Below are 57,671 nucleotides of genomic sequence, written 5' to 3'. Positions count from 1 at the left end.
TCATGGTCGGGAAGAACGACGCCACCGGCGATACCACCGGCGTTGCTTTCGGCGCCCAATGGATTAGCGCCCGCGTCGTCGATATCCCCGGCGCCAACTACCTCCAGGCATTTCAGTGGGCCGCCGATCCCGATGGCAATCCCAACACCATCGAGGATGTCCCCGATGCGCTCAATAACTCCTGGGGCTTCAAACAAAGCGTTCTTGATTGTTCCGATGTCTTCTGGCAAGTGATCGACAACCTCGAAGCGCTCGGCACGGTTGTAGTCTTTGCCTGCGGCAATGAGGGTCCCAACTCCGCCACCATTCGCAATCCCGCCAACCGTGCGACCTCGCCGATCAATACCTTCTCGGTCGGCGCTACCGATACCTTGGGCGAAGTTGTCTGGATCAGTTCCAGCCGTGGTCCGTCCGATTGTAACGGCACCTCGATCAAGCCGGAAGTTGTCGCCCCCGGTCAGGCGGTCCGCACGACTACTCCGTGGAGCGGTACGTCGTACTACACTCTGGTCTCCGGCACGTCCTTCGCAGCACCCCATGTCGCCGGCGCCGTCGCGCTTCTGCGGCAATACAATCCCAATGCCACCGCGGATGAAATCAAACTGGCGCTCCTGAATACGGCTACCGATATCGGCACCCTCGGCGAGGACAATTCCGCCGGCATGGGACTCATCAATATCCCCGCCGCGCTGGCCGCGCTCCCGCCGAACGATGAAACCAACATTTACGTCAAGGCGGTCGAGCACAGCCCGATTCAACCTGGCATGACCTTGGAAGTGCGCGTCACTCTCCGCAATTCCGGCCTCGGCGTGCTCGGGGTTTCCGGAACCCTCGCGAACCCCGAATCCGGCTTGACCATTGACGAGGGCTCCTCCGTTTTCGGCAACCTGCCGCTGAACGCCACGGCCGACAACTCTGCCGATCCCTTCGTCGTGCAATTCGCCAACAACCTCGTCGACGGCACCCAGGTGGCGGTTGACCTGCTCATCAGCGGCGGCGGCGGTGCGTACCAGAAGACTCTGCGCCTCTACTTCACCGTCGGAGCCGGATTGGTCAAGTCGCGCTATACGCATAGCTCCGACAGCATTCAATTTACGATCTCCAACTACGGCAGCTACGGCCTGGCGCCCGGCTCCGCCAGCAATCAGGGCGGTGTCGGCTTTCTGTTCCCCAAGACCGGCATCAACAATCTCTATCAATGCGGTCTGCTGATCGGCAACAGCGCTCTCGGCGTCTCGGACGGAATCACCAACGAAATCAACTCGATCGACGAAGACTTCTCCGTGGCTCCCGGCGGCAACCTGACCACAACTGTCAACGGCATCCTCGGCGATCGCGAAACCTACTCCCGCTTCCACGATGATCTGGCCCGCCGTCCCTTGGGCATCACGGTCGAACAGCGCACCGCCAGCTTCCTCGGCGCACTCGACGCCAACTACGTAATCATGGAATATGCCATCGTCAACGACAACGATACGGCACTCAATGACCTCTACGTCGCTCTCTACTTCGACTGGGATTTCCCGCCCAATTCCGGACAGGATCGTGCCGGTTATGTCGCCGATCTCGATCTCGGCTATATGTGGCGGAACAACTACCTCGACTATCGCGGCACCGCCGTACTCAATCCCGAAGGTGTTTCGTCATACTACATCATCCCGAACTCCGAGGTGATCTACGACGGCGTCAGCGAGGCGGAGAAGTATCAGATGCTGACGCTCCACGACGCCGACACCATCAACATCCTTCCCGACCGTTCCTACTCGATCGCCACCGGCCCGTTCAACCTTGCTCCCGGTGCCTCGGATACCGCCGCCTTCGCCATCATTGGCGCGCGCACGCTCAACGAACTCAAGGGCTACGCGCAGCGGGCGAAGTCCATCTATCGTCAGGCTACGCCGGTGGAAGACGACGACCTTCCGCTGCCGGGCGACTTTGCCCTGGCGCAAAACTACCCGAATCCTTTCAATCCGATGACGCAAATCGAATTTGCCCTGCCGCGTGCCGGCGCCGTGCGCCTCGAAGTGATCAACACGCTCGGGCAATCTGTCGCCACCTTGCTGGATGCCGACCGTCCCGCCGGCACTCACATCGTCCAATGGTACGGCCTCGACGATTCCGGCAACGAGGTTGCCTCCGGCGTTTACTTCTACCGCTTAACTACGGCTCAGCGGACGGAAGTGCGCAAGATGATGCTGCTCAAGTAGCGGTGCCCCGCTTTTTTCCTGCCCAAAATCGATCTTGTCTAACGTGTCGCAGTGCGTTACTCTCTGTGTATGCGCCGCTTGGTCTTTCTTGCCGCCGTTGCTTGGCTGCTTTCTGCCGCAGCGCTCCTCGCCGACAACCGCGCGCGGCTTTTGGCATTGGCAATTGCCGAAGATGAACGCCTGCTCGATCCCGAGTCCCTCACCGTCTGGTCGGAGGACCCCGACACCCTTCTGCGCCGGCGCACAGCCTACGTCATCGGCATCGTTGGCGACACCGCCGGTATCCCCGCGCTGCAGACTTTGCTCTGGGACAACAATACCCGCGTCCGCGCTGAGGCTGTCTTCGCGGCCGGACAACTCGCTTCTCCCACTCTGCTCAAAGACGTCCTGGTGCAGATGTCCAAAGGCTCTTCTGCAACCGCGGTGCTATGCGTTGATGCCATCAGCAAGATGGGTACCGACGAGGCGTCGACGCGCTTATGCACCATCGCCGCTGACACCACCCGCGCTCTGGAACTGCGCGCCGCGGCCGCCAGGTCGCTGTTCCGCCTGCGTGACCAATCCTCCGCCGACCTGCTGGCGAAATTGGCCGCCAAGGATCAACCGCGCGAATTGCGGGAAGCCGCCTTCTACGCCCTTTCGCGGCGACGTACCGAAGGTCTCGCTCCGTTGTGGCGGGAGGGTCTGGCTGATCCCAACGAAAACATCAGAATCTATGCCGCCGACGCGATGGCGCGTAACGCCGACTCCGCTTTCGCCGGATTGCTCGTCGGCTCGGCGATCGGGGAAGAATGGCGCACCCAGTATCACATGATCGATGCCGCCGCACGCCTCGGCATGAATGCCACCACCGATCACTTCCTTGGCAATTTCGCCTGGATCGATAATCCCTACGTCCTGGTCGCGGCGCTTCGCTGTATCGGCAGCCCCGGTGCCGGTGATTTTCTCAACGAGGCGGCGCAAAGCAACAATCCGGCAATCGCCGCCGAAGCGCTGCTGGCCTTGGTCCGCCTCAACGCCGCGGTGGCACGCGGAACCGTGACGGACTTCTCCTATTCGATGATCGCGGCTCGCCGCCAGGCCGCCGCTCAGGCCTGCGGCCTGCTACGCGAAGAGGGCGCCCGCGCCATTCTCCTCCGCCTCCTGCACGACGAAATCCCGCTCGTGCGCGGCGAAGCGCTCGAACAGATCTTCGCCCTCGGTGATTCGGCTTTCACCCGCAGCAGTCTCGAACTGGCGCTCAGCGACTCCGACCTCATCCCCATCACCATTGTCGGCGAAAAGATCGTCGCCGATTCGCTCACTCAATATTTGCCGCGCCTCACGGAGCGGTATTTCAATTCGCTCTCCGACGATGTCAGCGAGTCAATCCTGGGGACGCTGATCCAACTGGCTGACTCCTCGATGGCGGGCCCGTCGCTCAGCGAAGTCGCAAATTCGGCGATGCAGTCTGAGAACTTCTTTATCCGCCGCGCCGGCCGCGATCTGGCCGCTCAGCTTGGGCTGCCGGTTCCGGAGACTCGCGATCACTTCGTCAGTGTCATCACTGCGCGCAACTATGATGAAATCTATCACCCGGCCAAGTCGCGACCGCACGTCGAGATCGAAACCTCGCGCGGCACAATTCTGCTGGAATTATATCCCGATGTCGCGCCCAAAACGGTGTACAACTTTCTGAAGCTGGCGGCGGCCGGATTCTACAATCGCAAAACTTGGCACCGTGTGGTGCCCGACTTCGTTATCCAGGACGGCTGCCCGCGCGGCGACGGCTGGGGCGGGCCGGGCTACGCGATTCGCTGCGAATACAACGCGCTGCCGTTCCTGGCCGGTACGCTCGGCATGGCGACCTCTGGCAAGGACACCGGCGGCAGCCAGTACTTCATCTGTCAGTCGCCCCAGCCGCATCTCGACGGCCGTTACACGGTCTTCGGCCAGGTGCTGGCCGGCATGGACATCGTGCTCTCAATCCAGCCCGGCGATCAGGTCGTCGAAGTGCGGGAAATTCCGTACTAAGGAGTATCATTGAAGCCATTCCGATATCTGGCGCTCTACCTCTTGGCGCTGACGCTGCCAACCTTCGCCGCTCCTCCCGTCGACGACATCGTCGACCGCGCGATCGCCGCCATCGAGCGTCAGGATTCTCTCTGCGCCAAATACTCCAACCGCGCCCTCACCCAGTCAATCAAGTACGACAAGAATATGCAGCCGGACGAAATCACCACCATGACCAAGCTCTGTTACCACTCCGGCAAACGTATCTCCGAGCAAATACTCGCATTGAACAAGGACGGCAAACCGCTGGCTGCGGAAGAAATCGCAAAACAGGCGCGCAATAAGAACGAAGAGTGGGAGAAAGGGCAGAAAGACCCCGAGAAAAGGAAAAAGGCCTCGCGTGAGAACTTCATCGATCCCTTGAGCCGCGACGGCCGCCCGCAGTACAACTACTTCCTGATCGAAACCCGCGATTCCGCCGTCGCTCACGACTCCGCCGCCGTGGCCGGCGTCCGCGACGGCGACATTTTCGATCAAACCGTCCAGAAACTGGCGACCGTCTACGTCATCCAGGCCCGGCCGAAAACGCCCGATGAGCGCCGCCTGAATGCCACCTACTGGATCGAGGCCAACAGCGCCGGCATCCTGCGCACCGTCTTTGCGCCGTCGAAAATGCCGAGCTTCGTCGATACCTTGCATTTCGAGATGGACTATGCCAAGCAGCTCCTGGCCGGGGCGATCGTTTATCTTCCCAGTCGCTTCGAGATGAAAGGCAAAGCGGGATTCCTGTTTTTTAAGGGACGTTTTGGCGTGATCGAAGAGTTTTCCGACTATCGCTGCGACGATGCGATTGACGAGTCGGTATTCGCCCGGCGTTATTGGTACCGGGGAGAGGAGGAAAGCCGATGAACCTGGAAGCGGTCAAAATCGAAATGCCGGAAGGCTGCAATCTGATTTTCGGCATGACGCACTTTATCAAGTCCGTGGAAGACCTGCACGAAATGATGGTCAACTCCGTGCCGGGTGTGAAATTCGGCCTGGCCTTCAGCGAAGCCTCCGGTGACCGGCTGGTGCGCTACTCCGGCAACGACCCCGGCCTCGCCCAGGCCGCGGCCGACAACGTCAAGCGCTTCGCCTGTGGCCACTGTTTCCTCATCTTCATGCGTGACGGCTACCCGGTCAATGTGCTGCAAAGTTTGAAGAACGTGTACGAGGTGGTGACCGTCTTCTGCGCCACCGCCAATCCCGTCGAGGCCGTCATCGCGCGCACCGCACAGGGCGGCGCAATTCTCGGCGTCGTCGACGGCGAACCGCCGCTCGGCATCGAAGACGACGTCGCCAAACAAAAACGCCACGCCTTCCTGCGGACGATCGGCTACAAGCTGTAAAGGAACAATCACCCTTGTCACCTTTGCCCCTGATCAAGTACGAAAACGGCATCGAGATCGACGGCCTCGAGTTCGCCCTCGACCCGCACAAGATGTCCGACTTGGCGTTTGTCTCGCACGGCCACTCCGATCATGCGCGCAAGCACAAGCGCGTGCTCGCCACCGCGGAAACGGCCCTGATGTACAGCGCCCGCTATCCGCAAGTGCCGGTGCGCGCGCTGCCGCTGAAGCGCAAAGTCAAATTCGGCGCCGCATCCGTCGAGCTGTTTCCCTCCGGCCATATGCTCGGCGCCGCGCAAATCTTGGTCGAAGTCAAAGGCACTCGCATCGTCTACACCGGCGACTTCAAGGTTTATCCCAATCTGACTTGTCCCACCATGGAAGCCCGCGAGTGCGACATCCTGATCATGGAGTCAACCTACGGCGACCCCGTCTACTCTTTCCCGCCGCAGAACGAAGTCTATAGCCGGATCGTCGCCTTTGTCAAACGCGCCTTCGCCGACGGCTACACGCCCGTGCTGGTCGGCTACGCGATGGGGAAGTCGCAGGAGGCGATCCTGCTCATGCAGCAGCAAGGCTACGCTGTCGCCTGTGACAAATCGGTCAATGAAATCAATCATCTCTACCGCAAAGCCGGACTGACGCTCGCCGCGACCGATCACTACCTCCACACCTCGCTCGCCGGCAAGGTGGTTGTCGTCAGCCCCCATACCCTGCGCGATGAGAAATTCAAAGCACTGCCGCGCAAACGCTCTCTTTTCCTGAGCGGCTGGTCGCAGGGCGGACGCGGTCGTGCGAATTTCGGCACCGATTTCGGCGTGCCCTTGTCCGACCATGCGGATTTTACCCAGTTAGTCGCCTACATCGAAAAATGCAAACCGTGCAAGATCTACACCCTCCACGGCGAACCCAAGTTCGCGCAAATTCTGCGGGAAATGGGCTACGATGCCGAATATCTGCACAAGGGTTTCCGCAGCGATCAGGCGCCGCCGCGAACCATCGACCTGACCCAACCGCGTCCGGCGATCGGGCAAAACCTCGAATTGTTCTAACCGCGTCGCCGCGCCAGACAGGAATTCCGGGATTCAGACCATGAATATTTCAGCAATTCGAACGGCCGCGCTCGCGATCATGATGGCCGCTATCGCTTTCGCCGCGCCCGCCGAGCCGTATCTCTGGCCCCTGCCGTTTGGCAAGGAGCTTACCTCCATCTTCGGCGACTCCCGCACCCGCCGCTACCACCTCGGCATCGACATGCGCACCAACGGCGAAATCGGCAAGGTCGTGGTCGCGCCGATGGCCGGCTACATCAGCCGCATCCGCACCTCCTACTTTGGCTACGGCAAAGCGCTCCATCTGACTATGAAAGACGGCAATTCCGCGGTGTTTGCGCACCTCAGCCGCTTCACTCCCGTCATCGAAGAATTCGTCCGCCAAAAACAGATCGCGAGCGAAACCTACAACCAGGATATCGAGCTGACGGCAGGGAAGTTTGACGTCCGCCAGGGTGACACCATCGCGTACTCGGGATCGACCGGCGTCGGCGCGCCTCATCTGCATTTCGAGGTGCGCACGTCGGGTAACGTGCCGCTCAACCCGCTGACCTTGCCTGGCTTGAACGTCGCCGACAACTCCCCGCCCGAATTTCGCTCCTTGCGCTTGATTGGTTTCGGCAACGACGACTTGGCCGCTGCACTGGGCTGGACGCTCGAATACAAGTTCCGCAAGTCGCCCGGTACTGCCGAATATACGGTCAACACACCGCTGCCGTGCGGACTCGACGATTATTGGCTGGCCGTCGAAGCCGTCGACCGTGTCGGTATCAGCACCTGGAACAAGCCGGTCTATGAAATCGAAGCGCGTGCGTCGGGCCGCGAATTCTACCGGCTCAAGTATGACCGCGTCGCTTTCGAGGACAACTATCTGATCGACGCGCAGCGCAACTTCGACCAGTCGGTCCTCGGCAATCAGGAATTCTACAACCTCGTCCCGCTCAAACTGCCGCAAACCGCATCCGGCATCTGCGCTTGGTTCGGCGATCAAATCGCGCCGCTGGAAATCGTTGCCCGCGATGCCGCCGGCAACTCCGCCCGCGCCACCGTGTCCTTCTACGACGCGCATGCGTCGGACGCCAAGGGCTTCCGTCCCCGACCGGATACTCTCAAGCTGGCCAAGCTTCTCCAGAAGTATGGCGATGTCCCCAAGGGCAAGCTCGGCGCCGCAATGATCCCCGCCGGCAATCGGCTGTTCCTGCTGGTTCAGACTCCTGACTCCCGCGTCGAATCCGTCACTGCGAACTCTTCGTCGGCACTGGAATCGGCAAGTCAACCCGCTATTCTCACCAACATCGCCGGCCGCTTCTGGATCGGCGCCATCGACTCGCTGGCCGCAACCGGCGCCTTGATCGCCGGCGACTCGCTCACAATCGCCGTCAAATCCTCCGGCGTTACCGACTTCGCCAACGTCCCAGTCAACTGCGGCCGCATCTTTACCGACGCCTCTTCCGCCGGCACACTGAAGAGCCGCGACGGCGCTTTCGTCGTCAAATTCGCGCCATACTCGGACGCCTTCTTCCCGCTCGATCCCAATCTCTACTTTCGCCTCGATCGCGAATCCAACGGCAAGTTTGCCGTCTACAAACCCGCTCCCGACGTCGTACCGCTGATCAAGCCCGTCACTTACGAATTCGACCTGGGCGGCCCGATTCCTCGCGGCGCCGGGCTCTATTCAGTGGAAGGGAACAAGCGCTACTACCTCGGTGGCGAGACCAAAGGGAATGTGATTTCCGTGCAGGCCAACACGCTGGCGGCCATAACCGTGCAGCAGGATACTCTCCCGCCGACCTTCCGGCGTGTTCGCCCGGCCGCCAATGCCATTGTCACGACCGCCAAACCTGCCGTCACCTTCGCGATCAGCGACGACCTCTCCGGTATCCGCGACAAGATTGACGTCTACATCGACGGCCGCTGGGTCATCCCGGTCTATGACTACGAGTCCGGCACGGTCATGGCCGAGCCGCACTTCAATCTGACCAGAGGCAAACACAAGCTGGAGATCAAAGCCGCCGACAAGCAGGGCAATGTCGCCCGCTATGTCTGCGAATTTACCTACGGCAGCCGCAAGAAAAAGTAGACCGGAGGCGTCCTTGTCATCGAGGCAGCCGCTGCGTATATTGATCTAAATGTTCCCACTGCGCGACGAAGTCCCGACCCGCTCGTTTCCGCTGATCACGGTGCTGTTCATCGCGGTCAATGTGCTGGTCTACATCTACCAGTTGACTCTCGATGAGCCGGCTGTGCAAGCCCTGGTCTACAAGTGGGCGTACATCCCGATCGAATACACCCACTTCACCCAGGTCTATCCGCAACTGGCCGTACCCTACGGCGTCACCGTCATCACCAGCATGTTCATGCACGGCGGCTTCATGCACCTCGCCGGCAACATGCTCTACCTTTGGATCTTCGGTAACAACGTCGAGGACAATCTCGGCAAGTTGCACTTCATCGTCTTCTACCTGCTCTCCGGTATCGCGGCCGTCGGCCTGCACACCGTCCTCGATCCCAACTCGGAGGTCCCGCTCATCGGCGCCTCCGGTGCCATCGCCGGCGTGCTCGGCGCCTATATGGTTCTGTATCCAAAAGCGCGCGTGCATACCGTCATCTTTCTTGGCTTTTTCGTCCAGGTCGTGCGCATTCCGGCCGGGGTATTGTTGATCATCTGGTTCGGCCTGCAGATCCTCTACGGTCTGCCGGGTCTGCTCAGCGAAGGCGGCGGTGGCGTCGCTTGGTTCGCCCACGTCGGCGGCTTCGCCTTCGGCTGGCTTTACTTCAAACTCCTCCGGCGGCGACCGGCGTACGAACCTTTGGGATACTGATCGCAGCGCGAGACATTGAGCCATGACAGCGGAATTTGTTCATCTTCATAACCACACCCAGTACTCGCTCCTCGACGGCGCCTGCCGCATCGACGAGTTCGTCAAACTGGCCGCAACCATGGGCTTTCACGCCCTGGCCATCACCGACCACGGCAATCTGTTCGGCGCGATCGAATTCTATAAGAAAGCCAAAGCCGCCAAAATCAAGCCGATCATCGGCTGCGAAATGTACGTCGCGCCGCGCTCGCGCGAATTCAAACAACCTGTCGCCGGCTACCCCGATGGCGGCAATCATCTGCTCCTGCTCGCCAAAAATAACACCGGTTACCAGAACCTGATCCAACTCTCGACCATCGGTTACCTCGAAGGGTTCTACCATCGGCCGCGCGTCGACAAGGAGGCGTTGCGCAAGCACGCCGACGGCCTGATCTGTACCTCGGCCTGCCTGCAGGGCGAAGTCTCTTTCCATCTGCGCAACAACAACCACGAGGAAGCCAAACGCGCCGCCTTCGAATTCGCCGACATCTTCGGCAAAGAGAACTTCTATATCGAAGTCCAGGACCATACCATCGCCGATGAAGACCGCGTCCGCCCGTTCCTGCTCAAACTGGCCAAGGAAAGCGGCTTCCAGCTCGTCGCTACCAACGACTGCCACTACCTCCAGCGCGAACACGCCGACGCCCACGACGTGCTCCTCTGTATCCAGACCGGCAAGCAGCTCAACGACAACGACCGCATGCGCTATACCACCGACCAGCTCTACGTCAAATCGGTCGATGAAATGAAAGAGCGCTTTGGCAAGTATCCCAACGCCATTGAGAACACCCTCAAGATCGCCGAGGAATGCAACGTCGAAATCGAACTCGGCAAGAATCACCTGCCCGCCTTCCCGCTGCCGCAAGAACACCAGAGCGCCGATGAGTATCTGACCGAGCTGGCGGAAGCCGGTCTGGCCAAACGCTACGCGGAAATCACCCCGCAACTGCGCGCTCGCCTCGAGTACGAACTCGGCGTCATCAAACAGATGGGCTACGCCGGCTACTTCCTGATCGTGCAGGACTTCACCCGCAAAGCGCGGGAACTCGGCGTCTCGGTCGGCCCCGGCCGCGGCTCTGCCGCCGGCTCAATCGTCTCCTACGTTCTCGGCATCACCAATATCGATCCGGTCAAGTACGATCTGCTCTTCGAGCGCTTCCTCAATCCCGAACGCATCAGCATGCCTGATATCGACATCGACTTCTCCGACCGCGGCCGCGACAAGATCATCAAGTACGTTATCGACAAGTACGGCCAGGAAAACGTCGGCCAGATCATCACCTTCGGCACCATGGCCGCCCGCGGCGTTGTGCGCGACGTTGGCCGCACGCTTGGAATCCCTTACGGCGAAGTCGACAAGATCGCCAAGCTGATCCCGTTCGCGCTCGACATGACGATCGAAAAAGCGCTGAACTTGGAACCGCAACTGACTGAACTGGCTAACGCCGACGCTCGCATCGCCAAATTGCTGGAGCACTCCAAGGTCCTGGAAGGCCTGACGCGCCACGCCTCGACCCACGCCGCCGGCGTCGTGATCGCGCCCTCGCGCTTGACCGACTACGTCCCGCTCCACAAGGGCAGCAAGGACGAAATCACTACCCAGTGGGACATGAAGGCCGTCGAAGAAATCGGCCTGTTGAAGATGGACTTCCTTGGCCTGCGCACCTTGACGGTAATCGATGACACGCTCACTTTGGTGAAACGTAACCGCGATATCGACATCGATATCGACTCAATTCCGCTCGATGATGCGCAGGTCTATAAGCTTTTTGGTGCCGGCCACACGATCGGCATCTTCCAGTTTGAATCCTCCGGCATGCGCGACTACCTCCGCAAACTCAAGCCGGAGAACCTCAACGACCTCGCCGCCATGAACGCCCTCTACCGCCCGGGTCCGCTCAAAGGCGGTGTCGTCGATCTCTACATCGACCGCAAACACGGCCGCGAAAAAGTCGAATACGAGCACCCGCTGCTCGAGTCGATCCTCAAAGACACCTACGGCGTCATCGTCTTCCAGGAACAGGCAATCAAGATCGCTTCTGAGATGGCCGGCTACTCGCTCGGCAAAGCCGATATCCTGCGCAAAGCCATGGGCAAAAAGAACGCCGAATTGATGCGTGCCCAAAAAGAGGAATTCACCGCCGGCTCGCAGCAACGCGGCATCGACAAACCCACCGCCGAAAAAGTCTTCGACTTGATCGAGAAATTCGCCGGTTACGGTTTCAACAAATCTCATTCGGTCGGCTACGCCCTCTTGGCTTACCAGACGGCCTATCTGAAAACGCACTTCCCGCATGAATTCATGGCCGCCGGCATGACCTCCGAAATGGACTCCACCGAACGCATCATCGTCCTGATGGAAGAGTGCCGCCGCATGGGCATCCAGGTGCTGCCCCCCGATGTCAACGAGTCGGAACTCGCCTTCAACGTCGTTGCCGACAAAGTCCGTTTCGCGCTCACCGCCGTCAAAAACGTCGGCCAGGGAGCCGTCGAGGCCATCCTCAAGGCGCGCGCCGAAGGCGGCAAATTCACCACCATCTTCGACCTCTGCGCGCGCGTCGAACTGACCGCCCTCAACCGGCGCACCATCGAATCGCTGATCACCGCCGGTGCCCTCGATTCGCTCGCCGGATCGCGGGCGCAGAAATTCGAGGCCGTTGAACAGGCCCTCAGCTTCGGCCAGTCGATCCAGCGCAAAGAGGCCATCAATCAGTCCGACCTCTTCGGCAGCGGCATCAACGACACCACCATTCAGGAACCCTTGCTGCCGCGTCTGGATGAATGGAATCGCGCCACCCTGCTGCAGAAGGAGAAGGAGGCGCTTGGCTTCTACGTCAGCGGCCATCCCCTCGAAAACTACCGCGTCGAACTGACTGCCTTCGCCACGGTCAACTCCGATGAAATCGGCGACAAGGCCGATGGCGGCGATGTCTCGCTCGGCGGCATCGTCCAGGCGCTCAAAATCAACTACGACAAACAGGGACGGCAGATGGCCTTCATCACCCTCGAGGACTTCTTCGGGGTTATCGAAGTGATCGCTTTTGCCGATCTATTTGAAAAATCGAGACAACTGGTTCATGTTGATGCGCGCCTCCTTTGCCGCGGCCGCGTCTCAACTCGCGAAAACGAAAAGCCCAAACTGATCGCCTCCGAAATTGTCAATCTCGAAGGGCTGTTTAACCAGCGCCCCGCAGTGCTGGAACTGTTCGTGAATGGGAATGCGAACGATAAGTTATTAAATGACATAAACTTAATTTTCACAAAGTACCCGGGTCCTGTTAAGGTCCAGATCTTTCTAATGTCTGGCGAACAGCTCTTCACCCTCACGCCCAAGCGCCTGAAGATCATGCCGGAAGCACCCATGATGGAAGCGCTCGAGCAGCTCGTCGGACGGGAAAACATCAGTTTTCGCAAATCCGGCTGAATTCCGGGAACTGGAGTATTTTGATAGGGTTAAAATGAGAAACAGCGTCCGAAAGACCCCGGTCTTTCTACTTCGACGGCATCTTGCCACAAGGATGGATACTTCGACCTTGGCTAACGACAACCGACAACTCAAGCGACTTCCGATCGGGCTTCCGCTCGCTATCGTCTGCGCCGCCTTTATCGTCGTGCCGCTGCTCATCGCCCACGCCGAGGAAAAATCCGGCGATCTGATTACGTGGATGAAGTACGATCAGGCACTGGCCAAGGCCAAGAAAGAAAACAAGCACGTCATCGTCAATTTCACCACATCCTGGTGCGGCTGGTGCAAGAAGATGAAGGCCTCCACCTACCGCAATCCCGAGGTCGTGAAAACCATCGGCGACCGTTTCGTCGCCGCCGTCGTCGACGGCGACTCCTACGATGTCCTCAAGCTTAACGACGGGGATATCACCGAGAAGGGTCTGACTCTGCAATACGGCGTCCGCGGCTATCCGACCACTTGGTTCCTGGAGCCCTCCGGCGCCAAGATCGCCCCCGCCCCGGGATATATCGATTCTACCGCCATGCAGTACATACTTGACTACGTGGGTAATAATTATAATGACGAAATGGCCTTCACTGATTATATTACCCTCCAGCAGAAATTGGGAACGGTTCGCCCACAGGCGAAACTGAAATTGGGTATGACGGCGGCCCAGGTGAAAGCCAGTTGGGGCGCGCCGCAATCGGTGGAAACTAAGACGCTTCCGCAAGGTCCGGCAGAAGATTGGCTGTACTCGGATAATGTCAGCCTCACTTTCCGCGGCGGAAAACTGTATGGCGTGACCGATCGCGCCACCGCCGCGACCCCGGTTAAGGAGAAGGCGGCCAAGCCGTGAAGCGATTAATCGTTGCGATCTTTGCCGTGCTGGTCGCTGCGGCATCAGCGTTGTTGGTTTCGTGCGGCTCGCAAAGCAGCGGCGGCACGACGGCTCAGGCCGCAACGGCCCCCGGATTCAAACTGGAGAATGTTGCCGGCGGAACCGTCGATTTCAGCAGCTACAAGGGCAAGGTCGTCCTCGTCGACTTCTGGGCGACTTGGTGCCCACCGTGCCGGCGCTCGATTCCGCATCTGGCGGACTTGCACAAGAAGCTCTCCGGGCGCGGATTTGAAGTCGTCGGGATCTCGCTCGACAACATCGCCAAAGACTCGGTCGCCAGTTTCGCGCGATCGTTCCAGATACCATACACGATTCTGATGGGCAACCCGGATGTCGCAATGCGCTGGAATATCGGTCGCTCAATTCCGGTCGCCATCCTGGTCAATCGCGACGGCGCCGTCGTCGACAAGGTCGTCGGGTTCAAAGACGCCCAATACTGGGAACAGAAGATCGCTCAGTACCTGTAAATACGAAATAGATGAGAATGAATAATAACCAAACACCCACAACACTACATCAGGAGGAAAAACAGATGAGACGATTCGCCTTTATCTGTATGGCCGTCGCACTGGCAGTCTTAGTGGCGGCTCCGGCGATGTTCGCCTGTGACGGCGCGAAGACCGAGAAGGCTTCAGCCTCCGGCTGCGGCGACAAGGCCAAAGTGACGACGACGGCGGCGACCAATGACAATGCCACCGTGCAGAAAGTCGGCGCGACCTGCGGCTCGAAAGACGGCGCGATGAAGGCCGGTGCCTCGTGTACCGGTAAGGAAGGCGCGACCAAGGCCGGTGCGACCTGCACCGCGGCTGAGAAAGCGGCCTGCATGGGCGGCGCCAAAACCACCACTGCTGGCGCAACCCTGCCGAACGGCCATCCGTCCGTCTCGGTCGCGGAAGCCCTGAAGTGCGGCGACGCGAAAGTGGCGTTCGTCAGCGTTGACAAGATGCACTGCAACGGCTGCGTTGAGTCGATCAACAAAGCTATTGGCAGCATCGACGGCGTCTGCGCGGTCGAAACCAGCCTTGAGAAGAAAACCTCGACCATCGTCTTCCATGCCGACAAGGTTAAGACCGACGATGTCATCAACACCATCTCGAAGGCCGGCTATGTCGCCAGCCTCAAGACCGACTGCACCGAAGACATGAAGGCCGTGTTCGGCTCCAGCATGACTCCGGAACAGTGCCAGAAGCAGTGTGCCAACTCTGCTACGTGCACCAAGTCGAAGGAAACCAAAACCAGCGAGTCGTAAACCGACTGCGGTATTGTCATCTCCGGGCGGTTGAACTTGTTCAACCGCCCTTTTTGTTGGTATAAAGCATTGACACTGCCAGGTACGCGACGTAGCTTGGCGCGGCAATTGAGAACGATGCAAAGCCCAATTCGACGATTCATAACCGCTTGTTTCGTGCTGGTCGTCTGCTTCGACGCCGCTTCGGCGGCGAAATACGCCAACGAAGCTTTCGTTCTCGGCGCCCATGCCCGCGCCCTCGCCATGGGCGGCAGCGCTGCCTCGTTCACTGATGATCCCACCGCCGTCTATTACAACCCGGCCGGCTTGGCCCTCGTGGAGCGGCAACAGGTAGCCTTGCTCCATTCGGAGACCTTCGGCTCGCTCGTCAACCATGATTTCCTGGCCTACGCCCGGCCGCTTACTCTTCGCGACAAGTCGGGCGCCGGCGCCATCGGCATCTACCGTGTCGGCGGCGGTGGCATCATTCTTACCGAGAAGGATCCGAACACCGGCGGTCCGAAGATCATCTCCGAAGAAGGGCATTACGATTACCTCGTGCTGGTCGGCGGCGGACTCCGCTTGTCTGACCGCTGGCGCCTCGGCGGTGCGGCCAAAGTTGTTCTGCGCTCGCTCGCCGGGAATTCCGCCTGGGGCCTCGGACTCGATGCCGGCCTGCAGTACGGCCGCCGTGACGACCTGACGTTTGGCGCAACCCTCACCAACGCCACCTCGACCTTCCTGTCATACGACAACGGCACCACCGAATCGATCGTGCCGGCACTGCGACTCGGCGCCTCGTATCGTCTGGTCGTCGATGACTTCTCCGTCCGGGCAGCGGCCGATGGCGACATCTTGTTCGAGGGCCGCGATGAGTCCGCGCAACTGGCAATCGGCGGCGCCTCTCTCGATACCCACCTCGGTGGGGAAATCGGCTATCACGAAATCGTCTACTTCCGCGGCGGCGCCGACATCGGCCGCCTGACCTTGGGTATCGGCCTGCGCTACCAGCGCTTCCGCCTCGACGGCGCCTTTATGGACCACAGCGACCTTGACAATTCGTACCGGGTTTCGCTTAATATCGAACTCTGAGAACCGGTCTCCGGGCCGGTGCGACAGCTTCCATCTGAAGGAGTATTGCGAGTGTTGAAACTGCGTTTAGCCTTGATCCTGATCGTCGGTCTGACCGGTGGCGCTCTCTGGCTGGCCGGCTGCGAGAAAGATACACCCCGCATTCAACAGGAAGGACCGATCAACGCCAATACGGTAATCGCCACCGTCGACAACGAAACGATCACCCTCGGTGAAGTGTTGCGGGAATTGGATCAACTCACCATTCCCGGCAGCAACAAGGCCGCGACTCCGGAAAATGCCTACAACGAAGTGCTCTACCGCAAGCTCGCCTTCATCAAGGCCGGCGATTTCGGAGATTTCGACCCCAAAGAAATCCATCGCCTCGCCCGCAATCGCCTCCACGATGTCGTCATGCAGTACATGTTCTGGGATCGCATCTCGCAGCATACCGTCGTCCCCGACTCGTCGATCGACAGCTTCTACCGCGTTAATCTCCCTAGCTATACCACGCCGGCGCGTCGCGCCGTCACACATATTCTGATGTCCGACAATCCCAAGGCGTGGGAGGCCACCGGCTTTGATGTCACCGGCTGGTCGACCGAAACACTGAAAGCCAAAGAGAAAGAGCTGATCGACCGGTACTACCAGGAGATTCAGAACGGCGCCGATATCGCCGAGCTGGCCGCCAAATACTCGCACGACAGCAACTCCAAGGCGCGCCGCGGCGACTCCGGCTGGTTCAGGCGCGAGGACATGGTTGAGGAATTCTCCAATGCCGCCTTCTCACTGCCGGTCGGCGCAGTCAGCAAACCGTTTAAGTCAATCTATGGCTGGCACATTCTGCGCGTCGACTCCGCGTCCGCCGAACACGTCGTGCCGCTCGATGAATCACTGCGCGCGCAAATCCGCCAACAGCTCGCGATGCAGATCGACACCCGCATCGCCCAGCACTTCGTCGACAGCGTTTTCCAACTGGCCAGCTATGAATGGAACGATGATATTCTCACTCGTGACGTCGGTGACTACGACCAGTACGATTGGGTCTGCATCGTTAACGGCACCGATACGATCACCGCCGGCGTCCTGCGCGAGTACGAAATGATGTATCGCACCGGCCGCCGCGGCGTCGAAATCACACCCGACGTGCGCAAGAGCCTGGTGATCTCGAAATCCGCGCCCTGGGTGCTCTCCGCGGTCAGCCGTCAACTCGGCTACTTCGACACCGATACGATCAAGACCGCTTACAACAACCTCCGCCGCTCCGAAATCCAAAACCGCATCGGCCGCGACCGCATCCCCACCAATCTCGAGTGGAGCGATGCCGAACTTGAAGGCTACTACAACAAACACCGGAAAGAGTTCAACGCCGACAAGCCGGTGCAAATCCAGCAGGTCGTCTTCGCGGATTCGCTGAAGGCCGTGGCTGCACTGCGCGAGGTCCGCGCCGGCGCCGACTTCAAGGAGGTGGCCATGCAGTACTACCCCGGCGAGCAGGACTTCAAAGAGGCCGCCTTCGATCTCGGCTGGATCGGTCGCAACGATGTCGACTCGGCCCTGTACGACAAGGCCTGGCTCACTCAAGTCGGCCAGGTCACTGGACCGGTGCGCACCAAATGGGGCTTCCACCTGGTCAAAGTCCTCGACAAGAAAATGCAGCTGGAGTTCTCGGCCGCCAAGAACGATGTGCGGCGCAAACTGCGCGAGCAGGCTTACGCGGAGCAGGAAAACAAGTGGGTGTCGTGGTTGAAGAAGGGTCGGAAAATCGTCCGTTACGACGATCTCTGGAAGCAGATCGACTTCGCCAATGCGCCGCGCTACTTCCAAATCGCCGATTCACTCCAGCAGGCGCAACCGCCGCGTGGAGACTGATCACAGCAACATCAGCTATCAGCAAGAGGCGTTGCGCAAAGCGACGCACTTCATCGCTTTGCTGATTCCCACCAGCTACATCATTTTCCCCCGGCCGTGGGCCATTGGCGTCATGGCGACCGCCTTCCTCATTGTCGCCGCCTTCGAGGTCTTCCGCCTCCGCCGCCTCGCCCCCTGGCTTTGGATTGAACCTTTCGTCGGCGGCATGATCCGCCCCAAAGAACGCAACGGCAACTTCACCGGCGCCTTCTACATCCTGCTGGCCGGAACCCTGACCATCGCCTTGTTTCCACGCTGGCTCGCCGCGACCGCGATTACCTTCGAAATCGCCGGCGATGTCGCCTCGGCCATGGTCGGCCGCAAGTTCGGCAAACACAAGATCCGCGGCCCAAAATCCCTCGAAGGCGCTCTCGGCTTCCTGGCCGTGGCACTCCTGATCATCGTCCTCGTGCCCAAGGTTCCCTATACCGTCGGTGTGGTTGGCGCGATCGTTGCGGCTCTCGTCGAAGCCGTCTCCATCTACCGCGACGACAACCTCACCGTCCCCCTGACCTCCGGCCTGGTCATGTACCTGATGATGGCCTGGTGGCCCGCGCTGCCTTAGTCAACCCCCCTCTCGCTTTTTCCTTGACCCACCCCCAACAACTGCCCTTCTTTTCCTCGCATGCAATACATCGACCTCAGATCCGACACCGTCACTCGTCCGTCCGAAGCGATGCGCAATGCTATCGCCTCCGCCGAGGTCGGTGATGACGTCTTCGGCGACGATCCCACCGTCATCCGTCTCGAACGCAAAGTTGCCGAGATGTTCGGCAAGGAAGCCGCCTTGTTCGTGCCCTCCGGCACCATGGGAAATCAAGTCGCGATCCGCTCCCTCGCCCAGCCGGGCGAGGAAATTATCTGCGACGAGGGCTGCCACATCTTCAACTATGAAGCCGCCGCCGGAGCGGCGCTTTCGGGCTTGCTCTTCCACGTCGTCCGCGGCGTCCGCGGCGTCTTCACCGCCGCCGATATCGCCCCGCTGCTGCGTGGCGGCGATCTTCATTCGCCCCGTACCGGCATTATCGCTATTGAAAACACCCACAATCGCGCCGGCGGCACAATTTTCCCGATCGACGGCATGCAATCGCTGCGCGAGCTGGCCGACGAAAACCGCGTCGCCATCCACCTCGACGGCGCCCGCATCTGGAACGCCCACGTCGCCACCGGCATCCCGCTCTCTGACTATGCCCAGTTCGCCGACACGATCAACGTCTGCTTCTCCAAGGGCCTCGGCGCGCCGATCGGCTCGGCCGTCGTCGCCGACCGCGACCTCATCGCTATCGCCCGCCGAAATCGCAAAATGTTCGGCGGCGGTATGCGCCAGGTCGGTATCCTCGCCGCTGCGGCTGTCTACGCCCTCGATCACAACATCGCCCGCCTCGCTGAAGACCACGACAACGCCTGGTATCTCGCCGAATCCCTCTCCGAGATCGAAGAGGTCTACATCGACCTCGACAGCGTCCAAACCAATATCGTCGTCATCGGCATCGAGAAATCGGGCCGCGAAGTTAGCGATGTCGTCGCCGCCCTGAAGGAGAAGGGCGTCCTCGCCGTCGGCTTCGGCCGCCACAAGATCCGCTGTGTCACCCACATGGATGTCAACCGCGAGGACATCGCCGAGGCCATCCGTGTTTTCCGTGAAGTCTTCGAATCGTAACCCCGATCCGGCAGCACGGTGCCGCCGGCATTCTCGCCGAAGTTCGCCATGCCCAAACTGACCGTCATCGGCTGCTCCTCCGGCAATCCGCATCCCCGGCTGGCCTGTTCCTGCTACCTCTTGCAGGCCGGACAACAGCGCATCCTCCTCGATATCGGCGAAGGCGCCAGCTCCGCGATGCAACGGCTCGGCCATGATCCGCGTCGCATCAATGCCGTCGTCATCTCGCACCTGCACGCCGATCATGTCATGGGTCTGCCGCTCTTCATCCAGTGGAACTACATCCTCAAACGCCGTTCGCGGCTCGACATCTACGCTCCCTCTGAAGCCGTCGCCGGTATCAAGTCGCTCTTCGACCTGACTTACCTCTATCCGCTCAAACTTAGCTTCCCGATACAAATCCATCCGATCAATCCCGGTGGCGAATTCTCGATCGGCGCTGTCAAGGTCAAGGCGCATCCCAATAGCCACCTCCAACGTCATCGCCAACTTCTTACAGGATCAGGCAAACCCAACCAGGCGCAGTGTTACTCCTTTGTTGTTCAGGCCTCCCGTCGCCGCCTCGTTTATTCCTCTGACCTCGGTCAGGCCGCCGATCTGACCGGTATTCTCGCCGCCACCAACCTGCTCGTTGTCGAGGCCAGCCACGTTGACTTTGCCGCTCTCGGTTCCTTGCTCCGCACCGCCGGCGTTACCCTCGTCCTTGTCACGCATACCGACGTCGGCTTTGATTCCCAGTCAGCGCGACGGGAGCTGCTGCGCTGGGGCGTCCGCCAAATCCGCTTGGCGCGCGAAGGCCTGGAGCTGGATCTATGAAGATGACTGCCGGAAAATGAATGGTTGACAGACGGATGGACTTCCTGCAATCTTATCACCGCGAACCTTCAACTCGAATTGAACATCCATCTCATCCGGCACCCAACGCGGAGTGCGATTTGGTCAATTCTGCCGCAAGATCCCTGATCCGGTTGCTCACCATCGCGCTGCTTGCGCTGCTCCTGGCCGGCTGCTCCGTCATGACGCAGGAACGCGAGTTGGTGCGCCCCAAGGCCTCCCGTCTGCTCAACCCCGAGGCCAAGTATCTCAAAGTCCACATGAAGGCTGGCGACATCTATATCCTCCACGACTGGGCCGTCCCTTCTACTGGCGCCACCGTCGGCGGCTTCGGTCGCCATCTTGACTGGAATCGCGATTTGATCGATTCGGGGCAGTACGTGCTGAGCATCGACTCGGTGGCCATCTTCGAAACCAACGTGCCTCGCACCTCCGCCGCCATCGCCGCACTCTCGATCGTTACCGTTGCCTCGCTCGCGATTACCATTGTCTGCATCGCCGACCCCAAGGCTTGTTTCGGCTCCTGCCCGACTTTCTACGTCGATGATGGCGACAGCCTCCTCCTCCAGGCCGAGGGCTTTTCCTCCAGCGTTGCGCCCGCCCTCGAACGAACCGACATCGATGCGCTCTGGCGGGCACGATTCTCCCCACCGCGGGCGCGCCTCGTTATGACTAACGAAGCTTACGAAACCCATGTCGTCAGAAGCGTCAACCTGCTCGCGGCACCCCGGTCCGATAGCACCCGCATCGTCGCGACCGCCGCCGGCGAATTCTACCCCGTGCTCGAAACAACCAATCCCCAGTGGTTCGGTACCTGCTGCGACTACAGCGCGATGGTCACTGCCATTGATGGCCGCGAATGGTTCACTCTCGCCGATTCCACCGATCTGGCTACCAAGGACACCGTCAATGTCGAGTTCGAACGTCCCCTGAGCGGGGAATTGGGCCTGATCATCGGCTGCCGCCAAACCCTCCTGACGACCTTTCTGTTCTATAAGACCCTGGCCTTCATGGGCGAAGATGTTGCCGACTACTTCGCCCGCCTGCAGCGGCAGGGCCAAGAATCATTGACCAAGTTCCGCGGTTTCGGCGAGGCTCTCTCGGACATTGAGGTCTGGCTCCCAGACACCAGCGGCGGCTGGTACCGGGTCGACGCCTTCCGCGAAACCGGTCCGCTGGCGGTCGACGTTCATCTCGTGCGCTTGGGCAAACACGACGAATCGGTCAAGAAACTGCAATTGCGTATGACCCGTGGCTGCTGGCGTGTCGACCTCGCGCAACTGGCACGTCTTGGTGATCAGGTGCCGGTCGAGCGCATTAAACCCTCGGCCATCAAATTCGGCAACGGGCAGGGCGATTCCGTTCTGGCGGCGCTCTTGGTTGACAATCAACCGATCATGTCCATGCCGGGCGACACCTTCGAACTCTTCTTCGATCTGCCGCCATCACCGCCGCAGTACGAGTACTGGCTGGAGAGTCGTGGTTACTATCTCGAGTGGATGCGCGAAGACTGGAAGGCCGAGCGCAATCCGGAGATGGCGATGATGATCCTGATGCAGCCCGAGCAGGCCATGCGTGTCCTGGCGCCCCAGTACAAACGCATCGAAAGCGAAATGGAAGCCTATTTCTGGAAGAGTCGTTATGCCGGCAGCGCGAATTAGTTTCTGCTCGGCACTGGTCGCCGCCTCGTGCCTGATGCTCGCCGCCTGCGCCGGTACCATCGCGCCGAATCGCTGGCTCGAAACCCCGCGCGTGACGCAACACGAAGCCTACGGCTCCTGGGCGCGGCTCGAAACCGGCACTCCGGACATGACTCACACCGAAGGCGAACTCATCGCCGTCACACTCGACAGCATCTTCATTCTCGATACCCTGGGCTTCCTCAACGGCTTCTCGGCGCAAGATGCCGGCCGCGTCCACTTGCAGTCCTTCGATTCCCGGCACGGCTTAGTGGCCTTCTGGACAGTGCTTGGTTCCTTCTCGACCATATCGCATGGCGTGGTGTTGATCATTTCTGCTCCTCTCTGGATCATCTCCGGGTCAATTGCTGCCGGTTCCCAATCCAAAACCGCGCATGAATATGCCGTTCCATCGGAATGGCTCGCTCTGGCCAAATACGCCCGGTTCCCGCAAGGCTTACCCCTTGGAATCGATCGTTCCCGCCTCAAGATCAAGCCGTTTCACAAATCCAATCAACCGCCCGAACTGGCCGGCGACTAAGCTCGAATATCTCCTCCCCCCGAGTGTCAGACCTCCCGGTGTCCCACCGCAAGTGGTGGTCCGGTACCCCACCGTCTGCGAAGCGTTTCGAGGAACGAGGGATTGCGATGGGCTTCGGGCACACTCAAATCCCTCTATTACCCACCGCACTCGCCACTGCGGATTCCCCCTTAGCAAAGGGGGCGAGGGTGGTCTTCGACACCTCTTTCAACGCCCCGCCTGCCACCATAAATCATTAACTGATAATATCTTGTGTTCACCCACCACAGGAATCACTCCACTACTAAAAAAACGACTTAATCAGCACCCGCCGCTACACGGTGCGACTGTGCCCCTCCGGTAGAATGAAGGGGGTGCCAACCTCGATAGCCAATACGACGAAAGTTGGATGGAGGCGCCCTCCAGAATCAGGGAGAACGAACTGCATGATTCCCATGATTAGCAACAAAACCGTTTGACATAGGTATCTTAGTCGCTATATTTTTCAACATTCTACGGGTCGGGCGAAGTGAAAAAATTCACTAAATTGCCCGATGTTGTTAGCTATCTCTTGGGAGGATGGAATGCCTGAAGTCTATAAGAACTACATAAACGGGGAATGGGTAGCGTCGAAAACCGGTCAAACCTTCGAAAACCGTAACCCGGCAAATACGGATGAAATCGTCGGTGTTTTCCAGAAATCCGACAAGAACGACGTCGAAACCGCTGTCCAGGCCGCTCAGGAGGCCTACAAAAAATGGCGGCTCGTCCCCGCGCCGAAACGGGCCGAAATCCTCTATCGCGTCGCCCAACTGCTCGTCGAACGCAAAGAGAAATTCGCAAACGACATGACCCGCGAAATGGGCAAGGTACTCAACGAGACTCGCGGCGACGTGCAGGAAGCCATCGATATCTCCTACTTCACCGCCGGCGAAGGCCGCCGTCTCCACGGCCAGACCACGCCCTCGGAACTGCGCAATAAGTTCCAGATGTCGATCCGCCAGCCGCTCGGCGTCTGCGCCATGATCACTCCTTGGAATTTCCCGATGGCCATTCCATCCTGGAAGATGATCCCGGCGCTCGTCTGCGGCAACACCGTGGTGATCAAGCCCGCCACCGACACGCCGCTTTCGGTCGTGAACTTCATCAAGACCATGGAAGAGGCCGGCATGCCCAAGGGTGTCGTTAATATGGTCACCGGCACCGGTTCCGGCGTCGGCGATCCGCTCATGCATCACCCGGCGATCAAGGTCGTTTCCTTCACCGGCTCCTCTGAGATCGGTCAAGTCGTTTCCAAAGCCTGTGCCCCCGACTTCAAACATTGCTCGCTGGAAATGGGCGGCAAGAACGCCATGATGGTTATGCCCTCCGCCAAACTCGAACTGGCGGTCGATGGCGCCCTCTGGGGCGCGTTCGGCACGACCGGCCAGCGCTGTACCGCTACCTCGCGCATCATCGTTCACAAGGACGTCTATAAGCCGTTCCTCGACAAATTCGTCGAACGCGTCAAGAAACTGCGTGTCGGCAACGGCCTCGACCCGAACGTCGACATGGGTCCGGCAGTCAACCAGAGCCAGCTCGAGAACGACCTGCGCTATATCGAAATCGGCAAGAAGGACGGCGGCAAGCTGCTGTACGGCGGCGAGCGCCTCACCGGCGGCGCCTACGACAAGGGCTTCTTCCTGATGCCCACCGTCTTCGCCGACATCACCCAGAAAATGACGATCTGGCGCGAAGAGATCTTCGGACCCGTCGTCTCCGTCGCTATGTGCGATTCCCTCGAGAACGCCATCGAGATGGCCAACGACTCGCTCTATGGCCTCTCCGCCTCGATCTATACGCAGGATATCAACGAGGCCTTCGTCGCCATGCGCGATGTCTATACCGGCATATTCTACGTCAACAGCCCGACCATCGGCGCGGAAGTCCACCTGCCGTTCGGCGGCACCAAGGCGACCGGTAATGGTCATCGCGAAGCCGGCCATCAGGCGTTGGATGTCTTCTCCGAGTGGAAATCAATCTACGTCGACTTCTCCGGCACGCTCCAGCGCGCGCAAATCGACGCTTGAAATAGGATGGAATCACCGTCGGGTGCCGATCAGCCGGTACCCGGCGGTTACTGAAGATCGCTATGAGTCAGACCCATCACAACCGCCCTCACTGCCCGCGCCAACGGGTGATGTCGTATTTCCTCTTCATCATCTGGCTGGCGTCCGCCGTGTGAATCGCCCGCCACGATAGGTCTTTCTAAAAATCACTGTAACGATGAAGAACGCGTAATTTGCAGGAGATAGATTTTATGGCGAGAAAACGGATTCTGATCATGGGGGCGGCCGGGCGTGATTTTCACAACTTCAACACCTACTATCGCAACGACCCCTCGGTCGAGGTCGTCTGCTTCACCGCGACGCAGATCCCCGATATCGACGACCGCAAGTACCCGGCTTCGCTCGCGGGTAAACTCTACCCGAAGGGCATCCCGATCTATTCCGAAGTCGATCTGCTGGATTTGATCTCCGAGAAGGACATCGACGAGGTCATCTTCTCCTATTCCGACGTCTCGCACGAATACGTTATGCACAAAGCCTCAATGGTGCTCGCGGCCGGCGCGAATTTCAGCATGCTCGGCGGTAAGGCCACCATGCTCAAGTCCTCCAAACCGGTCGTCGCCATCGCCGCCGTGCGCACCGGCGCCGGCAAGAGCCAGACCACCCGCAAGGTCTGCGAAGACCTCAAGGAACTCGGCATGAAAGTCGTCGCTGTGCGCCATCCCATGCCTTACGGCGATTTGGCCAAACAGGCCTGCCAGCGCTTCGCTTCGCTCAAAGACCTCGAACTCCACAACTGCACGATCGAGGAAATGGAAGAATACGAGCCGCATATCGCCCGCGGCCAGGTCATCTATGCCGGCGTCGATTACGAAATGATCCTGCGCCAGGCCGAGAAGGAAGCTGACGTCGTCGTCTGGGACGGCGGCAATAACGATATGCCGTTCTATCAGCCCAACCTCTGGATCACCGTCGCCGACCCGCATCGGCCCGGCCACGAAATCCAGTACCATCCCGGCGAAAGCAACCTGCGCTGGGCCGATGTCGTCGTCATCAACAAGATCGACACCGCCGACGGCGAATATATCGAATACGTCCGCGGCAATATCCGCCAGTACAACCCGGAAGCCATCATCGTCGATGCCGCCTCGCCGATCTCCGTGGAAGACGCCTCCGTCATTCGCGGCAAGCGCGTCCTCGTCATCGAAGACGGCCCCACCGCCACGCACGGCGAAATGCAGTTCGGCGCCGGCACCGTCGCCGCCCATAAATTCGGCGCCGCCGAAATCGTCGATCCGCGGCCATACTTGAAAGGCACGCTGCTCGAAACGTTTGAGAAGTATCCCAATATCGGCACCGTGCTTCCGGCGATGGGCTACGGCGGCAAGCAGGTCAAAGACCTGGAAGCCACCATCGCCGCCACCAAGTGCGACGGCGTCATTATCGGCACGCCAATCGATTTGCGCCGCGTCTGCAAGATCAAACAGCCGTCGACCCGCGTCGGCTACGACCTGCAGGAAATCGGCTCCCCGACGCTCTACGACATCCTTAGCGACTTCGTCTCCAAAATGAAGAAGGGGCGCAAGAAGTAAGCGATGAGCAAGAGCGCCGTTGTTGCGCTGGGTGGCAATGCCATCACGCGCAAAGAAGTCGAAGATACGATCGCCAATCAGTTCGCCAACACCCGCAATTCTTTGCACGGTGTTATTGAACTGATCCGGCGCGGCTATAATCTTGTCATTACTCACGGCAACGGCCCGCAGGTCGGCAACGCCATCCTGCGGGTCGAACTCGCGCGCGGTAAAGCGCCGATCCTGCCCCTCGGTATCTGCGTCGCCGATACCGAAGGCGGCATGGGTTACATGATCGGCCAGAGTCTCTACAACCGTCTCCATCGTGACAATCTCCGCCGCGAGGTTGTGACGATCATCACGCAGATCGAGGTCGACCGCAACGATCCGGAAATGCAGAATCCGACCAAGTACATCGGCCAGTTCTACTCTGAGCAAGAGGCGGTGCTCTTCCAGACCGAGCGCGGTTGGGCGATGAAGGAAGACTCCAATCGCGGCTGGCGCCGGGTCGTCCCCTCGCCGATTCCCCGGTCGATCATCGAAGGCCGCATTATCAAGCAACTCGTCGACGCCGGCGTCATCGTGATCGCGGCCGGCGGCGGCGGTATCCCGGTCTACTACGAGGCCGACGGTACGCTCGAAGGCGTTGACGTCGTCATCGACAAGGACCGCGCTTCCGCTTTGCTCGCCCATGAAATCGGCGCCGAGATGCTGATCATCCTCACCGGCACCGACAAGGTTGCCCTGAACTTCGGCAAACCGAATCAGCGCCTGCTCGACCGGATCACGCTTGCCGAGGCTGAACAATACCTGAAAGAAGGGCACTTTCCCTCGGGGAGCATGGGTCCCAAGATCGAAGCGGCGATCGACTTCCTCAAACGTGGCGGTGCCACAGTCGTCATTAGCTCGATCGAAAAGGCTGCGGAGGCGGTGTTCGGAAATGCCGGAACTGTTATTGAGCGCGGTTAACATGGCGATCGGATTGCCGGAAGCCTTGATCGCAGATCTTACCCAGCAGGGAAGTCTCTTCGAAGTCGGCGGCACTGTGCGCGATGCTCTCCTCACCGGTCAACCTCCCTCCAAGGACTTCGACTATCTGGTCACCGGTATCCCCTACGAGCAACTCTGCCGCCTCCTCAAAAATCACGGCCGCGTCGACGTAGTGGGGAAGTCCTTTGGCGTCATCAAATTCCTGCCTCACGATTCGCCGCCGCACACTTCCGCGCCCTTCGACTTCGCCCTGCCGCGTCGCGAATATTCGACCGGCGTCGGTCATCGCGACTTCGCCGTCGAATTCGATCACGCGCTGCCCGTCGAAGCTGATCTCGTGCGCCGCGATTTCACCATCAACGCCATCGCGCGCGAAGTCACCACCGGGAAATTCGTCGATCCCCTGGACGGTCGCGGCGACCTCCAGCGCAAACTGATCCGCCACACCTCGCCCGAGTCCTTCAAGGAGGACCCGCTGCGCATGCTGCGCGCCGTCCAGTTCGCCGCGCGTTTCGAATTTGCCATCGAGCCGGAAACCTTTCAATCCATGTGCGACCAAGCGCACCTGATCACGACGATCACCCCTGAGCGCATCGCCGAAGAGCTCAACAAGCTGCTGCTCAAGGCGCGCAAACCCTCCATCGGCTTTCTGCTCATGCAAAAATCGGGATTACTTAAACTGATCCTGCCTGAATTGGAGGCCGCCGTCGGCGTTACCCAGCCCGGTCCCTATCACAAGTGGCCGGTCTTCGAACACACTCTCGCGGTAGTCGATGCCGCGCCGCTCGACCTGCAACTCCGCATGGCCGCGCTCTTGCACGACCTCGGCAAACCCGCTACCAAACGCCTGACCGACAGCGGCTCAAGCTTCTACGGCCATGACGCTCTCGGCACGCGCCTCGCGCACAGCATCCTCGAACGCCTGCGCTACTCCAACGATCTCATCGACAGCGTCTGTCGCCTCGTGGAACGCCATATGTTCACCACCGACGTCACCGACAAAGGCCTGCGGCGGCTGATTCGCAAGGCTGGTCTCGATTTGATCTTCCCGCTGCTGGAACTGCGCCGCGCCGATACCATCGGTCAGGGCATGGGGCAAACCAACGACGACGTCGACGAACTCGAACGCCGCATCCGCGCCGAACTCGACAAAAAGCCGCCCTTCGGTCTCGCCGATCTGGCTCTTGACGGCAACGACATCATGCGCGAATTCAACCTGCAACCCGGGCCCGCGGTGGGGAAGATTCTCAACCACCTGCTCGAGTACGTTCTCGACTACCCCGAACACAACGACTACCAGACTTTACTGATAGAAGCAAAACGCTATTACGCATCTCAGTCGGACAACGGCTGAAGGAGTCTTAGATGAAAATACACGAATATCAAGCCAAAGAAATCTTTGCGAAATTCGGCATCCCGGTTCCCAAGGGACGGGTCGCCACGACGCCCGAAGAGGCGCGCGCGATCGCCCAGGAATACGGGCGGCCGGTTATGGTCAAGTCACAGGTGCACGTCGGCGGCCGCGGCAAAGCCGGCGGTATTAAGTTCAGCAAGGATGCCGACGAGGCCTTCGCCAACGCTCAGGCCATCCTCGGCATGAACATCAAAGGCCTCACCGTGCGCAAAGTGCTCGTCACCGAAGCCAGCGATATCGCCCATGAAGCCTACTGCGGCATTATCGTCGATCGCGCCGCCAAGAAGGCCGTCATCATGGTCTCCGCGGAAGGCGGCATCGACATCGAAGAGGTCGCCGCCAAGACCCCCGAAAAAATCCACAAACTGCACGTCGATCCGCTGCTCGGCATCCAGTACTTCCAGGCGCGCGAATTGGCCTTCAAACTCTATTCCGATTTCCACACCGCCAACCAGGCCGCGCGAATCATCATGAAGCTGTATGACTGTTTTATCCAGAGCGACTGCACCCTCGCCGAAATCAATCCGCTGGTGACCACACCCGCCGGGGAAGTTGTTGCGCTCGATGCCAAGATCAACCTCGATGACAACGCCCTGTATCGTCACAAGGACTTCGAAGGTCTCCGCGATGTCGCCCCCAATGAAGCTTCCGAAAACGAAGCCCGCGAAATGGGGCTTTCCTTCGTCGGCCTCAGCGGCAATATCGGCTGCGTCGTCAATGGCGCCGGCCTCGCCATGGCGACCATGGATCTCGTCAAGCACTACGGCGGCGAACCGGCCAACTTCCTCGATATCGGCGGTTCCTCCAACCCCGACAAGGTCGTGACCGCGATGCGCATCATCCTTCGCGACCCCAACGTCAAGGCGATCCTTTTCAACATCTTCGGCGGCATCACCCGCTGCGACGACGTCGCCAACGGCATCGTCAAAGCCGTCTCTGAATTCAAGCCGCGCGTGCCGATCGTGGTGCGTCTCACCGGCACCAACGAAGATATCGCCCGCAAAATCCTCGCGGACTCGAAGATGATCTCCGCGGATACAATGGACGGCGTCGTCCAAAAAGCCATCGAACTGGCGCACGTCGCCTAAGGAAGGACCAGACCATGGGAATTTTTGTCGATAAACGCAGCAAGATCATCGTTCAGGGAATCACCGGCCGCGACGGCTCATTCCATGCGCGACAGATGAAAGAATACGGCTCCAACGTCGTCGCCGGCGTTACCCCCGGCAAGGGCGGCACCGGCTTCGAAGGCATCCCGATCTTCAATACGGTTGCCGAAGCCGTCGCCAAGACCGGCGCCAACACCTCCGTGATCTACGTCCCGGCGCAGTTCGCCGTCGACGCCATCTACGAGGCCGCCGACGCCGGCATCGAAGTGATCGTGTGCATCTCCGAAGGCGTCCCCGCCGTCGATATGCTCAAGGCCTACAACTACCTGAAGACCAAAGGTACCCGCCTGATCGGCCCGAACTGCCCCGGTATCATCACTCCCGGCGTCACCAAGGTCGGCATCATGCCGGGTCACATCCACCGCAAGGGCAACGTCGGTCTCGTCTCGCGCTCCGGCACCCTCACCTACGAAATCGTCTACAACCTGACCATGCGTAAAATCGGCCAGTCCAGTTGCATCGGCATCGGTGGTGACCCGATCATCGGCACCAACTTCATCGACTGCCTCGCCGCGTTCCAGGCCGATCCGCAAACGCAGGCGATTGTGCTCGTCGGCGAAATCGGCGGCACCGACGAAGAGGAAGCCGCCAAGTTCATCAAGAAGTACGTGACCAAGCCGGTCGTCGCTTTCATCGCCGGCCTCACCGCTCCCGCCGACAAACGCATGGGCCATGCCGGCGCCATCATCTCCGGTGGCAAGGGCACCGCGGTGGAGAAGATCGCCGCCTTCCAGGCGGTCGGTGTGCCGGTCGCCAAGACCCCATCACAGGTGGCCGAACTGATCGAGAAGAAACTGGCTGGGTTGTCGGCCAAGCCGAAAGCCGCCGCTAAACCCGCCGCCAAGAAAGCGGCGCCGACATCCGCGGCGAAGAAGACGGCCAAACCGGCCAGGAAATCCGCCGCCAAAAAGGCCGCCGTCAAGAAAGTCAAAGCGGCCGCGCCGAAAGTCAAATTGGCCAAAGCGGCGAAAAGTAAGAACAACAAGGCCAAGACGAAGAAGAGATAACTTGCCCCGTAAGCAAGGTTAGGAGTAGTAAGCCATGGCTGACATGAGCGGCGGCACCGGTCCCACCGCGACCGAATCGACATCCCCGGACGGTCGGATGCCGCTTACCATTTACATGCACTGGTGCAAGGCCTGCGGCATTTGCATCAGCTTCTGTCCGCACCAGGTATTTACCACCGACCGCGACGGCAAACCGATCATCACCTATCCGGACAAATGCACCCAGTGCGCCATTTGCTGGCTGCATTGTCCCGATCTGGCGATTGTATCGAATGTGAAGTAGGAGAAGGATACAATGGCTGAAGTTAGATTGCTGCAAGGCAACGAAGCCGTCGTCGAAGGCGCTTTGATCGGAGGGCTGACCTTTTTCGCCGGCTACCCGATCACGCCGTCAACCGAAGTCGCCGAAGGACTCGCGCGCCGGTTGCCCAAAGTCGGCGGGAAATTTATCCAAATGGAGGACGAAATCGCCTCCATGGCCGCGATCATCGGCGCCTCCTGCGCCGGCGCCAAAACCATGACGGCCACCTCGGGCCCGGGATTCTCCCTCATGCAGGAAAATCTCGGCTATGCGTACATCGCCGAGGTGCCCTGCGTCGTCGTCAACGTCCAGCGCGGCGGCCCCTCCACCGGTCTGCCCACCAAGGTCTCGCAGGCCGACACGATGCAGGCCCGCTGGGGCACCCATGGCGACTACGTTGCGATTGCCGTTGCGCCGCAGTCGGTCGAGGAGACCATCCGCCTCACCGTTCGCGCCATGAACCTGGCTGAGGACTACCGCACGCCGGTGATTTTGCTGCTCGATGAAGTCCTCGGGCACATGCGCGAGAAGGTCGTCATGCCGGACCCGGGCGCGATCAAAATCATCGACCGCGTCAAACCGACCGTCCCGGCCAACTGGTATAAACCATTTGAGATCACCCCGAGCTTCAAGTCGCCCATGGCTGCTTTCGGAGAAGGCTACCGCTTCCACGTCACGGGCCTGACGCACAACGAAGAGGGATTTCCGATCTCCGATCCCAAGCGCACTTTCGATAAGCTGAACAAGCTGCACAACAAGATCATGCGCTATGTTGACGAAATCTGCGAAATTGAAACCGACGGCATGGCCGATGCCCACGTCGCCGTCGTTGCCTACGGTAGCGTCGCTCGTGCTGCCAAGCAAGCGGTAATGATGGCGCGCCATCGGCGCATGAAAGTCGGGCAGGTGCGGCCGATTACCATCTGGCCCACCAATGAGAAGAAGTACCACGAGATCTTTGGCTCCAAGAGCCTCGAGGTGATCATCGTTGCGGAACTCAACCAGGGTCAGTACGTGACCGAAATCGAGCGCGTCGCTCCCAAGCACGTTAAGGTCGTCAGCCTGGCGCGGTTCGACTCCGAATTGATTACTCCCGACCAGATCCTTGAAAAGATCAAGGAGGTGAGGTAAGATGTTACAGAAATCTGATGTCGTTCATCAATACTTGCGGCCGAAAAAGGCCTTCCCCAACGTCTGGTGCCCCGGCTGCGGCATCGGCATCGTCATGGGCTGCCTCGTCCGCGCGATCGATACACTGCAGTTGAATCGTGATGATGTCTGCCTGGTGTCGGGCATCGGCTGCTCGTCGCGCATGCCTGCCTATCTCGATTTCAATACGCTGCACACCACGCACGGCCGCGCCCTCGCCTTTGCGACCGGTGTCAAATTGGCCAAACCGCACATGAAGGTGATCGTTATTACCGGCGACGGCGACGCCCTCGCTATTGGTGGCAATCACTTCATTCATTCGGCCCGCCGCAACATCGACATCACCACGATCGTCATCAACAACATGATCTACGGCATGACCGGCGGCCAATTCTCGCCGACCACGCCCGCCGATTCCTATGCCACGACCTCGCCCTATGGCAACAAAGAGAACAACTTCGATATCCCCAAGCTGGCCATGGGCGCCGGCGCAACCTACGTCGCTCGCGGCACCGTCTACCATGTCAACCAGCTCGACGAACTCATCGAGCAGGCCATCGCCAAGCGCGGCTTCTCGGTCGTCGAAGCTTTCTCCAATTGCCACACCTACTACGGCCGTCTCAACCGTGCCGGCGACGCGGTCAAGATGATCGAGGACATGAAGAAGAATGTTATTCCCCTCAAGGCTGCGGCCAAATTGCCGCCGGAGAAACTTGAAGGCAAGATGCTGACCGGAGTCTTTCTGGACCTGGAAAAACCGGAATACTGCGATCGTTACCAGGAACTCATCGACAGCCTGAAAGGGAAATAGCCATGCCGACCAAATCGAAAGCCAAAGCCCCGCGCGAACAGGCCGAACCGACTCTGAACCTCGATCGCTACGAAATCCGCCTCTCCGGTTCCGGCGGTCAGGGGCTGGTCCTCGCCGGAGTGATTCTGGCCGAAGCCGTCTCCACGCTCGACGGCAAGAACGTCGTGCAGACGCAAAGCTACGGGCCGGAAGCCCGCGGCGGCGCCTCCCGCACCGATCTCGTCATCTCCGCCGGGGAAATCTACTACCCCAAACCGATGGCGCTGGACCTCCTGCTGGCGATGACTCAGGAATCGTGCGACCTCTACCACAACTACATCAAAGACAACGGCGTCATGATCGTCGACAACCATCTGGTCTCGCAGACCCCGTTTGCGCGCACGATCGGGATTCCGTTTAGCCAGCTTGCGCGCCACGAAATCGGCGTGCCGATGGTCGCCAACGTCATCTCCCTCGGTGCCATCTGCGCCGTCACCGGTATCGTCAGTGTCGAGTCGCTGACCCAGATTGTCAAGAAACGCGCCCCGCGCGGTACCGAAGAGAAAAACCTGGCCGCCCTCGAACTCGGCCTCAAAGTTGGAAAAGAAGCGAAGAAGGGTTTATAAGCGTGAAACAACGTACTTTGATGATGATCAAACCGGATGCCGTCGAACGCCGCCTCGCGGGCAAAATCCTCGAACGCGTCGAGGCCTCCGGCTTCAAAATCATCGCCTTGAAAATGGTGCACCTGACGCCCGAGCGCGCCCGCGAGTTTTACAAAGTCCATGAAGGTAAACCGTTCCTCGACGAACTCGTCGCCTTCATGTGCTCGTCGCCGATCGTCGCCGCTGCCCTCGAACGCGACAACGCCGTCGCGGCCTTCCGCGAATTGATCGGCGCCACCGATCCCGCGAAAGCTGCCTGCGGCACGATCCGGCAAAACTTCGCGATCGACGTCGGCAAGAACTCGGTGCACGGCTCCGACAGCCCGGAGAACGCTGAAATCGAAATCCACTTCCATTTCGGGAAAGTCTGAACGCTGCGTCGGCGCAATCCCTGCGGCCTTGCCGCCGCAGGGATTGCGACATATCTGCCAAGCCGCTATGAATCTGACCGCGTGGTATAACGGGCACAATATCGATATAACCATCCCCGATGGCACCGCCGTCGATCTCTTCGATCTGCCCGGCCGCCGCCTGAAGGAGCTTCCGGCCAATCACTGGCTCAACCGCGGCCCGGTTCCCGATGACCTCGACGACTTCCTCGAGCGCGCACAGGAATTGCTCGTTGTGGTCAACGACGCGTTCCGCCCCACACCCACCGCGCGAATCCTGGCGGCCCTCCAGGACGCCCTCCGTCCCCGGCGGACACGCTTCCTGATCTCGACCGGCTTGCATCCGGCCGCGACCCCCGCCGAGTTGCGTCAGATCTTTGGCAGCTTCTGGCCTTCGATCGCCGACGGCGTCGAATCCCACAATGCCTGCGCCGCTGAGACTCTCGTCGATTTCCAGACCGGCGATGCCTGCTGCCGCCTGAATCACCGCCTGCGCGAGTGCGATGCCATCCTCACTATCGGCTCGGTCGAACCGCATTACTTCGCCGGCTTTACCGGCGGTCGCAAGATTATCCTGCCCGGCTGTGCTTCCTTTGCCGATATCGAGCAAAACCACGCCGCCGCCGTCTCGGTCGAGAGTCGTCCCCTGCGTCGCCAGGGAAATCCAGTCTGGGAAGACATTCATCACCGCACCCATGTGCTCGATCACGTTCCGCGCGCCTCAATTCAGGTTGTCTGCGATCACCATGGGCACATCTTCTTCGCCGCTGCCGGCGACGCCGATCAATCCTACGATCACGCTTGCGCCTTCGTGACCGAGAACTTCGCTCACGGAGTCTCAGACCCGTACGACGTCGTAATCTCTGTCGTCTATCCGCCCCTTGATCGCAATCTCTACCAGTTGCAGAAATCCTACGAGAATGTCGCCACCGCGGTCCGCGACGGCGGCGCCATCCTGCTACTCTCCGGTTGTCCCGACGGCGTCGGCGACGACCGCTTCCTCAAACTCGCCGAGCAGATCGCGGGCGACGAGACGCCCCCGGCCGCTACCGGCGAGCGGGCCTTGATGGGAATTCACAAAGTCCGGCGCACAATCCGGCTTGCCAAACGCGTCGATCTTGTGCTATGCTCAGGTCTGGAACCGGGGCTGCTGCGGGCGCTGCCAATCGCGGCGCGCAGCGATGTCCATAGGACAATAACTGAGTTGATTAACAAATATGGGAAACATTGTCGGATCGCCGTCGTGCTTGACGCCGCCTCGCAGGTCTTATACCGCCGGGCGGCATGAAGAACGACCCGACCGCACGGGAGGAGTTCATGCGTAAGAAAGTATCAGTCATTGGAGCGGGCAACGTCGGCGCCGCCGTCGCGCAATATCTGGCCGAAGATAACGTCTGCGACATCATGCTCTTCGATGTCGTCGAAGGACTGCCGCAGGGCAAGGCGCTCGACCTCATGCAGGCCGGCCCCGTCCGTGGCTACGACGTCAATATCACCGGTACCAACGATTTCTCGCTGCTCAAAGGCTCGGATATCGTCGTCCACACCGCCGGTCTGGCGCGCAAACCCGGCATGTCGCGGGAGGACCTGCTTAAGGCCAATGCCGAAATCGTCGGCAACGTCGCCAAATCCGTCAAGCAGTACGCCGATCAGGCTGTGATCATCATGGTCGCCAATCCGCTCGACCTCATGACGTTCCACGCCTTTAAGGTCACTGGCTTCCCGCCCAACCGCGTCTTTGGTCAGGCCGGAATTCTCGACTCGATTCGCTTCCGCACCTTTGTCGGTATGGAACTTAACGTCGCTCAGACCGAAACCGAGGCCATGGTTCTCGGCGGCCACGGCGACACCATGGTGCCGCTGCCGCGCTACACCACCGTCGCCGGCGTCCCGATCACCGAACTGATGGCCGCCGATCGCATCGAAGCTCTCAGCAAGCGCACCATCGATGGCGGCGCCGAAATCGTCAAGCTGCTCAAGACCGGCTCGGCGTACTACGCCCCCGCGGCGGCATCGGTCGAAATGGTCAAGGCCGTCCTCAACGACACCAAGAAGGTGTTCCCGTGCTCGGCCCACCTGACCGGACAGTACGGCATCAAGGACATCTACATCGGCGTGCCGGTCGTGCTCGGCAGTGGCGGCGTTGAAAAGATCTACGAACTAAAACTTGAGGCTGCCGAATTGGCCGCGCTGCAGAAATCTGCCGCGACCTACAAGGAGCACCTCAAGGACCTCGGCTACTGATTCGATTCTAAGAAACCCATTCACACAGCAGGCTCTGTCTCCCGACAGAGCCTGCAGTACAATGGGGAGGTCTGCTCACCAAGCTCGTTGGTGCGACCTCATCCTGACCTGTGCTGCGTGGAATCTGAAAACGTCACCGCTTCCTTCGGCTACGCCGATAGAAAGGGAAATCGCTTCGACCTCCAATTACTTTGCCCCACCGATAGTTGCCGCCTTCGTGCACCGAGTAGTGGCAGGAGTCGCAAATCACGACACAGTTTTCGACCATGTTGGACCCGCCGAGTTTTACATGGCGAACGTGATGCGCCTGTGAGCCCTCTCCGAACTTATGAGTTACTCGGCCGCCTTTGCCGAGCAGAGAAATCTGCGTCCCGCATAAGGCACACTTCCATCCCTGACGCGACAACGCCATCAACTTCGTTCCGCGCGAGAACCGCTCGCCTCGAGCCATGAGTCTGCCTCCTCTTGATAGCTATGGTCGGTGTATTCCGACTGTCTTTAATCTTTTTTCAATATACCGCACCTGTCGTTGAAAGGCAATCATATCCGTTGCCTCAACTCCATTTGCGCGTCTCCCCTGGAGGTCCGCGGCTCAGTTCGTAGGTCACTTCGTAGGTCAGGATCCCTGCGATCCTGCCGCCACAAACATCCGTGGGTCCGACTTCAGTCGGACTCAACCCGTTGCGCCAGGTCCTCCCGCGAAGCGCTCTCGCCCGGTGCCCCCCGCTTGCGGTGGGTCCGCCGAACCCTTCTGACGAACGTGGGCTCGCGGTATGTTTGCTCGTGCCCCACAAATCTATGTAGGTCAGGATCCCTGCGATCCTGACGCCACATTCCGACGCCACATGCTTATGTAGTTCCGACTTCAGTCGGACAAGACTCGCGCTGGACCCCCACCTGACTCCACAGATCTCTGTGGGTCCGACTTCAGTCGGACTCTCCCCCCTCGACAAGCCCGCCTCCGCCATAACCTCAACATGGACATTTGCGTCCCTGGGCCGTCCCCGCTTCCATTTTTACCTTGACACTTGTGCCCCTCGCGCCTAACTTGCCTCAAATTTGTTAACCCTTTCCGACGGCGTTTTCGTTGAACAAAGTGCGTCTTCAAACGTCCTGATCTCGGGCGTAACTTGATTCAACTCTGACTCCGAACCCGTCGCTCCTGTCAGGAGGAGAGTGCGCGACTTGATAGTGTTCTTTCGATGTCTGCTCGCCGGCATTCTCTTCTTTAGCCTGCCCGTAGTCGCCCAAACCGACTCCGCTGCCGTCGCTCCCGACACTGCGGCGATTCAACAGCCAGTACCCGCGCCGCCCGTCAACGTCATCGTCACCGACACTCCCAACGACAACGGCCGCAGCCTTGAAATCCGTTGGGACCTCTCGCCCGATGACCAGGCGCTTGTCACCAAGTACCAGGTTCTGCGCTCGTCTTCGCAAAGTGGACCGTTCCAGGTCGTCGGCGAAACCACGAAAGGGCAGAACACCTTCATCAACGGCGACCTCAGCGACTCGGTGGATTATTTCTATCGCGTCGCCGCCGTCCGTGCGCCCGCCGGTGTCATGGCGACGATGGCCGAGTCGCCCGTCTTTGGACCGATCGTGCCGGTTGCGCAATGGTTTAATATGAATCGCATCTGGATCTTCATCTGGACGCTCGTCATCTGCGGCGCCATCCTCCTGTATATCCGTGCCGCCCGCTCCGGCAAAGAGCTTTACGTCCGCAAAATCGCCGGCATCGACGCCGTCGAGGAAGCTATTGGTCGCGCTACCGAAATGGGCCGCAAGGTCATGTACATCCCGGGCATTCAGGATATGGATGACGTCCAGACGATCGCCGGCGTCACGATCCTTGGTCGCGTTGCCCGTATCACTGCGGAAAATGATACCAAGCTCGATGTGCCGGTCAGCAAATCGCTCGTCATGGTGGTCGCGCGGGAGGCAGTGCGTGAGGCCTATCAGAAGGCCGGTCGTCCCGATGCTTTCCATGATGACATGGTCCATTACGTTACCGACGACCAGTTCGGCTATGCCGCCGCCATTGACGGCATGGTCGTACGCGACAAACCGGCCACGATGTTCTATATGGGTTGCTTCTTTGCCGAGTCGCTGATCCTGGCCGAAACCGGCAACGCCGCCGGCGCCATCCAGATCGCCGGCACTGGCCAACCCTCCCAGTTGCCGTTCTTTGTCGCCTCCTGCGACTATACTCTGATTGGTGAAGAATTGTTCGCCGCCAGCGCCTACCTCTCGCGGGAACCGAAATTGCTCGGCTCCCTCAAGGGGCAGGACTTCGCCAAGGCGGCCTTCTTGTTGGCCATACTGGTGGGTATTGTCGCTGTCCTCATCGGCTGGACCGGATTCTTGAAAATTCTCGAAGTAGGATAGACCGAAAAAGGAATGAAACGCGAAGTCCCCATAATCATCACGCTCGTCGTCGGTATTGTCTTTATTCTTTCCTATTTCATCCCGCACGCTCCCTTTGGCGAACTGGAGACCTTCTACAATGAATGGTTCTCCATCGTCGCCTCCTTCGCCATCTGGCTCGGCGCTCTTAACCTGATGAAGCTCTCCTTCATCCGCATCTCGCGCAAACAGCACGATTGGCAGCTCTCGTGGGTCATTGTCATCTGCTTCCTCGTCATCGTCGCCGTCGGCTTCTACGACGGCTACGCCGGCTTGAGCAACAACCCGCAGACTTCGTTCCGCGATCCCGGCACGAATTTCGACTGGCTTTATACATATATCTACACGCCGCTGTCCTCGACCATGTTCGCCATTCTCGCCTTCTTCGTGGCTTCCGCGTCTTATCGCGCCTTCCGCGCGCGCAACACCGCGGCTACCTTGCTGCTCCTGGCGGGCTTTTTGGTCATGCTCGGCCGTGTGCCGCTCGGCGATATCCTGACCAGCTACCTGCCCGAGGGTTGGCGCGCCTCCGATTGGGCCAGTTGGATCATGAACTTTCCCCATACCGCGGGTCAGCGCGCGATCAAGATCGGCGTGGCGCTGGGAATCGTCTCAACCTCGCTGCGCATCATCCTCGGCATTGAAAGGTCGCATCTGGAAGGATAGTCGATGTTGAAGAAATACGGGTTTGCCATCGTTATGTTTCTGATCTGCCTGGTCGCCCTGGTCCGTACCTTCATGGCGGAGCCCGATCCACTCGCCTTTTCGCCGGTCGTCTCCTATATCGTCATCGGCCTGTTGGCGCTGGCAATGATCGCCGTGCTGATTCTGACCATCAAAGGCATCTTCGTCGAACGCCGCTGGGTCTTCCTCTTCGTCGGCGTCGCGCTGGTGCTCCCGTATTTCATGAGCATCACCCTCAAGACCAAAGTCTCGCCGGAAGTGCAAGGGCTGTTTAACGGCGTTAATGCGCTTCCGCCCGGCTCCAAGGTCCTCGTCGCTTTCGACTACGACCCGCCCTCGGCGCCGGAACTCCAGCCGATGGCCGACGCGTTCATGGCATTCGCCTTCAAACGCGACCTCAAACTGATCATCATCGGCCTCTGGCCGCAGGGTCCGCAACAGGCGAATCTCTCAATTACCCGCGCCATGGCGGAGCCCGAAGTTGCCGCCAAGAACCTCAGGTATGGCACCGACTATGTCAACCTCGGCTTCCAGTCCGGCAACGAGTTCGTCATCCAGAGTATGGGCACCAGTTTCCGGTCGATGTTCCCGCGCGATATCTACAACACACCCTATGACGAAATCCCCTTGCTGCGCGGCGTCGAGAATTTCTCTAATGTCGACTTCGTCGTGAACTGGTCCTCCGGTTATCCCGGCACCAAGGAATGGGTGCAGATCGCCGTCGACCGCTTCCGCGTCAAAGTCGGCGCCGGCAATACCGCCGTTCAGGCGCCCGAAATGTATCCCTATCTCAACGCCGGACAACTTACCGGCCTCGCCGGCGGCATGACCGGCGCCGCCGAATTCGAAATGGCCACCAACGAATATGGCCGCGCCACCGTGGCCCTGCTCTCCCAGTTGTTCTCGCATGCCGTCGTCATCGCCTTCATCATCATCGGCAACGTCGCACTCTTCCTCGGCAAGGAGAAGAAGACGAGGTAAGCATGGAACACACGACGATGGAAATCCTCGGCATCTGGATCGGCGCGCTGCTCACCCTCGGCATCCTGTCCTTCCTCTACAAAGACAATATTCTCTACAAGATCGCCGAGGCGGTGTTCGTCGGCATCTCCGCCGGCTATTGGTTCATCACCTATTTCTGGGATAACCTCTACCGCAAAGCCTTCATCGGCATCTTCCACGAAGGCAACTACTGGCTCTTCGTCGGCGTCATCCTCGGCGTTCTCATGCTCTTGCGGCTTTTCAACAAGGTCGGCTGGATCTCCCGCTGGCCCATCGCCTTCATCGTCGGCGCCACCGCCGGCCTCAAGCTGATGGTTTATCTCGTCACCGACGCCCTCGCCCAGGTCCACGCCACCGTCAACAACCTGGTCGGCATCTCCGGCTTTGGCGCGATCTTCGGTGCGATCGTCGTCGCCGCCGGCACCTTCGCCGCGCTGATCTATTTCTTCTTCTCGAAGGAACATCGCGGTGCCTTCGGCGCCGCCGCCAAACTCGGCACCTGGATTCTCATGATCACCTTCGGCGCCTCCTTCGGCTACACCGTCATGAGCCGTATGTCCCTGCTCATCGGCCGCGTCGATTTCCTGCTCACCGACTGGCTCAGGCTCATCCGCTAAACATCCATGCTGGTGCGGCAGACTTTCTCAAGCCTGTATCGTGTTCGCACCGTCGTCATCTTCTTTGCCGGCTTGTTGTTAGTCGCCTCGGCCCTCGCCGCGCAGCAATTACCGCCGGCTGACTCCTCCACGGCACCACCGCAACTCAATCTGCCGCCGCTTGAAATCACCGTCGCTGACGTCCCCGACGACCACGGCGGCCAACTGCGCATCACCTGGACCGACCCCGGTTACGAAAACCTGCCCGGTTTCGAAGGCTTTCAGGTCACGCGGCACGAAGTCCGCTCCGATTCGATTTCGGTCATCGGCACGGCTCCCTTCGGCGCGCGCGAATTGACGGACGACAACGCCGTCGGTGAAACGGAGTTTGTCTATCGCGTCGCCGCCATCGTCAACGGCGTCGCCTATCCTTCCGTCGAGTCGCCGCCCGCCTGGCCGACCGTGCAATGGTTCAACTGGTCGAAAATCTCCGTCGTCGTCATCGGCCTGATCGTCTGCGGCGCGGTGATCCTCTTTATTGAAACCGCCAAACGCGGCAAGAAGCTCTTCCTGCGCCGCATCGCCGGCCTGGAGGCTATCGACGAGGCCGTCGGCCGTGCCACCGAGATGGGCCGTCCCGTGCTCTTCGTCGCCGGCACGCAGGACATGGATGACGTCCAGACCCTCGCCGGCTTGACTATCCTTGGCCGCGTCGCCCGCACCATCGCGCAGTATGATTCCCAGATCAACATGCCGTGCCGCGCCTCGCTGGTCATGACCGCCGGCCGCGAAATCATCAAGGAAGCCTATTCCACCGCCGGTCGTCCCGACGCCTACTCCGACGACATGGTCCACTACACCACCGACGAGCAGTTCGGCTATGTCGCCGCCGTCAACGGCATCATGGTGCGCCAAAAACCGGCCACCTGTTTCTATCTCGGCGCCTTCTTCGCCGAGTCGCTGATTCTCGCCGAGACCGGCAACTCGATCGAGGCGATCCAGATCGCCGGTACTGCCATGCCCGCGCAGCTGCCCTTCTTCGTCGCCGCTTGCGATTACACCTTGATCGGTGAGGAACTCTTCGCGGCCTCGGCCTATCTCTCCGAGGAACCCAAGCAGCTCGGCTCATTGAAAGGGCAGGATGTCGGCAAGGCGATCGCCCTCGCTGCGATCTTCGTCGGCGTTGTTGCCGCCACGATCGGACAGGCCTGGGATATCGGATTTATGAAGTCACTTGAGGAACTGCTGCATCGAATGTTCTCGATCAGCTGATGCGCTTATGAAACGTCAGATTCCGCTGCTCATCATCGTCGTCGTCGGCTGGGTGCTGATGTTCTCCGTCTTCATCCCGCCGATGGAGAGCTGGGGCGAAGAGGCCTCGCTCTTCTTCGACATCATCGCGGTCTTCGCCTTCTTCCTCGGCGGCGGCAATCTCCTGCGCGTCCACTTCACCAAGGTCTCCCGCAAGTCGGCCAACTGGGGCTACTCCGTCGTCACCTTGGTCGGCTTCCTGGCGATGCTCTACGTCGGCCTCTTCAAAATCGGCAACACCGGCGGCATCGGCGCGCCGCTCGACGCCACCGGTTCCTGGTTCCAACTCCTCTTCAAGTACGTCATGTCGCCGCTCCAGTCGACCATGTACTCGCTGCTGGCGTTCTTCGTGGCCTCGGCGTCATACCGCGCCTTTCGTGCCAAGAACACCGAGGCTACCATCTTGCTGATCGCCGCCTTCGTCATCCTGCTCGGTCGCACGCCGCTCGGCACCATCCTGACCGCCTGGGTGCCCGACTCCTTCTCGATCGCGCAGATCCCGAACCTCGCCATCTGGATTATGAATTCGCCCAACCTCGCTGGTCAACGCGCCATCATGATCGGCATTGCGCTCGGCGTCGTCTCGATGTCGCTGCGCCTCCTGTTGGGCATCGAACGCAGCTACCTGGGATCGGACAACTGATATGGGTTTTGTGATTTCAGCGATCGTCATCGGCGGCGGCCTCCTCTGGATCCTGATCCGCTCCCTGCAAGGGAAGGACGTTGACCGTCGCGTCGTCTTCACCTTCATCGGCATCACCGTTTGCCTGGCTGTCTTGTTCCAGTTGAAGTTCGGTGAGTCGGCAACGCCGATCGTCAAAGCCGCGTTCGACAAGATCGAACAACTTCCCGCCGGCTCCAAGATCGTCATCTCCTACGACTTCGACCCCGCGATGGCGCCGGAAGTCCACCCCATGGCCAACGCTTTCGTCCGCCACGCCCTCGCCAAGAAACACAAAATCTATTTCTTCTCTCTTTGGGCGACCGGGCAATCACTCCTCGAAGTCACCGTGCAGGACATCCTCAAGAAAGAGTTTCCCGATGCCCGCTACGGCATCGACTACTGCAACATGGGCTACAAGGCCGGCAACGAGGGCGTCCTTAACGTCGTGATCACCGATATTCGCAAAATGTACCCCGGGGATGTCAACGGCACTCCGCTCGATTCGCTCCCGATGATGGCCGATGTCAAATCGCTCAAGGATATGGATCTGCTGATCTCGATCGGCGGCGGCAAACCCGGCGTCAAAGAATGGGTGCTGTTCGCCGGCGACCGCGGTGGTATCCCCACCGCCGGCGGCGCCGCTGCGGTCTCCACGCCACTGCTCTATCCTTACTACCCGAGGCAGCTGGTGGGTCTGCTGGGAGGAACCAAGGGCGCGGCCGAGTATGAATCCGAACTGATCAAGCGCTACCCGCAGTTTGCCAATATCGACACACCCGCGCTCCAGATGATGGGACCGCAGACGATGGCCCACGTCGTCATTGTCGCGTTTATCATCATCGGCAACGTTTCCTACTTCCGCTCGCGGCGAAAGAAGGTGACGAATGGCTAACTCCACCAGGTGGGTGCGCATTATCATGGCCGGTGCCGCCGTGCTGTTCATCATTAGCTGGCTGCTCAAGTCGCAATCCGGCCTTGCTGCTGCCGAAGACCACGCCGTTCGCGATGCCTTCCTGCTGACCCTGGCGGCGTTCCTGACTTTGTCGATCTACTCGTTCCTCTATGGCGATAATCCGTTTTATCGTTTCGCCGAACACCTCTTCGTCGGCATCTCCGCCGCCTACTGGATGTGCCAGGGATTCTGGAGCACCATCGTCGGTAACTTCATTCCGCGCACGTTGCCGAGTTTCGCCGAGTATTTCCAGGTTCCATACAAAGGCTTCTCCTGGCATTACTTGATTCCCGTTGCGCTCGGCATCATCTTGCTGATGCGTCTCGTCCCGAAGTTGAGCTGGATCTCGCGCTGGCCGCTGGCCTTCATCATCGGCACCACCGCCGGCCTGAATCTGCCGCGTTACCTGCAGTCCGATTTCATCCAGCAGATGAACAACACCTTTATCTCCATCCTGCCCGACTGGCAGGGAATCGGCCCCTTCTTCAGCACGCTCTCACTTTCCGCCGAAGGACAATTGGCTATGATCGCGACCAATCTGGTCATTTTCGTCGGCGTTATCTGCGGTCTGATTTATTTCTTCTTCTCCAAAGAACACAAGGGCGCCTTCGGTGTCGCCTCCCGGATCGGCATCTGGGTACTCATGGTTACCTTCGGCGCATCGTTCGGCTACACCGTCATGGGCCGTATCTCGCTGCTCGTCGGCAGAATTACCTTCCTCTTCCACGACTGGTTGAATATATTGTGACAAATCATTCCTTTTTGTGATATGAGGTGGATGTGGTACGTACGATTTATCTGATTGCGGCAATTGCGATGCTGCTTCTGCCCGCTATCGTGCTGGCGCAGAGCGACACCGCAATTGTGCAAACTCCGGCGGCGATTGCCGCCCCTGACCCTCCGGCACCGCCGACGAATGTCGTGGTCGCCGATAATCCCAATGACAACGGCCATTCGCTCCGCGTCCAATGGACACCCTCCGCTGACGACAGCACCGGCCGGGCCATCGTCATGGGCTACCGAATCTATCGGGCTACGTCGCCCGATGCCCCCGACTCGCTTTGGGTGGAACGGGGCTCTGTCGCCCGCGGCACCCATGCCTACGTCGACCGCGGCTCCCGCGATCCCGCGTCGGCTGCCTTCATTCCTAAGGCGACGGATTTGTACTACCGCGTTGATGCCGTCAGCGCCGATGCCGCCGGTCGCTCCGCTGTCGCCGTCGGTCAGGCGCACGACAACTGGTTCAACACCAAACGCGTTATCGTCCTGATCTTCGTGATCATTTTCGTTTTGCTCACCATCGCCTTCATCAACGCCGCCAAGTCGGGCCGCACCCTCTATGTCCGGCCTCTCGCCGGCATCGACGCCGTCGACGAAGCCATTGGCCGCGCCACTGAAATGGGCCGTCCGATTCTCTACGTCCTCGGTCTCGGCACCGCCTCCGACATCGCGACCATCGCCTCCTTCTCCGTGCTCGGCCGCGTTGCCAAGAAGGTCGCCGAGTATCAGACACCGATCCTCGTGCCGTGCTACGACCCGATCGTACTGACCGTCGCGGAAGAAACGGTCAAGACCGGTTACTCCGATGCCGGCCGTCCCGACGACTTCAAGCCCGACTCCGTCTACTTCGTGACCCAGTCGCAGTTTGCTTATGTCGCCGCGGTCAACGGCACTATGCTCCGCGAGCGTCCGGCCACCAACGTCTACCTCGGCAAATTCTACGCCGAGTCGCTGCTGCTAGCCGAAACCGGCGCGGTTGCCGGATCGATCCAAATCGCCGGCACCGACGAAATCGCCCAGCTGCCCTTCTTTGTCGTGGCTTGCGACTACACGCTTATCGGCGAGGAACTCTATGCCGCCAGCGTGTATCTCAATCGCGAACCGATCCTCATGGGTACCCTCAAGGCGCAGGACTGGGCCAAGGGCGTTGTCATTCTCACCATCTTAATCGGACTGGCGATTCGCGCGGCCTCCTCCAAGGAGTTCATGGCGATTCTGTTCCAGGTCGAGTCATAGGAGGAGGACGGTCGTATGAAACGTCAATTACCGCTGTTAGTCGTCTTCCTCGCCGGCGTCTTTATGGTGATCCAGTACTTCGTCCCGGCGGAATTCTCCGAGAAAGCCTATGAATTCCTCATTGACTGGACCATCATCATCGGCATCTTCGCTCTCGCCCTCGGTATCTGGTCGCTGATCCGCGTCAGCTACCACAAGATCAAGACGAAGCAGGAAGGCTATTTCTACTCGTATGTCGCTCTCGCCGGCTTGTTCGGCATGATCCTCTTCGGCTTCACCTTCATGGGCGGCCTCGAGAGCTACATGTTTACGCACTTTTTCGATCACATCATGATTCCGATCCAGTCGACGATGTTCTCGCTGCTGGCGTTCTTCATCGCGTCCGCCGCCTACCGCGCCTTCCGCGCCCGCTCGGTGCTCTCGAGCGTGCTGCTGATCGCCGCCTTCATCCTGATGGCCCGCGTCATCCCGATGGGACCGCTTTCGGACGCCGTCACCGTCGTTTCCAATTGGATCCTGCTCGTTCCCAACCTCGCCGCCAAACGCGCCATCTGGATCGGCGTCGGGCTGGGCATCGTCGCGACCGCTCTCAAAGTCGTGCTGGGCATCGAACGTTCGTACCTGGGAAGGGATTAGGAGGGTCCAACGATGACTAATGAAACCGACAAGAAGTTGACCTTCAACGAACGCCTGATGAGCATCGACCGGCGCTGGGTCTTCCTCGTGCTGGCGATCTTCGTGGTCGTCCCGCTCATCCTCGGCTTCTCCGTCAAGCCCGTCGTCTCTGACGAAGTGCGCGCAATTTATGATTTCGTCGAAAACCTCGAGCCGGGACAAAACCTGCTCGTGGCGATCGACTACGATCCCAACGCCCTCGCCGAACTCCACCCGATGGCCTTCGCCATCATGGAGCAGGCGCTGGCCAAACGCCTTAAACTGGTCACCCTGACGCTGTCACAGAACGGCGCTGGTATGGCCGAACAGGCGGTCAAAGCTGTGGTGGATTCCGTGAAAATGTACCATGGCTACACCCCCGAGTACGGCAAGGATTACGTCTTCCTCGGCTATCGACCGTACTTTGCGCTCGTCATCCTCGGTATGGGACAGAACTTCCGTATCCCCTTCCCGAAGGATTACTACTCCACTCCGCTCGACTCCATGCCGATTATGGCCAAGATCCAGAACTACGACCAGATCGCCGGTGTCATCGACATCACCGGCTCCAATGTCGCCGATGCCTGGATCGCCTACGGTAATGGCCGCTACGGCGTCAAAGTCGCTCTCGGCCTCACCGGCGTTTCCGCCTCTGACTACTATCCCTTCTACCAGTCCAAGCAGATCATCGGTCTGATGGGCGGTATGAAAGGCGCGGCGGAATACGAGTTCCTCTGCAAGAACCCCGGTCCGGCGACCGAGGCGATGGGCGTCCAAACCTTCGCCCATATCGTCATCATCGGCTTCATCGTGATCGGCAACATCGGCTACTTCCTCGATAAACGCGAGAAGGCCAAGAGAAAGAAGGAGATGTAGGATGGAACAGGCCCTGAACTGGGAAACCTTCTGGTGGACCACCCTCGGCGTCTTCTTGACGCTGTCGACCTTCTCGTTCTTGTACAAGGATAACCCCTTCTACAAGTTCGCCGAACATCTCGTGGTCGGCGTGTCCGCCGGTTACTTCGTCATCATTCTCTACTACAACGGGCTGCGGCCAAACCTCCTGGACCACCTCTTCATGAGCAACACCTGGACGCCCAGGTTCGATCAGCTTTATTATCTGCTTCCGCTGATTCTCGGTGTCCTCATGTGGGCCCGCTTCTCGAAAAAGTGGTCGTGGGTCAGCCGTTACCCAATCGCGCTCTATATCGGTATCGCTACCGGTATCGCCATCCCGCTGGAGATGCGCAACCGCGTCATCCAGCAGGTTTACGGTACCGTCGGCCAGACCGGCTTTGACTTTGCCAAACCCGGCTTCTTTGGAATTCCCTCCGGCATCTGGGATGTTATCCTGGTGATCCTCGTGATCGCCTCGCTGGTTTATTTCTTCTTCTCCAAGGAGCACAAGGGTTGGTTCGGTGGCTTGGCCAAGCTCGGTATCTACACGTTGATGATCGGATTCGGCGCCTCTTTCGGCTACACCGTCATGGCGCGTATCTCGCTCTTCATCCAGCGCGTGCAATACATCAAGAGCTGGTGGGAGATGTTTACCTAACCCGCCTTACGATTGCAGCATTCGACCTGACAACTCCGGGGCGGCCCACAGGCCGCCCCGTCTTCTTGTGGTCCCGAGCACCCGCTCTCAAGCTAGCTGAGGGTGCGTCAGGTCTTTTCGCGCGCCGTCATTCTGGAAGAACCACTATCCTCATCCGCGCGAGGCGACCTGACGCTTCCCTCCCGCCTCACGCGAACCGCCAACCTGGATTCCCGCCTGCGCGGGAATGACGTCGCCCTCCCCTCTCCCGTTGGGAGAGGGGCCGGGGGTGAGGGTCATACTCGTTCCGTCAGCTCCGGAAGAGTCTCCACTGCGCTTGCGATTCTCGATTCCCCATTAACAAAGAAGGTAAGGGGTTGTATTCATCGCCCGGTCCCGCACTTTCGATCTCCACAATTCTACCGGAATGCCCCATCCTGTCATCGCGAGGAGCGCCCGCATCCTGACACCTTTCACAACCAACCACCGCGACTAAGCAATCTCCGCTCCGACAATCTGACGCTTCCCTCCCGCCTCCGGCGAACCGCCAACCTGGATTCCCACCTGCGCGAGAATGACGCCGACTTCCCTCTCCCTTCGAGGGAGAGGGGCCGGAGACGAGGATGTTACAACGTTCCCCATCGTTTCCCCCTTGACAAATCACTCTCTACATTGTATTAATTGACCGTCCCAGTACTTCCGGTGTCCCTCAAGGTGCAAATCTTGAAGTTCCGGAATCGATTTCCGCCGATCGGCTTACAAAAAACACTAAAAATCAAGAAAAAAGTGCCAAAAACTCGAAAAAATCCCTTGACAGGGTAAGTGCAACGGGTTAAATTAGTTGCGTAAATGCTTTTTGGAACCCGCAGCATTCAAGGGTTTTTTGGAAATTTGAACGAGTGACCGAAACCTTCAGGCCACGGAAGGCGGGGATGACGAAAATTACCCTCACAAAATCCAGACGTCGGCGCAAAGAGCCGCTTTCTCCCGAGGAAGCCAAACGCCGTCGGCAGGAGTACCAGCGGCAGTATTACCTGGCCCACCGCGAAAAAGCCAAGGAATACCAACGCCAGTACAACCTGCTGCACAAGAAGAAACAGCGCGCACCAGGAGCTAAAGGCAAGAACGCCTTGGAGTTCCGCCGCGACAACGTCAGGCTGACCTACAATACCCACGACATCATGCACTCGCCAGCCGAAAAAACCCTTAAGATCTTGCAGAAGATCATCGCCGGCGAAAAAATGTTCACCATGTAGAGATTCTCTCTCAAGCACTTAGCGCGCTGGTGCTGCAGTGAAGTTCCGCAAGCGGAATTTCACTGCAGCACTTTTGTTTTTGGCATAAAACTCATATATTGGCGCAAATTATTTTGACCTTCAGGACGGGATTGCAGAATGCCATCGAAAAAGAGTGTTCCGAAAACTAAGTCCAAGCCGGCTTCCAAGTCCAAGACGAAGCCAACTATGAAGACTTCTGCGCATAAGAAGCCGGTCGGCAATGCGAAAAAGGCAGTTAAGCCTGCCAAAGCGGCAAAACCGGCGTTGAAGAAAGCCGCCGCTCCGGTCGTCGCCTCGAAACCAACTGGCGCCATCAAACCGGCCAAGGATCGCAAAGCCACCGAGGTCACTACGACCAAAGTGCGTAAGATTGGCGTACAGGTTAAGGGTGAACGGGCTCCGCGCGAGTCCCGCAAACCACTACCGCCGGCCGCTGACTTCAAGTACTGCTACTTCTTCGGCGACGGCCAGGCCGAAGGCAAGGCCGAAATGCGCGACCTGCTCGGCGGCAAAGGCGCCAATCTCGCCGAAATGACCAACCTCGGCGTCACTGTCCCTTCCGGTTTCACCATCACCACCGACGCCTGCCGCCTCTTCTACGAAAGCAACCTGTCGCTCCCGCGCTGGTTCGATAAGCATATGCGCGAGGCGATGGTGCGGATTGAGCACTCGATGGGCGCCAAGTTCGGCGATGCCGCCAATCCGCTTTTGGTCTCGGTCCGTTCCGGAGCCAAGTTCTCCATGCCCGGCATGATGGACACCATCCTGAACCTCGGCCTGAACGAAGACACTCTCAAAGGCATCATCGCCAAGACCGACAATCCCCGCTTCGGCTATGACATCTACCGCCGTTTTATTTCGATGTTCGGTAATGTCGTCCTCGGTATCGACAAGGACGAATTCGAGGAAGTCATCAGCCGCAAGAAGAAACAGCGCTCGATCAAGCATGATGCCTCGCTCTCGATCGACGATTTGAAGGAAATCGTCAAGGCTTACAAGAAGCTCGTCGTTGACAAATCGGGCGAACCGTTCCCGACCGACCCCTGGCAGCAACTGCAGATGGCACGCGACGCCGTCTTCCGCAGCTGGAACTCGCCCCGCGCCATCACCTACCGCGCCAAGTACAACATCCCGTCCGATCTTGGCACCGCGGTGAACGTGCAAGCGATGGTCTTCGGTAACATGGGCGATACCTCCGCCACCGGCGTCGGCTTCACCCGCAATCCCTCGACCGGCGAGAAGGAGTTCTACGGCGAATACCTGGTTAATGCCCAGGGCGAGGATGTCGTGGCCGGCATCCGCACCCCGCAGCCGATCACCCAGCTTGAAAAGGTGATGCCGGAAGCCTACAAACAGCTCCGCAAGATCACGACCCAACTGGAACAGCACTATCGCGACGTGCAGGACTTCGAATTTACAATCCAGGAAGGCCGTCTCTACATGCTCCAGACCCGCACCGGCAAGCGCACGGCGCAGGCGGCGGTCAAGATTGCCGTCGATATGGTCGGCGAGAAGCTGATTACCCGCGACGAAGCGCTGATGCGGATCGATCCGACCGAACTGGATCAACTCCTTCATCCCCGCATCGACCCCACAGCCAAACTCGAAGTCATTGCCAAGGGTCTGGCCGCCTCCCCGGGCGCGGCCTCCGGCAAGGTTGTCTTCCACGCCGATGAAGCCGTCCGCCTGGCCGAGCGCGGCGAGAAAACGATCCTCGTGCGCATGGAAACCAACCCCGATGATATCGCCGGCATGATTGCCTCCGAAGGCATCCTCACCTCGCGCGGCGGCATGACCTCACACGCGGCCGTCGTTGCCCGCGGCATGGGCAAACCCTGCGTTGTCGGCTGCGAGGATATCCGCGTCTACGAGGCGCGCCGCCAGTTTGCGATCGGCACCCTTGTCATCAAAGACAAGGAAATCATCACGATCAACGGCACCACCGGCGAAGTCATGCTTGGCGAGGTCCCAACGATTGACCCCGAACTCTCCGGTGAGTTCGGCACCTTTATGCAGTGGGCGGATGAAGTCCGCAAGATCGGCATCCGCACCAACGCCGACACGCCGCAGGACGCCGCCGTCGCGCGCAAGTTCGGCGCCGAGGGCATTGGGCTCTGCCGCACCGAACATATGTTCTTCGGCAAGAACCGCCTGCCGCATATTCAGGCGATGATCCTCGCCACCACCCAGGCCGACCGCCAAACCGCCCTGGACCGGCTTTTCCCGTTCCAGAAGGCCGACTTCAAGGGCATCTTCGAAGCAATGCAGGGTCTGCCGGTGACTATCCGCACGATCGACCCGCCGCTCCACGAATTTCTGCCCAAGCGCGAGGATGTCCTCAAGCAGCTCGAGGAACTCCAGGGCGATCCGGACAAGGTGGATGAAGTTGATCGGCTCAAGAAGATCATCGAGCGGATCGACCAACTGCACGAACAGAATCCGATGATGGGACATCGCGGCTGCCGCCTCGGCATCACCTATCCGGAGATCACCGAGATGCAGGTACGCGCGATTCTGACCGCCGCCGCCGAACTAATCAAGGACGGCAAGCAGGTGTTCCCGGAGATCATGATTCCGCTCGTCGGCCACCGCAACGAACTGGCCAATCAGAAAGAGATCGTCCTGCGCGTCGCCGATCTGGTAATGCGCAAGCACAAGATCGAAATTCCGTTCCTGGTCGGCACCATGATCGAAATCCCGCGCGCCGCCGTGACTGCCGATGAAATTGCGCAGGAAGCGCAGTTCTTCAGCTTCGGCACCAACGACCTGACCCAGATGACGATGGGCTTTTCGCGCGACGACGCCGGCAAGTTCCTGCGTTACTACTATGACAAGGGCATCCTCGAACGCGATCCGTTCGTCACCCTCGACCAGGCTGGCGTCGGCCAGTTGGTTCGCATGGCCAAAGAAAAAGGCCGCTCGGTCAAACCCGATCTCAAGCTTGGCGTCTGCGGCGAACACGGCGGCGATCCGGCCTCGATCGAGTTCTGCTACAAGGTCGGCCTGAACTACGTCTCCTGCTCGCCCTTCCGCGTTCCGATTGCGCGCCTGGCCGCTGCCCAGGCCGTCATCCGCGAGAAGCAGGGCAAGGACGTCTCCAAAACCGCCGGCTCTGCATAGGTTTTAGGGCGGGTCTCCTCGCCGGGTGTTCGTGATACTTGCAGACATCTTTCGAGGAGCCCCGCCTTAATCTGCATAAACATAAGGCAAATCTCTCTCGACGACGCCTCCACGCACTCGCAATCGCGGCCTTGACATCCCGCCACAATCTGCTATCTTTAACATAGTCGAAAATATCCACTAAGTCTTACGATCAGGGCGCAAACCGCCCGGGGGAGCCAGATGAAAAGGCTTTTTGTGCGATCACTCTTTGTGACGCTGGCACTGCTGGTCTATTGCGGCATGACCATCGGCACGGAGGCAGCCAGACCCAAGGTCAGAACCACTTCCGGCCCGACGGCGCTTTACAACGACATCGACACCCGCATCAGCATCAACAACCTCGACATGTTCGTTTACAACGACGGCAACTTTGCCTACGACAATGCCAACATCCTCGGCAAGACCGACGGGTTGTACTACCCCAAGGGAACAACCAGGACCGTCGTCTACAGCGCCGGTATCTGGATCGGCGCCAAAGTCGGCGGGGAAGTCCGCGTCGCCATCGCCGAGTACGGCTCCGAGTTCGTCCCCGGCCCGATGGCCAACGGTACTTACCAGCCGGACAACGACGCTTTTCACGTTTACCAGATCCGCGCGGGCGATGAATTCGGCAACAACCCCGACTACGACCAGTGGCCCGTCGACCAGGGTGCGCCCATCGACAACCAAGGTCACCCGCTGCTCTTGGGACAGGAGATGACCTGGTCAGCCTTCAATGACGCCGACCCCGTGAGCCATATCAATGACGCCGGCAGCACCTTGCCGCTCGGCGTTGAGATCCAGCACAGCGTCTTCGGCTGGTCCGGTTACGGCGCTCTGCAGAATATCTACTTTCTGAAATATGTGATTATCAACAAGGGCGGGAATCAACTCGATAGCGCTTATGTCTCGATTTGGGCCGATCCCGATCTCGGCGATGCCTCCGATGATCTCGTCGGCTGTGACACATTGCTCTCTCTGGGCTACTGCTACAATGAAGGCGCGGATGTTGTGTATGGCGCCGCCCCGCCGGCAGTCGGATTCGATTTCCTGCGCGGCCCGCTGGTTCCCGGAAGCCCCGCTGATATCGGCTGGCTCAATGGCACAGCACGCCCCGGATACAAGAATCTGTCGATGACTTCGTTCAACAAGTACATTAACGGAACCGATCCAGCCAGCAAGATGGAAACCTACGGCTACATGAAGGGGCTCATCAAGGACCCGAACACCATGGCAATGATCCCCATGGTGAACCCAACCACCAATCTTCCGACAACCTTTGCTATGTCCGGCGATCCGGTGACGCAATTCGGCTGGGTTGACGCTGCGGCCGCTGACCGCCGGCTGATGCTGAGCGCTGGGCCGTTCACTATGGCTCCGAATGACACGCAGGAGGTCGTCGTCGCCGTGTTGGTAGGGCAAGGGGACGATCCGCTTCATTCGATCACCGCCCTGCGCCAGGTGGATCAAGCCGTGCAGGCCGTCTTTGACGACAACTTCGCGGCGCTGGAGCCCGGCGACGATCTCTCTCTTTATGGTCGCGGGCTCGACCAATCCGTGCAACTGATCTGGGATTCGAACCTGATCCCGTTCTTCATACCCTTCCCTTCGCTCAATCTGGCCTTCCAGTTCGAGGGCTTCAACATCTATCAGGGCCTGACAGAGCATGGGCCGTGGAAGAAAGTCGCGACCTATGATCAGGTAGACGATATCCTCTTGATCTACGCCGACGTAGTCAATCCCACCTCCGGCGGCGTTGAGCGCATCATCGTTCAAAGCGGTACCGATTCCGGGCTCCGCTACGAAACGCTTCTGAATTACGATGCCTATACGCAGGAACGGTTTGTCAACGGTAACAACTATCACTTCGCTGTCAGCGGCTACTACTACGATATCAACGGCCTGATTCCCTTCACCGACATCTACGGCAATCTCTATGGTTACCTGACGGAGGTGTGGGAGACGCAGCTTGTTCCTGTCAGCGCTGTCCCGCAGGCCGGCTCGATGGCGGTCTCCGACACGGCCGCGCACATTGCTGGTTTCGCGGACGCGCAAGTGATCATTGAATACCTTGATCCGGATGCATTGACCGGGCACGAGTACCGCGTCACCTTCAATTCCGACGGCTCCTGGAATCTGTACGATCTGACGGCGGGGTACTTCGTCCTACAGAACCAGGCCGTTCAGCCGAGCGGCTACGATTTCCCGATCGTCGACGGCATGATGATTCGGGTTCTCGGCCCCGGCTACGGCGTCAAGCGGATCGTCGAAGTTCAGAACGCCTACGGTCCGGTGTATCCCCCCGACAACGTCAATTTCTCACTCAATTCCACCGGCGACTGGTACATGGATCCCCTCGGTGATCATTCGCTGGGTCGCTACAGTTGGGCTTATCCCACTGACGACGACTACGAAATCCGCTTCACGGCCGGTCCGAATGAACATTGTTTCGACTGGTTCGGTCCTAATGGTAGTGCCGACTACAGCTACGTAAATTCGTTCTTGGTTCCGCTTCAGGTCTGGAACATCGGCTCAGCGGATGCTTATGATCCGAATGACGATGTTCGCATCTCGTTCATGCTCCTCGACGACGGCGACGCGTTCGGGATGTTCGACTGGGGCGACGGCCTCTACTTCAATGAGATTCCTTATGACAATGTCAACTGGAGCAGTCCCTCGGAAAACACCGGCAACCATGATCCGGACAACCTCTCGTGGTCGTACCGCCGCTTCCGCTTTTTCCCTTCGACCGACCCGCCGGGGACTGGCGATTATCCCTCTGCGGGAACCGTTGTACGCGTCCTGACCAACAAGCCCGCAACCGCTGCTGACATCTTTGAATTCCTGGCCGGTTACGCCTGCGGCGATGTCGATGGCTCACACCGGGTCGACATCACTGATGCCGTCACTCTGGTCAACTACATCTTTGCGGGTGGCGCGGCACCGGTCGGGGAGGGCGATGTGAATTGCGACGACCGGGTGAACATCACCGACGTCGTCTACATCGTCAACTATTTCTTCGCCTACGGCCCAGCGCCGTGCGCCTCCTGTAAATGACCCGCCGGCGATCATGATCGATGCCGCGAATCGGCCCGAAGTCTACCCGCTTCGGGCCGTTCCTTTGGTTCCGACGGCGATTTCCCCTCGAACATCCCCATTGACTTGGCTCGCGCAACCGGCTAATTTCGCCGCATGAAACTGAACGCAATGCTTCCCCTTATGAGGTAAATCCATGGACAAGAGCATCTCCCTGCGGCTCGCGGAATGGGCACACGGACTGAAGTACGAAGACATCCCGGCGGAGGTGATCACCGCCGCCAAACGCATCCTGCTTGACTCGATCGCCTGTTGCCTCGGCGGCTATCATTCGCACGACTCCAAGGTCATGCGCAAAGTGATTGACGGCCTCGGCGGCAAGCCGGAATCCTCGATCCTCGGCTCAACCGTCAGGACCAACTGCTACAACGCGGCTCTGATGAACGCAATCCAGATCCGCTCGATGGACTACAACGACATCTACTGGAAAGAGGACCCGTCCCACCCGTCCGACATCATTCCGGCTGCGATCGCCGTGGGCGAACGTCAGGGCAAGTCGGGCAAGGACCTGCTCGTCGCCATCGTCATCGCCCACGAAATCGAAATGCGCATGTGCGAGTTCGCGCATCCCGGCATCCGCGAACGCGGCTGGCATCACGCTACCCTCACGGCCTTCTGCTCGCCGCTGTCGGCAGGGAAGATGCTTGATCTCACGCCCGAACAGATGATGCACGCCATCGCCATCTCGGGCTGCCGCTCGTTTACACCCGGCGCAATTGCCGCCGGCAAGTTGTCGATGATGAAGAACACCGCCGATCCGCTCTCGACCCATGCCGGCGTGATCAGTGCGCTGCTGGCCAAGGAAGGCTATACCGGCACGATTCAGATCTTCGAAGGCAAAGAGGGAATGTATCAGGTGCTCGGCGGCAATTTCGAAACCGACGTGCTCTTCAACGGCCTCGGCAGCGACTGGCGCGTTCCGCAGATTGCCTTCAAGGCGTTCCCGACCGAATACCTGACCCAGTCGCCGGTGACCGCCGCGCTCAAACTGATCAAGGAACGCAATGTCACCTGGGATCAGATCGATGAAGTGCGCGTCTTTACGATTCATCGCGCCGTCGATATTCTTGCCGATCCGAGCAAGTACCATCCGAAGGAAAAAGAGACCGCCGACCACTCGATGCCGTACTGCGTCGGCGCCGCGATCATGGATCGCATGGTCACGCCGCTGCAGTTCCTGCCGGAGCGCATCGCCGATCCGAAATTGATCGACTTCATCCAGCGCATCAGGGTGTTCGCCGATGACGAACTGGAGGCACGCTTCCCGAAGGTGCAGCCGTCGCGGGTCGAATTCACGCTCAAGAACGGCGAGACGATGGCGATGTCGGTCGATTACGCGCAGGGAGACCCGCGCGAACCGATGTCGGATCAGGATTTGATGGACAAGTTCTATGGTCTGACCAAACCGTATATCTCCGATGCGCAGCGCCGCAAGATCGCAGACACGATCGCCAAGCTGGAGAAGCTCGGCAAGGTGAGCCAGTTCGTCGCGGAACTGGTGATGCCCGGTAATGTCAAGAAAGCGACTGCGGCGGCGAAACCGGCCGCCAAGAAAGCTGTCGCCAAGAAGCCGGCAAAGAAGGCGGCGCCGAAGAAGTCGGTCAAGAAATCCGCGCCGAAGAAGGCAGCCAAGAAAGTCGTGAAAGCCGGCGCAAAGAAAGCGGCCAAGCCGAAGTCTGAGTCAAGACGCCGGTAGGACAGATATTCCTGTCTGCCGTTCTTCAGCCGAATCGATACCCACAACACGAATGGGCGACCCCATCGGGTCGCCCATTCGTCTACCTATTCTCCGCGGATGCGGAGATCTCGCTTCTCAGCTTACGGACACGCCGCGCATGGCGCCGACCCGCCGGAGAAG

The 57,671-nt window shown here is 59.5% G+C and carries 48 protein-coding genes (1 of these 48 running past the window's edge); 47 read left to right on the top strand and 1 reads right to left on the bottom strand.

What is annotated here, in order from left to right; translation table 11 throughout:
* From IT585_10790 to mdh, 31 genes are all read left to right on the top strand, one after another.
* Positions 1–2,207, top strand: the 3' portion of a protein-coding gene (locus tag IT585_10790; protein MCC6963726.1) for a S8 family serine peptidase. The gene continues 739 nt to the left of window position 1, outside the view; 2,207 of the gene's 2,946 nt are visible here — the last part of the coding sequence; its start codon lies off the left edge, out of view; it ends in the stop codon at positions 2,205–2,207.
* Positions 2,208–2,276: 69 nt separating this feature from the next.
* A complete protein-coding gene (locus tag IT585_10785; protein ID MCC6963725.1) occupies positions 2,277–4,220 on the top strand; it encodes a peptidylprolyl isomerase in 1,944 nt (647 codons plus the stop codon).
* Between the two features lie 9 nt (positions 4,221–4,229).
* Complete coding sequence (locus IT585_10780; protein ID MCC6963724.1) at positions 4,230–5,108, top strand: hypothetical protein; 879 nt, start codon at positions 4,230–4,232, stop codon at positions 5,106–5,108.
* The gene (locus tag IT585_10775) at positions 5,105–5,587 is read left to right on the top strand and encodes an adenosine-specific kinase (protein MCC6963723.1); all 483 of its coding nucleotides are present in this window, start codon (positions 5,105–5,107) and stop codon (positions 5,585–5,587) included. The genes IT585_10780 and IT585_10775 overlap by 4 nt, the downstream gene beginning before the upstream one ends.
* Positions 5,588–5,601: 14 nt before the next feature.
* Positions 5,602–6,639, top strand: coding sequence for a hypothetical protein (locus IT585_10770; GenBank protein MCC6963722.1), 1,038 nt, complete (start codon positions 5,602–5,604; stop codon positions 6,637–6,639).
* A 40-nt stretch (positions 6,640–6,679) separates the two neighbouring features.
* Complete coding sequence (locus IT585_10765; protein ID MCC6963721.1) at positions 6,680–8,719, top strand: M23 family metallopeptidase; 2,040 nt, start codon at positions 6,680–6,682, stop codon at positions 8,717–8,719.
* Positions 8,720–8,768: 49 nt separating this feature from the next.
* The gene (locus IT585_10760) at positions 8,769–9,461 is read left to right on the top strand and encodes a rhomboid family intramembrane serine protease (protein ID MCC6963720.1); all 693 of its coding nucleotides are present in this window, start codon (positions 8,769–8,771) and stop codon (positions 9,459–9,461) included.
* Between the two features lie 22 nt (positions 9,462–9,483).
* Positions 9,484–12,921 carry a DNA polymerase III subunit alpha gene (locus IT585_10755; GenBank protein ID MCC6963719.1) on the top strand — a complete coding sequence of 1,146 codons (3,438 nt, stop codon included), beginning with the start codon at positions 9,484–9,486 and terminating at the stop codon, positions 12,919–12,921.
* A 109-nt stretch (positions 12,922–13,030) separates the two neighbouring features.
* Positions 13,031–13,801 carry a thioredoxin family protein gene (locus IT585_10750; protein ID MCC6963718.1) on the top strand — a complete coding sequence of 257 codons (771 nt, stop codon included), beginning with the start codon at positions 13,031–13,033 and terminating at the stop codon, positions 13,799–13,801.
* Positions 13,798–14,310, top strand: a complete 513-nt coding sequence (locus IT585_10745) for a TlpA family protein disulfide reductase (protein ID MCC6963717.1) — start codon at positions 13,798–13,800, stop codon at positions 14,308–14,310. The genes IT585_10750 and IT585_10745 overlap by 4 nt, the downstream gene beginning before the upstream one ends.
* Before the next feature lie 65 nt (positions 14,311–14,375).
* Positions 14,376–15,092 (top strand): heavy-metal-associated domain-containing protein, encoded by a 717-nt coding sequence (locus IT585_10740; GenBank protein MCC6963716.1) that lies wholly within the window; start codon positions 14,376–14,378, stop codon positions 15,090–15,092.
* Positions 15,093–15,209: 117 nt separating this feature from the next.
* Positions 15,210–16,163, top strand: coding sequence for a PorV/PorQ family protein (locus tag IT585_10735; GenBank protein MCC6963715.1), 954 nt, complete (start codon positions 15,210–15,212; stop codon positions 16,161–16,163).
* A 54-nt stretch (positions 16,164–16,217) separates the two neighbouring features.
* Positions 16,218–18,014: a peptidylprolyl isomerase gene (locus tag IT585_10730; GenBank protein MCC6963714.1), complete on the top strand. Its 1,797-nt coding sequence runs from the start codon at positions 16,218–16,220 to the stop codon at positions 18,012–18,014.
* On the top strand, positions 18,004–18,618 hold the full coding sequence (locus tag IT585_10725) for a hypothetical protein (GenBank protein MCC6963713.1): 615 nt from the start codon (positions 18,004–18,006) through the stop codon (positions 18,616–18,618). Before IT585_10730 ends, IT585_10725 begins: the two co-directional genes overlap by 11 nt.
* 60 nt (positions 18,619–18,678) lie before the next feature.
* A complete protein-coding gene (gene ltaE, locus IT585_10720) occupies positions 18,679–19,713 on the top strand; it encodes a low-specificity L-threonine aldolase (GenBank protein ID MCC6963712.1) in 1,035 nt (344 codons plus the stop codon).
* Positions 19,714–19,761: 48 nt separating this feature from the next.
* Positions 19,762–20,529: an MBL fold metallo-hydrolase gene (locus tag IT585_10715; protein ID MCC6963711.1), complete on the top strand. Its 768-nt coding sequence runs from the start codon at positions 19,762–19,764 to the stop codon at positions 20,527–20,529.
* Between the two features lie 119 nt (positions 20,530–20,648).
* On the top strand, positions 20,649–22,208 hold the full coding sequence (locus IT585_10710) for a hypothetical protein (GenBank protein ID MCC6963710.1): 1,560 nt from the start codon (positions 20,649–20,651) through the stop codon (positions 22,206–22,208).
* A complete protein-coding gene (locus IT585_10705; GenBank protein ID MCC6963709.1) occupies positions 22,189–22,767 on the top strand; it encodes a hypothetical protein in 579 nt (192 codons plus the stop codon). The genes IT585_10710 and IT585_10705 overlap by 20 nt, the downstream gene beginning before the upstream one ends.
* Positions 22,768–23,330: 563 nt before the next feature.
* Positions 23,331–24,815, top strand: coding sequence for an aldehyde dehydrogenase family protein (locus tag IT585_10700; protein ID MCC6963708.1), 1,485 nt, complete (start codon positions 23,331–23,333; stop codon positions 24,813–24,815).
* Positions 24,816–25,045: 230 nt separating this feature from the next.
* A complete protein-coding gene (locus IT585_10695; protein ID MCC6963707.1) occupies positions 25,046–26,386 on the top strand; it encodes a GTPase in 1,341 nt (446 codons plus the stop codon).
* Positions 26,387–26,389: 3 nt separating this feature from the next.
* Positions 26,390–27,334 carry a carbamate kinase gene (arcC, locus tag IT585_10690; protein ID MCC6963706.1) on the top strand — a complete coding sequence of 315 codons (945 nt, stop codon included), beginning with the start codon at positions 26,390–26,392 and terminating at the stop codon, positions 27,332–27,334.
* Positions 27,306–28,709: an HD domain-containing protein gene (locus IT585_10685; GenBank protein ID MCC6963705.1), complete on the top strand. Its 1,404-nt coding sequence runs from the start codon at positions 27,306–27,308 to the stop codon at positions 28,707–28,709. Before arcC ends, IT585_10685 begins: the two co-directional genes overlap by 29 nt.
* Before the next feature lie 11 nt (positions 28,710–28,720).
* Positions 28,721–29,857, top strand: coding sequence for an ADP-forming succinate--CoA ligase subunit beta (gene sucC / locus IT585_10680; GenBank protein ID MCC6963704.1), 1,137 nt, complete (start codon positions 28,721–28,723; stop codon positions 29,855–29,857).
* 14 nt (positions 29,858–29,871) lie between these two features.
* Positions 29,872–30,945 carry a succinate--CoA ligase subunit alpha gene (gene sucD / locus IT585_10675; protein MCC6963703.1) on the top strand — a complete coding sequence of 358 codons (1,074 nt, stop codon included), beginning with the start codon at positions 29,872–29,874 and terminating at the stop codon, positions 30,943–30,945.
* A gap of 34 nt (positions 30,946–30,979) precedes the next feature.
* On the top strand, positions 30,980–31,228 hold the full coding sequence (locus IT585_10670) for a 4Fe-4S binding protein (GenBank protein MCC6963702.1): 249 nt from the start codon (positions 30,980–30,982) through the stop codon (positions 31,226–31,228).
* 12 nt (positions 31,229–31,240) lie between these two features.
* The gene (locus IT585_10665) at positions 31,241–32,377 is read left to right on the top strand and encodes a 2-oxoacid:acceptor oxidoreductase subunit alpha (GenBank protein MCC6963701.1); all 1,137 of its coding nucleotides are present in this window, start codon (positions 31,241–31,243) and stop codon (positions 32,375–32,377) included.
* Position 32,378: 1 nt separating this feature from the next.
* On the top strand, positions 32,379–33,206 hold the full coding sequence (locus tag IT585_10660) for a 2-oxoacid:ferredoxin oxidoreductase subunit beta (GenBank protein ID MCC6963700.1): 828 nt from the start codon (positions 32,379–32,381) through the stop codon (positions 33,204–33,206).
* A 2-nt stretch (positions 33,207–33,208) separates the two neighbouring features.
* On the top strand, positions 33,209–33,811 hold the full coding sequence (locus tag IT585_10655; GenBank protein ID MCC6963699.1) for a 2-oxoacid:acceptor oxidoreductase family protein: 603 nt from the start codon (positions 33,209–33,211) through the stop codon (positions 33,809–33,811).
* Positions 33,812–33,813: 2 nt separating this feature from the next.
* Positions 33,814–34,221, top strand: coding sequence for a nucleoside-diphosphate kinase (ndk, locus tag IT585_10650; GenBank protein ID MCC6963698.1), 408 nt, complete (start codon positions 33,814–33,816; stop codon positions 34,219–34,221).
* A 67-nt stretch (positions 34,222–34,288) separates the two neighbouring features.
* Positions 34,289–35,527, top strand: a complete 1,239-nt coding sequence (locus IT585_10645; protein MCC6963697.1) for a DUF2088 domain-containing protein — start codon at positions 34,289–34,291, stop codon at positions 35,525–35,527.
* Between the two features lie 29 nt (positions 35,528–35,556).
* Positions 35,557–36,483: a malate dehydrogenase gene (mdh, locus tag IT585_10640; GenBank protein MCC6963696.1), complete on the top strand. Its 927-nt coding sequence runs from the start codon at positions 35,557–35,559 to the stop codon at positions 36,481–36,483.
* A gap of 133 nt (positions 36,484–36,616) precedes the next feature.
* Here the strand turns inward: mdh and IT585_10635 are convergent, their stop codons facing one another.
* Entirely contained in the window at positions 36,617–36,934 is a 318-nt protein-coding gene (locus IT585_10635; GenBank protein MCC6963695.1) for an HNH endonuclease, read from the bottom strand.
* 725 nt (positions 36,935–37,659) lie between these two features.
* Between IT585_10635 and IT585_10630 the strand changes: the two genes are divergently transcribed.
* From IT585_10630 to IT585_10555, 16 genes are all read left to right on the top strand, one after another.
* The gene (locus tag IT585_10630) at positions 37,660–38,868 is read left to right on the top strand and encodes a fibronectin type III domain-containing protein (protein ID MCC6963694.1); all 1,209 of its coding nucleotides are present in this window, start codon (positions 37,660–37,662) and stop codon (positions 38,866–38,868) included.
* A gap of 12 nt (positions 38,869–38,880) precedes the next feature.
* On the top strand, positions 38,881–39,552 hold the full coding sequence (locus IT585_10625) for a hypothetical protein (GenBank protein MCC6963693.1): 672 nt from the start codon (positions 38,881–38,883) through the stop codon (positions 39,550–39,552).
* Between the two features lie 3 nt (positions 39,553–39,555).
* On the top strand, positions 39,556–40,551 hold the full coding sequence (locus IT585_10620) for a hypothetical protein (protein ID MCC6963692.1): 996 nt from the start codon (positions 39,556–39,558) through the stop codon (positions 40,549–40,551).
* Positions 40,552–40,553: 2 nt separating this feature from the next.
* Positions 40,554–41,189: a hypothetical protein gene (locus IT585_10615; GenBank protein MCC6963691.1), complete on the top strand. Its 636-nt coding sequence runs from the start codon at positions 40,554–40,556 to the stop codon at positions 41,187–41,189.
* 6 nt (positions 41,190–41,195) lie between these two features.
* A complete protein-coding gene (locus IT585_10610; protein ID MCC6963690.1) occupies positions 41,196–42,440 on the top strand; it encodes a hypothetical protein in 1,245 nt (414 codons plus the stop codon).
* A 7-nt stretch (positions 42,441–42,447) separates the two neighbouring features.
* The gene (locus IT585_10605; GenBank protein ID MCC6963689.1) at positions 42,448–43,122 is read left to right on the top strand and encodes a hypothetical protein; all 675 of its coding nucleotides are present in this window, start codon (positions 42,448–42,450) and stop codon (positions 43,120–43,122) included.
* 1 nt (position 43,123) lies between these two features.
* Positions 43,124–44,035, top strand: a complete 912-nt coding sequence (locus IT585_10600) for a hypothetical protein (GenBank protein MCC6963688.1) — start codon at positions 43,124–43,126, stop codon at positions 44,033–44,035.
* Positions 44,036–44,096: 61 nt separating this feature from the next.
* The gene (locus IT585_10595; GenBank protein ID MCC6963687.1) at positions 44,097–44,843 is read left to right on the top strand and encodes a hypothetical protein; all 747 of its coding nucleotides are present in this window, start codon (positions 44,097–44,099) and stop codon (positions 44,841–44,843) included.
* 32 nt (positions 44,844–44,875) lie between these two features.
* Complete coding sequence (locus tag IT585_10590; protein MCC6963686.1) at positions 44,876–46,111, top strand: hypothetical protein; 1,236 nt, start codon at positions 44,876–44,878, stop codon at positions 46,109–46,111.
* Between the two features lie 15 nt (positions 46,112–46,126).
* Positions 46,127–46,747 carry a hypothetical protein gene (locus IT585_10585; protein ID MCC6963685.1) on the top strand — a complete coding sequence of 207 codons (621 nt, stop codon included), beginning with the start codon at positions 46,127–46,129 and terminating at the stop codon, positions 46,745–46,747.
* A 12-nt stretch (positions 46,748–46,759) separates the two neighbouring features.
* Positions 46,760–47,641 carry a hypothetical protein gene (locus IT585_10580; protein ID MCC6963684.1) on the top strand — a complete coding sequence of 294 codons (882 nt, stop codon included), beginning with the start codon at positions 46,760–46,762 and terminating at the stop codon, positions 47,639–47,641.
* Between the two features lies 1 nt (position 47,642).
* The gene (locus IT585_10575; GenBank protein MCC6963683.1) at positions 47,643–48,320 is read left to right on the top strand and encodes a hypothetical protein; all 678 of its coding nucleotides are present in this window, start codon (positions 47,643–47,645) and stop codon (positions 48,318–48,320) included.
* Positions 48,321–49,231: 911 nt separating this feature from the next.
* Entirely contained in the window at positions 49,232–49,555 is a 324-nt protein-coding gene (locus tag IT585_10570; GenBank protein ID MCC6963682.1) for a hypothetical protein, read from the top strand.
* A 207-nt stretch (positions 49,556–49,762) separates the two neighbouring features.
* Positions 49,763–52,696 carry a pyruvate, phosphate dikinase gene (locus IT585_10565; protein MCC6963681.1) on the top strand — a complete coding sequence of 978 codons (2,934 nt, stop codon included), beginning with the start codon at positions 49,763–49,765 and terminating at the stop codon, positions 52,694–52,696.
* Between the two features lie 222 nt (positions 52,697–52,918).
* Entirely contained in the window at positions 52,919–55,774 is a 2,856-nt protein-coding gene (locus tag IT585_10560; protein ID MCC6963680.1) for a dockerin type I repeat-containing protein, read from the top strand.
* A 175-nt stretch (positions 55,775–55,949) separates the two neighbouring features.
* On the top strand, positions 55,950–57,509 hold the full coding sequence (locus IT585_10555) for an MmgE/PrpD family protein (protein MCC6963679.1): 1,560 nt from the start codon (positions 55,950–55,952) through the stop codon (positions 57,507–57,509).
* Positions 57,510–57,671 lie beyond the last annotated feature (162 nt).

It is taken from the genome of Candidatus Zixiibacteriota bacterium (assembly GCA_020853795.1).
GTDB lineage: Bacteria > Zixibacteria > MSB-5A5 > CAIYYT01 > CAIYYT01 > JADJGC01.
Note: the sequence above shows the minus strand (reverse complement) of the source record. Positions and strands in the feature narration are given on the sequence as shown.

Excerpts from the sequence above, each read along its gene's own strand:
- IT585_10785 (MCC6963725.1), top strand. The coding sequence starts at position 2,277 with ATGCGCCGCTTGGTCTTTCTTGCCGCCGTTGCTTGGCTGCTTTCTGCC.
- IT585_10775 (MCC6963723.1), top strand. The coding sequence starts at position 5,105 with ATGAACCTGGAAGCGGTCAAAATCGAAATGCCGGAAGGCTGCAATCTG.
- IT585_10765 (MCC6963721.1), top strand. The coding sequence starts at position 6,680 with ATGAATATTTCAGCAATTCGAACGGCCGCGCTCGCGATCATGATGGCC.
- IT585_10760 (MCC6963720.1), top strand. The coding sequence starts at position 8,769 with ATGTTCCCACTGCGCGACGAAGTCCCGACCCGCTCGTTTCCGCTGATC.
- IT585_10755 (MCC6963719.1), top strand. The coding sequence starts at position 9,484 with ATGACAGCGGAATTTGTTCATCTTCATAACCACACCCAGTACTCGCTC.
- IT585_10740 (MCC6963716.1), top strand. The coding sequence starts at position 14,376 with ATGAGACGATTCGCCTTTATCTGTATGGCCGTCGCACTGGCAGTCTTA.
- IT585_10735 (MCC6963715.1), top strand. The coding sequence starts at position 15,210 with ATGCAAAGCCCAATTCGACGATTCATAACCGCTTGTTTCGTGCTGGTC.
- ltaE (MCC6963712.1), top strand. The coding sequence starts at position 18,679 with ATGCAATACATCGACCTCAGATCCGACACCGTCACTCGTCCGTCCGAA.
- IT585_10715 (MCC6963711.1), top strand. The coding sequence starts at position 19,762 with ATGCCCAAACTGACCGTCATCGGCTGCTCCTCCGGCAATCCGCATCCC.
- IT585_10705 (MCC6963709.1), top strand. The coding sequence starts at position 22,189 with ATGCCGGCAGCGCGAATTAGTTTCTGCTCGGCACTGGTCGCCGCCTCG.
- IT585_10700 (MCC6963708.1), top strand. The coding sequence starts at position 23,331 with ATGCCTGAAGTCTATAAGAACTACATAAACGGGGAATGGGTAGCGTCG.
- IT585_10695 (MCC6963707.1), top strand. The coding sequence starts at position 25,046 with ATGGCGAGAAAACGGATTCTGATCATGGGGGCGGCCGGGCGTGATTTT.
- arcC (MCC6963706.1), top strand. The coding sequence starts at position 26,390 with ATGAGCAAGAGCGCCGTTGTTGCGCTGGGTGGCAATGCCATCACGCGC.
- IT585_10685 (MCC6963705.1), top strand. The coding sequence starts at position 27,306 with ATGCCGGAACTGTTATTGAGCGCGGTTAACATGGCGATCGGATTGCCG.
- sucC (MCC6963704.1), top strand. The coding sequence starts at position 28,721 with ATGAAAATACACGAATATCAAGCCAAAGAAATCTTTGCGAAATTCGGC.
- sucD (MCC6963703.1), top strand. The coding sequence starts at position 29,872 with ATGGGAATTTTTGTCGATAAACGCAGCAAGATCATCGTTCAGGGAATC.
- IT585_10670 (MCC6963702.1), top strand. The coding sequence starts at position 30,980 with ATGGCTGACATGAGCGGCGGCACCGGTCCCACCGCGACCGAATCGACA.
- IT585_10665 (MCC6963701.1), top strand. The coding sequence starts at position 31,241 with ATGGCTGAAGTTAGATTGCTGCAAGGCAACGAAGCCGTCGTCGAAGGC.
- IT585_10660 (MCC6963700.1), top strand. The coding sequence starts at position 32,379 with ATGTTACAGAAATCTGATGTCGTTCATCAATACTTGCGGCCGAAAAAG.
- IT585_10655 (MCC6963699.1), top strand. The coding sequence starts at position 33,209 with ATGCCGACCAAATCGAAAGCCAAAGCCCCGCGCGAACAGGCCGAACCG.
- IT585_10645 (MCC6963697.1), top strand. The coding sequence starts at position 34,289 with ATGAATCTGACCGCGTGGTATAACGGGCACAATATCGATATAACCATC.
- mdh (MCC6963696.1), top strand. The coding sequence starts at position 35,557 with ATGCGTAAGAAAGTATCAGTCATTGGAGCGGGCAACGTCGGCGCCGCC.
- IT585_10635 (MCC6963695.1), bottom strand. The coding sequence starts at position 36,934 with ATGGCTCGAGGCGAGCGGTTCTCGCGCGGAACGAAGTTGATGGCGTTG.
- IT585_10625 (MCC6963693.1), top strand. The coding sequence starts at position 38,881 with ATGAAACGCGAAGTCCCCATAATCATCACGCTCGTCGTCGGTATTGTC.
- IT585_10620 (MCC6963692.1), top strand. The coding sequence starts at position 39,556 with ATGTTGAAGAAATACGGGTTTGCCATCGTTATGTTTCTGATCTGCCTG.
- IT585_10615 (MCC6963691.1), top strand. The coding sequence starts at position 40,554 with ATGGAACACACGACGATGGAAATCCTCGGCATCTGGATCGGCGCGCTG.
- IT585_10610 (MCC6963690.1), top strand. The coding sequence starts at position 41,196 with ATGCTGGTGCGGCAGACTTTCTCAAGCCTGTATCGTGTTCGCACCGTC.
- IT585_10605 (MCC6963689.1), top strand. The coding sequence starts at position 42,448 with ATGAAACGTCAGATTCCGCTGCTCATCATCGTCGTCGTCGGCTGGGTG.
- IT585_10600 (MCC6963688.1), top strand. The coding sequence starts at position 43,124 with ATGGGTTTTGTGATTTCAGCGATCGTCATCGGCGGCGGCCTCCTCTGG.
- IT585_10585 (MCC6963685.1), top strand. The coding sequence starts at position 46,127 with ATGAAACGTCAATTACCGCTGTTAGTCGTCTTCCTCGCCGGCGTCTTT.
- IT585_10580 (MCC6963684.1), top strand. The coding sequence starts at position 46,760 with ATGACTAATGAAACCGACAAGAAGTTGACCTTCAACGAACGCCTGATG.
- IT585_10575 (MCC6963683.1), top strand. The coding sequence starts at position 47,643 with ATGGAACAGGCCCTGAACTGGGAAACCTTCTGGTGGACCACCCTCGGC.
- IT585_10570 (MCC6963682.1), top strand. The coding sequence starts at position 49,232 with ATGACGAAAATTACCCTCACAAAATCCAGACGTCGGCGCAAAGAGCCG.
- IT585_10565 (MCC6963681.1), top strand. The coding sequence starts at position 49,763 with ATGAAGACTTCTGCGCATAAGAAGCCGGTCGGCAATGCGAAAAAGGCA.
- IT585_10560 (MCC6963680.1), top strand. The coding sequence starts at position 52,919 with ATGAAAAGGCTTTTTGTGCGATCACTCTTTGTGACGCTGGCACTGCTG.
- IT585_10555 (MCC6963679.1), top strand. The coding sequence starts at position 55,950 with ATGGACAAGAGCATCTCCCTGCGGCTCGCGGAATGGGCACACGGACTG.